The organism is Legionella steelei, from assembly GCF_001468005.1.
GTDB classification, from domain to species: Bacteria; Pseudomonadota; Gammaproteobacteria; order Legionellales; family Legionellaceae; genus Legionella; species Legionella steelei.
In genome coordinates this window covers 1-57671 of sequence record NZ_LNYY01000002.1, presented here as the reverse complement: position 1 = coordinate 57671, position 57671 = coordinate 1, and the positions used below count along the sequence as shown (strand labels likewise).

The window sequence follows — 57671 nt, the reverse complement described above, 5'->3', positions numbered from 1 at the left end:
GTCTGCAAACTCTTCCTCAATAAAATATAACTATTAGCTCGGAACAAAGCTAAACACCAAAAATAATCAATAAAATTGAATTTTTTGGATGAACACACTGATTAGTTTAGCTTTGTTCCTTATAAACATCAAGATTTTTTGGTGTAAGGGACATGTATAATGGGATTTTTTAATAAGAATAACAACTCGTTAGAGCGAGTGAGTAGTAAATCTTTTGCCCAATGGGCAATTGAGAACAAGCAATCCATCGAGGCTCGATTGATTGATGAGGCAATTGCATTTCTCAATGTTCATGGGGAAGACCTGCGAACACCGGTAAGCAGCCTAATCGTAGATAATCGATGGCATTACATTGATAAACCGGCTAAAAAACAAAGCTATCGCGCAACGATAGAATATAACAGCGATGGAATTCCCTATCTCGCTTTGACCTATTACACCTTTCGACACGGTGGTCACTCTGAGCGCTTTGATAACAAGTCCGTACTTAAAGCACTATGGCAAGAGGCGAGGGGAGGGCTTTTTTCATCACCCGCAAAGACAGCAATTAAACCCCGTATAGAACCCATGCCAGAAATCAATCCCATTGACTGGGTTGCTCGTGATAAAGAATCCTGGCAATCGATGACTGATAAGGGCACAAGTCACTACCTCAAACGAAAAGGGTTATCCGAGGGTATTATTCCAGGAATAAAACACGCCAAGCATCACATTGCAGTAGCCATTATTGATACCCATAATACTTTTTTAGGCCTGCAACGCATTTTTAATGACGGTCAAAAACGATTTACTAAAAGCTTATCTAAAAAAGGTCATTTTACGCTCATAGGTTGTCCTTCCTTACCTGAAAAAATAAGCACCATTCATGTATGCGAAGGGGTGGCAACTGCTGCCAGCATCCATCGTGCGATTGGTGAGCCTGTCTTTGCAGCTCTTGATGCCTTTAACTTACTCCCTGTATGTAAATCATTAAAACGCCACTATCCTAAAACACAGATTATTATCTGGGCTGATAATGACTGGCAAAAAGCCGATATTAAAACTAAATTTGGTAGGGTTTTAGGCAACACCGGACTCATTCAAGCCAACCGTACTGCTTTTAAACTAAGAGGCACCTTGGTCTGCACGCCTGATTTTTCAACATTCGATTCAGAGCTAATTAAAGAGGCTACTGACTTTAATGATTTACATCGGTTAGACGGATTAAATCGCTTAGTCTCAACCATCCCCCAAAAACCTGATATCCATTTAGGCTTATGGCATGAATTACGACATTTTAACCAACATGCCCATGGAGCGGTGGCACCTGGTCAATTTAGAGATGGCGTAAAGCTATCTTATAACAGTCGTTATTTACCCAATGATGTATTTAAACGAGAGGGCGTACATTTAGTGCGTTCTGCCATTGGTACAGGAAAAACGGCCATAGTTGAGCACCTGGTGAAACAAAACCCTAAACAATCCATTTTGTTCACAACCCATCTTATTTCACTGGTGGAAAGTGCCGCTTCTCGATTAGGGTTAACCAGTTATAATGAGTGTGATAATTTTGACTTACAAATCGAACATCGCCTGGCCATTTGCCTCAATTCCTTAGGAAAACTCACCGCAGAAGGCTCACTGAGACACTATGATGTGGTCATCATTGATGAAATCGAACAGGTTCTTGCCCGTCTGACTTCCCATATTGAACAAAAACCCCTGATATTTTCTGTACTGCAACACGTCATGACAAATGCCAAAAGTCTGATTTGCCTTGATGCACATCTGTCTCAAGCAACAGTACAAATGGTTCAACGTTTTTGCCCTAATCAACCCGTCACCATTCATTTTAACCGCTTTGAACCAGGAAGCGCACGCCAAATAGCCTTTCACGACAGCCCAGAAAGCGTGCAAATGACCGCCATGCAGGCTTTAGAGCAAGAACAAAAAGTATACCTTGCCTTTAATTCCAAAAAGGAAGCCTTTAAAACCTATTCCGCGCTGAACATGGCCTTTCCTGAAAAGCGTGGACTTTATATATCAAGTGATAATGCGGGTGACGCTGAAAATCAGGCTTTTTTTAATAACGTCAATGAAGTGTCAAAACGCTACGATTACCTGGTATGTACTCCATCGGTGAGTACCGGTGTCTCTATTGATAACGGACATTTTGATTTTGTAGGCGGTGTGTTTAACGCCCAGGTCAATACCGCCAATGATTGCATGCAAGCGTTAGGACGAATCCGAAACCACAAAACCTTGCACGTTTTTTGTGATAAACGACAAGCCTTTAAATCATTAAATCCTGATGTTATTGCCTCTAAGTGGTTAAACACACATCAGCATGATATAAGCCTTATGAATCTGGATAAAGAGGGACAACGTATCATTCTAAACCCTGATTACGAACAGTTAACTCTTTTAGTGACCCAGGCACGTCATGCAAGCTTTAATGATTTTTACCAACAATTTTCCCTGCTGGCATTGCATGATGGCATGAAGCTCACCTATTTTGATACCACCCTTGATGTAACCACCCAACAACAATTGCGTCAATTTAAAAATGCGTGCATTGAACAAGATGCCTCCCTTATCAGCCAGGAGCAGCTACCCTTAACCGCGGCTCAATTAGTAGCGCTTGCTCAAAAGCCTCGCAAAACAATGAGCGAATCCAGGCAGTATAAAAAACAGCAGCTTATTGAGTTTTATAATCTGTCAGAACGAGATGAAGCATCCATTACCGCCATGGCGAATATGGATAATAATGGACGTTTTAAAAAACAGGTATTAGCCTTAGAGCTTGCTTTAGGTGATGCAGCCCTTGCGCAAAAACGATTTGTTGCCCAACTTGAAGATGGGGCGCAATTTGCAGCGGATTTAACGCATTTTAGTACCTTGCAACTGCTTTATAAAAAAGTACTCGATACACTTCATTTAACCACTACTCATCAGACCTTAGCGCTTCACGATTATCAATACACCAAAGACACCATTCTTCACAGTGGTTTTATAAATTGGATAGAGGAACATCGCGCCATTCTTCAAGGGCTCATCTCCGTTCCCTCCGCGCAACTTTTGCAACGCGACCCCTTGCGCTTTCTTTCCATGCTGCTTAGCAGAATGGGTTTAAAACAAAAACGAGTAGGGAAAGCCGAGCATGGACTTTATCATCTGGATATTGAGCGCATTAACCTGTTAAATGCATTGATTATGCGTCGTGCTAAGGGTCTTGCTGGTGTTTCAGCGCCACTGGATACCTCATATTGCCGCCTAAAAGAGCCGTCAACCACTGAATTTTTTATTGAAACCTTCAAGAAAATAAAGCGGTTTTTCACGCTAGACAATTCAGATATTCCCGTATTTGCTTAAATTTTTAAGTAATTTTAATCTAAAATGCCTTTAGATAGGAAGAAACCCTATCGCCTCTTATAAATAAACGTTCAAAATTAATTCAATATGCTATTTTTAACCCCTCAATAAGAATGAGTTTAAGAAACTATAGTCCTCATTTTTTTAATGTAACTCACTGTTCAATGTTTTTTTTGGGGAACACTTAAGCTTGAGATCTCTATATATAAAGCCTTCACTGTTCCCAATAATAAATGCCTATCAAAAACAGTTCCATAAAGTTATCCACAAATTCTGTGGGTAACCCTGTGGGGCAATCAAGGATAATAACAATAATTTACTTCCTGATTGATGGGATTTAAACAACGCTTCTGTTTGGAGGAACATCAAGACTGTAAGTTCATTAAAAAGAGAGTGACTGAGCACAATTTATTCGATAGAATGATCAAGATTTAACCGTTCGAAGGAAAAGCGCTCGGTTGATTGTTGTTTCAAACCAAATTAAGGAAACGTGGTAATGAGTAACATTCTGAATATTAAAAATCAATTTCCCACCTCAATGAGCAACCTTAAGACCTTATTTTCAGGGTTTTTATACGGTGCCTCAAAAAATGAAGATACACCTCAATCCAATACCTAAAAATGGTACTGGTAATTAACTAAATAATTAAGAGGTTATCCGTCACCCTGCTTATTTTAAGCTTAATCTAATCATCCTGTGACACCATTTCGATTTAAAAAAAGTGGATGACCCATTCGTTGTAAGGAAGAATCATGTCGTATCAAAAAGTGGAACTTGAGTTGGATTCTGATATCCATCAATCAGAACATATGGAGCAGGACACTCTCGCTCAGAAAACAAAAAAAGATAAAGAGCGTTTTGAGAAAATTGTAACGACTCAAAATAAAATACAAAAAATCAAAGTAGATCTGAATCAATTGATTCAATCAATGAATAACAATCCTAGCTGGTTTTCTCGTGCTGCAAGTTTTTGGAATGAAATTCCCTTGTGGCAAAAGGTGCTCGGAGGAGTTGGGTGTACCGTACCGCTTTTGGTAATCGGCGTCCTGGCAAACCTGGCCGCCTTGATTACCCTCAGTATCGTTACGGCGATTGGATACACGGCAAGTCACATCCTTCTTGAAAATCATCAAAACCAAAACACAAACAACACCGAAAATTTAAACGCAGGAATTTCAAGTCTTGTTGAACTGTTAGACACGGTTATTTCAACTTTAGATCTCTTACGCGAACAATTAGCCCTTGAAATCGAGGCATTCCAGAAAGAAAATGCGCGCTTAACCCAAAATGTGGATCAATTTTGTGAGCAAATTAACACATTAAAATCAGAAATCAGTAAGCTGAGTGATACCGAGAAGGCACTTCGTGCAACTCAGATTGATCTCGAATTGACTGCCAAAACGCTTAAAGGCTCTATTGAGGAACAGTCTCAAGTTTTAGAAAACACTCAAAAGGAATTAGAGCAGGTTGTTCTGGCGTATAAAGACAATCAAAATCAGTTATCTGATAAAATTAAAGAACTTGATGAAGTTAAAGTAAAAATGAGTAAAGAGGTTGATCAGGCACAATCACTTTCCCTTGTTCTAAGAAGCACAGTAGAAGCCCTATCAAAAACGGTCATAGCAGATGAAGAGCAACGTACCTCATTTCAATTAAGACTCAATGAATTCCTAACTAATAAAGAAAAGAGCTTTGATCAGGTAGCGGAGCGAATATGCGAAGCCGAACGCAAACTCTCTGTAGTTACAAAACAATTAGAAGAAAGTAATCAGAGGTATCGCAAGCTGTTAGACAGGCAGGAACAACAGATTATTCGCCTGGAACAAATTGATATGGTTCAACCAGAAGAGGTACAGGAATCGTTTGATGGTGTTAAGCCAAGCATCAATGGTTTTTATGCAATAAAAAAAGAACCTCCATTTTTTCCTGCTTCTACCCATAGGACACCGATGGTTGCTGTAGTATAACCGGTGCTTTTTTTGCAATTATTTTGAACTAAAACGAGTAAACCAATATGGAAATAAGAACAGTAGCTTTTGAATCTGAGTTAATTATTACGTTGAAGAACAATCAAAAGGTGGTGATTACCCCTTTTAAAACCCATGAACTTGGAAATTTTAAATTGGGAATTGATGCGCCTAAACACGTGAGTATAAACAGGCAGGAAATTTATTTAAAAAAACAGGAGCAATTAAAGAAAGAGAAGGGGCAGACATTAACTGATTCCTGATGGCTTTTGTTATAACGAGATGAGTGGATTTTTATTAGCATTTATTCTGGAAATAATAAGGCTTGATGGTTTCATAAAGCAGGTCGTTAAGGTGGTGTATCACTCGATGCATTAAAATATCATGGGTATCGGTGAATTGATGGGCGATTACCTCACTGACTGTATCAGTCGTTTGTTCTTCTTTGGCCAGGATTAACAGTAGATGCTCTGGTTGTGTGGAAAGAAATTCATTAATTAACGGGCGAAGCAGTTCAAGTGTGGCCTCTTTCTTGGATAAATAAATCAAACACTCGCGTTCGATCGCATGAAACAATTTTTTATTCATGGAGTATTTCTTTGCAACTAGCCCTCAATATAGGTGATGGTTTCTTCTATAGTACTTACTGCCTGATGATAGAGTGCATCAAATAATTCACGTTGCCCTGTTTTCCAGTAGCGCTCAACATACTGACAGGCGTATTTCATACGAATGGTTCCTACATAAACCGCTCTACCTTTTATTTTATGGGCGGTTTTTTCAACCAGTGGATAATCAAGAGCCTTGAAGGCATTGTTCATGCATTCCAAATCAGTGGGAAGTTCCTGAGTCATTAAGGTTAACAATTCCTTTAACATCTCATGAGTCGCACAGTTTTTCAATGCCTCGTCACTGTTTAAGATAGGGAACTTATTTAATTGAAACATCTCATCATCACTGTCAGGCAAGTCTTTTCTTGCTTTGGAGAGATCAACAGCTGGTGTTTCATGCCGCTTGGGAATGAACGATGGAGACCATCCAAAAGCTGGGAGTCTAATGTTCAATAAGGTCGCTACCTCTGCTACGAGTAAAGAAGATTCAAAAAACACTAAACCGCCTAAGCGAGTATTTGGTGGGGGTATCACCCGCATGGCCACGGACATGGACATCATTAACGAGAATAAATTAAAGTATTGGGATTAAGAAAAACAATACAAGGTTGCTATTAATGCATGGGTATGGTGTGAAAATATTTTTGATATAAAGACAAATAGATCCCATTTTTTTCAAGATGTTTTAGTGCTTTATTGATTTGATTTATCAACGCCAAAGCGCTCATTTTAGCCATAATTCCATAACCAATGCCTACAGGAAAGGGCTTTCCCAATCCTTTAAACAAGGTGTTATTATTGGCTATCCAATAATCAGCCGAAAAGTCATCCACCAATAGGGCATCCACTTCGTGTTGATTTAAGGCAGTTATTAGTTGATTGGTCGAGGGATATTCTTTAATCGAGTTGGTTTTAAAATCCTGAGTGATTAATTGTTTAAATAGAGAGCCTTTGATAATGCCTATTGTTTTATTGTTAAGGTTTTTCAGCGCCTTGATGGAGTTGTTTTTTGTGGTAACAAAACGTGCTTCACTGGCGAGATAAGGAAGACTAAAAAGAAAGGCTTGCTGCCGTTCATTGGTGATGGTAATTGCGGCAATTGCCAAGTCAATTTTACCTGCATTTAAGTCAGTAAACAATGTGTTAAACAGCATGGGTTTAAATTGACATTGGGCTTTAATTTGCTTGCATAATTCAGTCATGAGCTCGATATCAAATCCAAAGAAATGATTTTGATCGGCACTCATTGAAAACGGTGGATCATATGCTACTATCCCGATGGTTAACGATTGGGCCCTTAGCTCAGCAGTTAAGAGCATGAATAAAACAAAGAACAATCGCATGAACATAAGATAAATAGGACGAGGGGTCATAAAGAGCAGTGTATACCAATATGAGAATCATTTCAGTGGATTAGCTTTAGATTTTTCTTCATTCTTTAGCTATAGGATGTATCAAGACTCAAAATCAAGGTACACTGGAACAACAAAATTTGTTATGGATTACTTAATAGGTAGGGAATGCGTTATTTAATTTATTCAGTTCTTTGTAGTGCAATGAGCTTTATAATGAACGAAGGGCTTGCGGCTAGTCCTTTGACGTTCAAACAAGCCCTGGGCATTGCTTATCGCAATAACCCCGAGTTGCAAGCTGAAATGGATAAGGCGCGCGCGATGCGCGGCACTTTTATTCAAAGCGGCCTTTATCCCAATCCTCAAGTGGCGCTAACCGCAGAAAATTTTGGCGGCTCTGGTTCTTATTCAAGCTTTGAAGCGGCAGAAACTACCGCATCTATTACACAACCCATCCCTTTGGGAAACCGTTTACACTACCAACAAAAAGCCACCTACGGTGATTACCTGGCTTCCTTAGCGCAAATTCAGGTGTATAAGGCAACACTGTACATTAATGTGGGGATGACTTATGTGGATGCGTTGTATGCAGGGCAGTGGCATCAGGTCACGAAAAAATTAACTCGATTAAATCAAGAGATTGTGGTGGCCATTGATAGACGCGTAAAAGCAGGTGCGGGTGCGGAACTGGATTTGCGCCTGGCTCAAGTACGCTTAGGCGATGCGCGTATTCAGGAGAAAAAGGCAGGCAGAGACGCTCTAGCGCAACGTGCTAAATTATCACGACTCTTAGGCGATGGATTAAGAGTAGACCGCCCCTTAATCGACAAAGGCCTGCCTGATGTGACCTTAAAGTGGTCGCAATTAATCAAAAAACTGCCGCAAAACCCCCTGTTGCAACAAATACAAATTCAGTTACAGGCCAAGCGTGCCACCATCACGGCGGTTAAAAAAGCAGTATGGCCTGACTTAAACATTCAATTAGGAGGTCGGCATTTTTCGGATGATGACAGCAATGCCGCAGTAGCATCAGCTTACGCCCAAGTTCCTGTGTTTGATAGAAACCAAGGAAAAATCCTCACTGCTGAGGCGCAATACACCCAAACAGCCCATATGTACCAAGGCGCACGTCTTGATGTACGACAGAACGTCTACACCGTGTACTTGCAAGCCCAACAAAGTCAATACGAAGCCAATCTGGTGAGCAACTCATTGCTTCCTCTAGCGCGAAAATCCATTACCTTGGCCCAAGAGGGGTATAAAATGGGGCGTTACACCTACATTGAATTATCGCTTTCTTTAAACACCTTATTTGAAGAGGAGCGCCATTATCAGCAGGCCCATGCTGATTTTCATAAAACATTAATTCAACTCACGGGACTTTTGGGCCTTCATCCGACCAAGGAGAGTAAATGATCTGCCTGTCACTAAGAACCTTTCTCACCCTTTTTTTGTTTCTGGTAAGTTTGAATACGTCGATTACGTGGGCCAATGAGGCCAGTATGGGTGAGAAAACCGAAGAAGTGGTTGAAAAAGGGCCTCATGGGGGTCGATTGCTAAAGCAAGAGAATGTAAGTCTTGAGCTTGTTCTCTTTAGCCAAGGAATGCCACCTCATTTTCGTGCCTATCTTTATCAAAACGATAAGCAGGCTTTGTCTGCTGATACCAAGCTTACTCTTGAGCTTACGCGATTTAATCAAAATAAAGACCGTATTACTTTTGAACCTAATGATGGCTTTCTACAAAGCAATCAAGCCATTCCCGAGCCTCATTCGTTTGATGTGGCTGTTAAACTCACATTATCAGGCAAAACCTATCAATGGAATTATCCAAGCTATGAGGGGCGTGTGACGTTGCTTCCCTCAACGCTTAATGCCGCAGACATCCAAACTGAAACGGCCCAAGAGCAAACCATAAAAACCCAATTAAAAGTAGTCGGAAAAATAGTACCCAACCGCGACACAATGGCACCTATATACCCCCGTTACGCAGGCATTATTAAAACCATGAATAAAATCTTAGGCGAAGAAGTGATAAAAGGTGAGCCATTAGTCACTATTGAGAGCAATGAAAGCCTACAAAACTACACGATTAACGCACCCATTACGGGTACCATCGTACAAAAATATGCGACCAATGGTGAGATGGCACAAGGCACCAAACCAATTTACGATGTGGCTAATTTAAATGATGTCTGGGCTGATTTTACCTTATACCGTAAAGAAGCGTCTTTAGTGAAAAAAGGCATGACAGTCAGAGTAACCGGTGATGAAGGAAAGCCTGATTCAACGAGCACTATTTTCTATATTTCACCGCTAGGAATTGAAGACAGTCAAACGACACTGGCCCGTGCGGTCTTGCCCAATACGCCTCGTCTGTGGCTTCCAGGCATGTATGTGAATGGGGAAATTATTATTAAAGAAAGAGCCGTTTCGGTGGCTGTTCGTCTCTCAGCAATTCAACGTATGGGGGAACAAGAGGTGGTGTTTGTCCAACAAGGGGATTTTTTTGAAGCCACGCCTGTCACCCTAGGCCAGCAGGATAATCAATGGGCTGAGGTACTTTCAGGATTGCGTGCTGGACAAAAATATGTCACCAAGAACAGCTTTTTTGTTAAAGCCGAGCTTGGCAAGGAAGGCGCAAGCCACGACGACTAAGGATAAAAGATGCTGGAAAAAATCATACGATTTTCACTCAAACACCGCTGGTTTATCCTGTTGTTTACCCTGATGCTCGCTCTTTTTGGCGTGTATAACTTTCAAAAACTACCTATTGATGCGGTGCCCGACATCACCAATGTGCAGGTACAAATCAACACGCAAGCTTCTGGTTATTCGCCCTATGAGGTAGAGCAACGCATTACCTTTCCTATTGAACTTGCCATGAGCGGCTTACCCAGTTTGGATTATACCCGCTCTCTTTCTCGTTATGGGTTATCGCAAGTAACCGTGATATTTAAAGACGGCACCAACATCTATTTTGCCCGTCAATTAATTAATGAGCGTTTGCAGGAGGTAAAAGACAAGTTACCACCGGAAGTAGAAACCTCCCTTGGCCCTATTTCCACGGGACTTGGCGAAATTTTCATGTACACGGTGACCAATAAACCCAATCTTCCCAAAGAGAAACAATATAACCCCATGGAGCTTCGCACGGTTCAGGACTGGATTATCAAGCCGCAGCTGCGCAATGTAGAGGGCGTTGCTGAGGTCAATACCATCGGTGGTTATGAGAAGCAGTTTCACATCACTCCAGATCCCGCCAAATTAGTGCGTTACAACTTAAGTCTTACCGATGTGGTCGAAGCACTTCGGCGTAACAATGCGAACGTCGGCGCAGGCTATATTGAGCGCAATGGCGAACAAAATTTAATTCGCGTACCCGGACAAGTGCAAAACATTCCTGATATTGAAAATATTGTGGTGGCAAGCTTTGAGGGCACCCCAGTGCGTATTCGAGAGGTGGCAGAGGTGGCCTTGGGCAAAGAGCTGCGCACGGGCGCTGCAACCGAAGAAGGCCAAGAAATGGTGTTAGGAACAGTCTTCATGCTCATAGGCGAAAACAGTCGCACTGTGTCTGAGCGGGTGGCAGCCAAAATGAAAGACATCAACAAATCGCTTCCTGAAGGGGTAGAGGCAGTCACTGTTTACAACCGTACAGAGCTTGTGAATGCCACCATCAACACCGTGAAAAAGAATCTTCTTGAAGGGGCGTTACTCGTTTGTGTTATTCTTTTTGTGTTTCTAGGCAATATTCGTGCGGCTTTAATCACCGCGATGGTAATTCCTTTATCCATGCTCATGACCATTACCGGCATGGTGACCAATAAAATCAGTGCCAATTTGATGAGCTTAGGCGCACTTGATTTTGGTTTGATTGTCGATGGGGCGGTGATTATTGTTGAAAATTGCATCAAACATTTGGGTGAACAACAGCATGAGGTCAAGCGTTTATTAAACCTCGAAGAGCGACTAAAAGTAATTGCTTATGCCACGACCGAGGTTATTCGCCCCAGTATTTTCGGGGTATTTATCATTACTGTGGTGTATTTACCCATCCTAACCCTTACCGGTGTGGAGGGGAAAATGTTTTTACCCATGGCTGAAACGGTCATTATTGCGCTGATGGCATCCATGCTCTTTGCTCTAACCTTTGTTCCTGCGGCAGTGGCGATTTTCCTCAACGGGAGGGTTCAAGAAAAAGAAAACTGGTTAGTACATTATATTTCACAAGGCTATGAGCGCGTTCTAAGGCGGTGCTTTCATGCGCGAATTGGGGTAATTGGAGCTGCAGTGGCGTTAGTTCTGGTGGGTCTTTTGATTGCTTTTCGCCTGGGCGGTGAATTCATTCCAAGCCTTGATGAAGGGGATATTACCATGCAGGTGATGCGTATTCCAGGTACGAGCCTCACCCAATCCATTGCCATGCAGGATATGGTCGAAAAACGGGTAAAACAATTTCCTGAGGTGAAAAACGTTTTTGCCAAGATTGGTACTGCCGAAGTAGCCACCGACCCCATGCCACCGAACTTCGCCGATACGTTTATTATGCTAAAACCACGCAAAGAGTGGCCTAATCCCAAGAAAACCAAACAAGAATTGGTGCGGGAAATTGAAGAAGCCATCAAGCGAATACCGGGCAATAATTATGAGTTTACCCAACCGATTCAAATGCGTTTTAACGAACTTATTTCTGGGGTGCGTAGTGATGTGGCGGTCAAAGTGTTTGGTGATGACCTGAAAGTTTTATTAAAAATTGCCGAACAAATTGATGCTCAACTTGAAAAAACACCGGGAGCCGCTGATGTAAAAGTCGAGCAAGTTAGTGGTCTTCCTTTATTGACTGTGGAAATTAATCGCGATTCCTTGGCGCGTTACGGCTTACAAATTGGTACGGTACAAGATGCCATTGTTATTGCTACGGGTGGCAAGAAGGGCGGTGAGCTCTTTGAAGGTGATAAGCGCTTTGACATTGTGGTGCGGCTACCTGAGTCACAACGTATTGATGCTAATGTACTAAGGCAAGTGTTTATCCCATTACCGCCTTCTAAAGATGGCCTGCGGCACTTCATTCCCTTAAGTGAAGTCGCCAAAATGGTACGTAGTGAAAGCCCTAACCAAATAAGTCGTGAAACCGGTAAGCGTCGCGTGGTGGTGAGTGCTAACGTTCGTGGACGTGACTTAAGCTCTTTTGTCTTGGATGCCAAGCAGCGCATTGAACAAAACGTTAAACTACCCAGTGCCTATTGGATAACCTGGGGCGGGCAGTTTGAGCAGTTACAATCAGCCTCTCAACGCTTACAAATTGTGATTCCTATTACTTTGTTGGGCATTTTCCTGCTCTTATTCATGAGCTTTGGTAGTGTAAAAAATGCCTTATTAGTCTTTTCTGGCATTCCTCTGGCTTTAACGGGTGGTGTATTCGCGTTATGGCTTCGCGAAATTCCGTTGTCGATTTCAGCAGGCGTGGGTTTTATTGCCCTATCAGGAGTGGCTGTTTTAAATGGCTTGGTGATGATTACTTTTATCAATAAACTGCGTGAAGAAAAAAGATTTTATTTAAAAGATGCAGTATTACAAGGCTCGCTGGCAAGGCTTCGTCCAGTACTCATGACGGCTTTGGTGGCGTCACTGGGCTTTGTTCCCATGGCTTTAGCTACAGGCACGGGCTCTGAGGTGCAACGACCTTTGGCAACTGTGGTTATCGGTGGCATCATCTCGTCCACCTTTTTGACCCTACTCGTGTTACCAGGCTTGTACTACTTATTTCATGAGCGAAGAAAAAAAGCTTTGAATAAGTAGCGATTTTATAAAAATCATCGCACCAATAAGTAGAATAGGGAGTTTCATGCTTAAAACAGTTAGAAATTTTCCGTCCCAAATGAGCTGTCTGTAACGCACTTGTAAGGATAATTGATGGAATATATTGATTGGATTAATAGTGGTCAGGGATATATTTGTGCCTGGATCCGTTGTTTGATTCTATTTGTTTTAAGTGTGCTATGTATCCGTTTTACCAATCATCGGTTTAGTTTAAATACTCCGTTAGATTTTTTAATCATTACCATTTCTGGAGGGTTGATCAGCAGGGGTATTGTAGGGGCAAACTCACTGGGACTTACTGTAGAAGGTCTGATCACTCTGATAATATTCCACTTTATATTATCTAAACTCTGTTTTTATTTTAAGGGTATCGGGTTTCTATTTAAAGGATGTTCTCATTACCTAATAGAGAATGGAATATTCAATTATAATAACATGCGTCGTTTCAGTATCAGTGAAAATGATTTGTTAGAACAATTACGACAGAGGTTAAATACCGAGAATTTCGATTTAGTCGATGCTGCTATTTTGGAAAGAGCTGGAAGCATCTCATTCATTAAAAAAGAAAAGTAGATAATAAACCATTTAAGTGTTGCAATCGTTAACAGCATGCGCTGTCTTTAATGAGACGCTCTTTTAAATAGTTGTTATTCCTCTTTGCTAACGATATGAAATTAATTGTCTATATAAAGTGCAACACAACTCGGGATATAGTGATTTGACAAAACCATGTATTTGGCTATATTAATAGTTAAATACTTATTTAACTGTTTGATTGATTATGTTAACTCAAGACCAAATCATTACCTTAAGCGATATCTTACATTTGATGGGCGAGCCTAATCGCCTAAAGCTCCTTATAGTATGCTTTGAAGGCCCTAAATCAGTTTCGGAATTGGCGGAACAATTGCAACTTTCCGTGCCCTTAGCCAGTCATCATTTAAGTTTATTGCGCTCAGCCAGGCTTCTAATGGCCAATCGCGATGGCAAACATATATACTACAGCATTTATGACGTCCATGTACGTTGTATCCTTACAGACATGCTCAAGCACTTTACTGAAGAGACGGAGAATTAACATGAGTTTTTTAAAACGAATGCTTGGCAATTATCTTGGTGGCCACTCTGATGGATACAGAAATTCTCATCATGGTCAAAGAAACAAACACAATAATTATTCCAAAAATCTTGAAATAGGAGGAGTGAGCTGCCCACGTTGTAAGGTTTCTCTTGCATCTGGGGCACGTTTTTGCAGTCAATGTGGGAGCGGTCTTGAGAATACTCAATGCACTTGTGGCGCTACAGTTGCTGCAGGGGCGAAATTTTTTGGCCAATGCGGGAGCTCATTATGACAACGCCTCTCACCTTAACCACTTTTTTTGTTGCAGGATTGGATTGCCCGTCTGAAGAGCAATTAATCAGGCGGCAATTAGAAATGATACCTGAAGTGGAACAGATGGACTTTAATTTCATTGCAGAAGAGGTGACCGTGCATCATCGGCTTGCAGCGATTGATGTATTGCAAAAACAAATCGAAGCATTGGGCATGAGTGTGCGCACTCAGGGCAGCACCTCTTCAGCAACAGAAGAGAAGAGGCGAGTGGATTCCTCATGGCCATTTATTGCTTTGGCAGGTTTTTTAGCGCTTGGTTCTGAATTAATGGCTTATTTCTGGGCGAGTGAGCAATCAATTTGGGTTATTCTTTCTGCGGTGCTGGCCATTATCTTAAGTGGCCCACCTACTCTTAAAAAGGGTTTGCTTGCGTTGCGTACCAAAGCCATGAACATTAATAGTTTAATGTTGATTGCCATCACAGGGGCACTGTTTATAGGAGCCTGGCCGGAAGCCGCAATGGTTACCGTTTTATTTGCTCTTGCTGAGCGCATTGAGCGGTATTCTCTGGATAAGGCACGCTTGGCCATCCGCAGTCTCATGCAGATTGCGCCTGAGGTGGCTCAGATTAAGATGGATAATGGTCAATGGCAGACTTTGCCTGTAGAAGAGGTTGCCGTTGGTGCAGTGTTTAAAGTAAAACCTGGTGAGCGTATCCCACTTGATGGGGTATTGATATCGGGACAAAGCACGGTGAATCAAGCACCGATTACAGGCGAGTCCATGCCGGTAAGCAAGTATGTAGGTGATGGGGTGTTTGCGGGAACTTTAAATGAGCACGGCACTTTTGAAGTTAGGGTCAGTAAGGCATCGGGTGATACGTTGCTTGCTAAGATTGGAAAAGCCATTGAGCAGGCACAAAGTGAACGCGCTCCAACGCAGCGCTTTGTTGATGAGTTTGCAAAATATTACACCCCTATTATGGTGTTGATAGCAATTTTAATCGCACTTATTCCTCCTTTGGCGTTTGGCTACCCTTTTTATGATTGGATTTATAAAGCCTTAACGTTATTAGTTATTGCTTGTCCCTGTGCTTTGGTTATCTCCACGCCGGTGACGGTAGTCAGCGGATTGGCTGCAGCAGCACAGCACGGTCTTCTTATCAAAGGAGGCAGTTATTTAGAAATGGGACACCAGCTCAAATTAATTGCTCTGGACAAAACGGGCACTTTAACCGAAGGAAAACCCGTAGTGACTGATTTTATCACCTACGATAAAAAACAACCTGAAGCGTATTTATTACTACTTGCTGCAAGCCTTGATAGTCATTCGGAACATCCAGTTGCGCATGCTTTGGTGGAGTATTGGCAGCAAAATCAACTTGATGAGTCTTTGCTTGAAGTAGAGCAATTTTCAGCCCTTCCCGGTCGTGGAGTGCAAGGAACAATTGGTCAAGAACTCTATTACGTCGGGAATCATCAGTTGGCAGAAGATAATAATGTATGCTCTCTTGCTGTAGAGCAAGAGCTCAAGCGTTTGGAAGAAGAAGGAAAAACAACCGTTATTTTAAGTAATTCAGCAGTTGTTTTAGCCGTTTTTGCGGTGGCCGATACGCTTCGTGCTACGAGCAAATGGGCAATTGACACCTTGCATCACCAAGGACTTAAAACGGCGATGTTAACGGGTGATAATGCGCTGACCGCTCAAGCTATTGCCAAGGAAGTGGGGATTGATGAGGTGCAAGCAAATGTCTTGCCTACTGAAAAATTACAAGCAATTAATCGCCTTTTGGAGCAGTATAAAATAGTGGGAATGGTGGGTGATGGAATCAATGATGCCCCTGCCTTGGCTAAAGCCACGATTAGTTTTGCGATGGGGAAAGGCACCGATACCGCTTTAGAAACGGCGGATGTTGCGTTAATGAACGATAATTTAGCCATGCTTCCTTTATACATTGATTTAAGCCGAAGAACAGCGCGTATTCTTCGCCAAAATATTACGTTATCCCTTGTCATAAAAGGGGTGTTTTTTATTCTGGCCTTAGGAGGGTTAGCAACACTTTGGATGGCGGTATTTGCTGATATGGGTGCAAGCTTAATTGTTGTTGCGAATGGCCTACGCTTACTTAACTCGCACAAGGGGCATTTTGAATATCAGGAAATGAAAGGTTAATGAGTTGTCTTGGTAGTTTTATCTTGAATTGGGTGGATGATGAATGAGTGGGTTCCTAATGAGCAAGATAGTGCTCATTCTTTACGTTTTTTAGTGGTCGAATCCTCATTAGGCGCTCGTATTATCATTCGTGCACATTTATTAGAGTACAAGCATTCGGTGGATATGGCTTGGGATGCTGAATCGGCAATAGAACTGGCCTTTATGAGAGCTTATGATTTTATCTTAGTGGATAACAAGTTAAATTGCTATGAGCTGATTGACCACATACAAAAAAATTCGGTATTCAATGAACAGACGCCCATAATCATTTTGACTTCTAACCATAACGAGGAGCACCAATCTCAGGGCAGCAGGATTTATTTTAAAAAGCCCATATCCAAAATGGATGCATTACAATTGCTTGATTTTCTAAAAAATCTTAAAAAATGAATCTTTTTGGAGAGTAGATAAGGCTCATTTATCTTCTAGTATTCATTATGTTACGATGTGAAGAGTGTTAATGATATGTGGCTCGTTTTTAAGGAGAAATAATGAATACTAATGGATTTAAGATGATTGTGTTGATTGGTTTGTTGGGTTTTGGTTTGTCAGCGTGTACCCCCAAGACAACGCCTGCTCAAACTCATCCTGAAAGTGGCTATGAGGGGGGATTTGGTGGCGAGGGTGGGCATGTGCATCAAAACAAGAACAACTAAATAGGAATACATCATGTTTACCAATGGATGGTTTTTAGGTTCTTTAGGTTTCGTAATTCTCATATTGATCGGCCTTACCTTGTTATTTCTAAAACAGAAGAAAACCATTCAATTTTATGTTGCCTTAATTACTTTTCTTATCATTACAGCGATTTTCCTCCATGGGGTTTCATTTAAATTAAAATAGCGGCCGGTGATAAGGAGAAGTAATGGGTAAAAACGTATTTCCTGATGTCAAAAAATCTTCAAAAGAGCGGTTACTTTGGTCTGCTCTTTTGCTAACGGGTGGTTTTCTAATTGCTGAAGTGATTGGGGGCATTGTCACGGGGAGCTTAGCGTTAATATCTGATGCGGCACACATGCTCACGGATGTGACCGCACTCATTATTGCTTTAATTGCGATTCGGATTAGTAAACGTCCTGCTGATGAGCGCCGCACCTTTGGTTATTATCGATTTGAAATATTAGCGGCAGCATTTAACGCGGCCCTTCTTTTTGTAGTTGCTCTTTATATACTGTTTGAGGCTTATCAGCGCCTCAAACAACCTCCTGAGATTTATTCTTTAGGAATGCTTATTATTGCCAGCATGGGTTTAGTCGTCAATTTGGCTTCCATGTCGCTTCTTTCTTCAGAAAAAGATAAAAGTTTAAATATTAAAAGTGCTTATCTTGAAGTGTGGAGTGATATGTTAGGCTCTTTAGGGGTGATTGCGGCGGCACTCATCATTCGCTTTTGGGGTTGGAGTTGGGTTGATTCGGCTGTGGCGGTAGTAATTGGTTTGTGGGTATTACCCCGCACTTGGGTTCTTTTGAAGGAAACGGTGAATATTCTTCTAGAAGGGGTGCCATCTGGAGTTAATCTAGAAAAAATTAAAGCGCAGATGATGAAGGTAGAAGGAGTTTTGGGTGTACATGACTTGCATGTTTGGGCGATTACCAGTGATAAAATCAGTCTCACAGCCCATCTTGTTGTTGCTCTTAACGTAGAAGAAGAGCCCATAAGAACGAACGTTCAGAACATCTTATTCTCTCAATTTAATATTAGGCACACCACCTTACAAACGGAACATAAAGAAACTTTAAATAAAGAAGGTCTTTGTAGTTCTTCAACTTATTAGAGTTTTAATAAGAATGCCAATGCGCCTTATGGGAAGCAAAAACATGGTGTGATTAAAATATATTCTCATAGTGCATCATCATTCTTGCTAATCCTAAGGAATAGGGGATAGGAATAATTTATGGAAAACAAAATCAATAAACGAAGTTTTGTAATTACAATGGGGGCTCGATTAGTTATAGGATTTATGGCACTGAGTTTGCCTTTATTGATATTAATTATGCTGTTACTGCCCAGAGTAAATTGTGTCATTACGCTGACCCATAAAATTCATCGTGAAAATTTACCACCAATCCTTGATAGCCAAATTTATCAAGCTCAAGACATTCTTGAACATTGGGCCATGACCGGAGATCCCAAGGATAAAGTGTATTTTGCACATATATGGAATGAAATAAATCGTGTTAGAGGCCAGTGGGATCGGGTGATGCGCCAATTAGATAATCCAAAGCTACAGCATGAGTGGGGCAAGCTCCAAGAATTATATGTACCTTTTTATCAAGCCCAAGTCTCCATACTGAATGCCTCTCGAGAACTCTTTGAAAAACTGGTCAGTTCATCGAAAAAATTTAGAGCACACAGCAGTAAAGTTGCTGCAGGAGATTTGCGTGAGTGTCTTGAGATTGATAAAGAAGATATTTTACATGATCTTGGTCACGATTTAAATTTGATGACCGATGGTCTGGCGTCCATTACTAAAAAAATTACTCAAGTAAGTAATGATATTGTGACTATGGTTGAAACGGTTCTCTCTTCAGCGAATGAACAAGCAGAGGGCATTACTTCTCAAGCCACTGCAATGAATGAAATCAGTGCTTCTCTTGAAGAAATTGATAAGAGCTCAAAAAAAACGATGGTTAAAGCACAAGCCTTAAGAGAGGCTGCTAAAAATACGTACGAACAAGGAAAGCTGGGTACCGAATCGGTAGAGCATAGTATTCACGGAATCAAAGCATCAGAAGAAAAGATGAAGCTTATCGCACAAACCATTCTTGATTTAAGCAATCATACCCAACAAATTGGCGACATTACTTCGGTAGTAAATACCCTTGCACAACAATCAAAGATGTTGGCATTGAATGCATCGATTGAAGCCTCAAAAGCGGGTGAGGCAGGAAAAGGTTTTGCAGCAGTCGCCACTGAAGTAAGAAATCTTGCCGAACAATCTGAACAATCTACCGTGCACGTACAAAAAATTCTTGAGGACATTCGACGAACTACTGAAAAAGCTGTCACCGTTACAGAAGAAGGCACAAAGACTCTTGACTCAGGATCAAAATGCATCGAAAAAGCCGGTGAGGTGATTCAAACATTAAATCAGATGATTAATGAAGCATCCATTTCCAGTCAACACATTGAAGTAGCCATCCGTCAGGAAGCTGTAGGTATTGAACAAATTGTTGAAAGTATGAATGAGATTAATCGCACGACTTCAACTTTTTCTAGTGGCATTAAAGAGATGATGGCATTTATTTACAAATTGGATGCTATTGTCAAACATTTAAAGGAAGACGTCAATTTATATAAAGTTTAAGGGCACATGTTCCAGGAGTTTTTTATTTAACCGTTGGTCGAGCCCATCTAGCAAAGCAAGCCCCTTTGTTTTGGTTGGCTTATCAATCCCAAATAAAGGCTAATGATTAGCAACATCAATTTCACTGAAAAACTGATTGAGTAGAATACACTGCATTCTTTAAACAAGAGTTATCGGATGATCCGACAAAGACACTGCAAAATAACTTAAGTGATGTAGGGCAGTTGGCCGCACGCCTTGATAAAACAAGAGATGTAAACGATAAAGAAGATACTAAGGCGAATTGGATGAATTGAATACATTGAGAAATAATACAGCGCAGTTACGGGAAATACTCGAGTCATTATTCGAGACAAGACGACTGATACAGGCATCTTAAAAACAATATCAACGCGGACTCAAAACTTTTATCGATGAGCGATGGTGTATTATTCCTAAGGTGCTGGTTTGGAGGATTTATTTACAATGAATAATAGAGCATAATGAAATTGGTATCAGTATGATAAAGTCACAAATAAAAAGGATTTTACAATGTTTGAAATACTACCCAATTGGCATCCAATTTTAGTGCATTTTACTGTGGCGTTATTTACGTCTGCTTTTGGTTTCTATCTACTGACGTATATATCTAAATACACGCGTCTCGTTCCAAATAAAATGACGATAGAGTTTGAAATTGTAGCCCGGTGGTGTTTATGGTGCGCCGCTTTAGTAACGATATTGACCGTTCTTGCAGGGCTCTATGCTTATAATACCGTTAAACATGATGAACCAGCGCATTTGGCCATGATGAGTCATCGCAATTGGGCATTATCCACTGCTGTTGTGATGTGGCTCGTTGCAATTTGGTCTTTATGGCGCTATTACAAGCAAAAAGCAATGACCTTTTCGTTTCTTATTGCAATGTTTCTTGTTCAGGGACTGTTGCTTTCTACGGCCTGGCGTGGTGGTGAGTTGGTGTATCGTCACGGCTTGGGTGTTTTGTCTTTACCCAGCACAGATGGCGAAACCCAGCACCATCATGAGAAAAGCCCATGAACAACATCTCGATTAATTTTTAATCTTTTTCTTAATACGAATAAGCGAGCGCTCAGAATAATAAGGGAGAAAGGATTTTGGTGAAAAAAATAATGGTGTTTCTCACCAGTCTTTTGGTGATGACGAATGTATTTTCTGCACAGCGTGTTGTCAATTTAGATGTGGCGTACAAGACCGTTTATTTTGCTGGGAAACCGCGAGTAGCAATTGCAGTAAATAATCAAATTCCAGCACCCACACTACGTTTTAAGGAAGGCGATGAGGTTACTATTAATGTGTCCAATCATATGGATAAACCTACATCAATCCATTGGCATGGTGTGTTAGTTCCTTGGCAAATGGACGGGGTGGAACATGTAAGTCAAGAAGCGATTCCACCAGGAGGAGTGTTTCATTATCGGTTTGTGCTCAAACAATCAGGAACGTATTGGTACCATGCTCATGCAGAATTACAAGAGCAACAGGGCCTGTATGGAGCATTCGTCATCGATCCGATTAAGGCGCCTAAATACAAATACACGAAAGATTTTGTGGTGGTGTTATCGGATTGGAGCAATACCAAACCCGAACAGATTTTAAAAAATCTAAAAAAAGAAGGGGATTATTATTCCCCACGATTTCCGCTGCAGCCCTCTTTAGTGAAATTTATTCATGATTATAAAAAGGGCTCTGCAGATGAGCGTAAACAATTGTTTAATGATTATAAAATGATGCAACAAATGCGCATGAGTATTTATGATTTTAGCGACGTGGCTTATGATGCTTTTTTACTCAATGGTCAACCCAAATTCAAGCCTTGGACTGCTGTGGTGAAGAAAGGGGATGTGGTACGGTTGCGCTTTATTGGCGCCGGAGGAAGCACCATTTTTCGTGTGAAAATTCCAGGATCTGAAATGCAGATGGTGCAGGCACAAGGCAATGATGTGAGACCCTATGCTATTAAAGATTTTGCGATTGCATCCGGTGAAACTTATGATGTACTCGTTCCAATTGAAAAAAATAAACCTTATATTATTTATGCAGAATCTTTAGATACCGTAGGAGCTGCATATGGTGCGTTGGTTACATCTCCTCAACAAATTGTTGATTACCAAAAAGCTTCGCCCTTTCCCGAACCATTGCCTGTTAGCCGAGATATGATGGCTATGATGATGGGCAGGATGAATCAGGGTACTCTACCTCAAGTAATTAAATCATCTACTAAGAAAAAAGAGGGAACCAATTCTTCTAAGATGAAAATGAGTTCAATGTCTCATGAAGTGGGCAAGAAAAAACTACAAGTTAAGGAGGCAAATATTTCCTCTTCTATGTCCAACATGAAGATGGATTCCAACATGAAGATGGATTCCAACATGAAGATGGATTCCAACATGAAGATGGATTCCAACATGAAGATGGACTCCAACATGAAGATGGATTCCAACATGAAGATGGATTCCAACATGAAGATGGATTCCAACATGAAGATGGATTCCAACATGAAGATGGACTCCAACATGAAGATGGACTCCAACATGAAAATGGACTCCAACATGAAGATGGACTCCAACATGAAGATGGACTCCAGTATGAAGATGGATTCCAACATGAAGATGCCTACGGAGCCTACCATTATTGGAGACAAAATGGGTCCACAGAGCTCTTCTTACAAAACCTCATTGGGTACTAAATATCAACCGATGATTGCTGCAGTGAAAACGAATGATCCAAACACACCAGTAGCTCATGTGATTAATATGGAATTGTTCGGGTATATGGATCGATTTATTTGGTTCATCAACGGAGTGCCTGCTTATAAAGCAAAACCCATACGGTTAGATCCTGGGAAACGCTATCGATTTGTGTTTACCAATACATCCATGATGCATCATCCCATGCACATTCATGGTCATTGGTTTATTTTGCGTAAGGGAAATGATGCCTACGATCCTTTATTACATACGATTGATGTGCCACCAGGTGCTACGATAACGGCGGATGTCGATACGGATGCCAGTGGCCAGTGGTTTTTTCACTGCCATTTTCTTTATCACATGATGACCGGTATGTCTCGGGTGTTTCAGTACTCTACCTTAATAGACATTACAAAAGGTGAAAAGAAGCCGCAAGATATTATAAAACAAACTGCTTATTATAATCGCCCCATTGTGAGAATGGATGAAACGATGCCTATTGATACTTCTTTAGTGAAGCATCCGATGGTGCATCCTGCAGGTTTGTGGCGCGCCTCATTTATTGATGGCGGAGCCGATCCGTTTCATAATGCACAACGTCTTAATTATAAGGGTTTATATGGTCCTGATTACGATAAGCTGGAATTGTTTGTTAATGATGCAGAACTGTTGAAAGGGAAAGTCGAAAGTGCTGACATTGATATTTTTTATTGGCATTTAATCAGTCAGTTTTGGGCAATTAAAGCTGGGGCTAACTACACCAATAAGCCAGCAAATACTCCTTATTGGCAACCAGGTATTGGTATTGAAGGATTAATGCCTTATTTTATCGATACCAACCTTCGAGGTTATTACTATAACGGCAGTGCTAAACTTGATTTGGAATTATCACGAGATACTCAAATTACCAATAATTTTTTCATTAGGGCAGGGGTACGCAGTATTCTGGCGTCAAAGACAGTTATTCAAGCGAATATCGGAAATGGGCTTAATCAAATGCGCTATATTGTCAGGCCTTATTATCGTATAGCCCCTGGATTAAATATTAATGTGGAGTATGAACATGAGCAAAATTATGGTGCCTTTAAAAACATACAAATAATTAATGGGGAAGCAGCCAGTCAAGATACGATAACTTTTGGTCTTACTGTACTACTGTAAGAAAGGAGCTGCCATTTATTCTTGGAATTTTTTAACTGCGATTTCCTAGGGCAGAAACGGGTATAGTGTGCACTGTGGAGCGCACTATACTCCATTCCTAATTTATAAATTAATGTTAATTTAAAATGGATTATAAAGGTTTTTAAATAGGATGGTGGCATTATGCAGAATAATTATTTTGACAGGCTTCTTATCAGAGATTGGTATTAATTCATCTTTTTCTCACGCCAAGGATACAATGAGTCCAGTAGGAAGCTTTGTACAGGCAACAAAGGCAAATAAGCTCATTAAAGTCATTGCTTTTGATACGATGCGCTTTAGTTTTTCGGAAAAACCAAAGCTACATGATGGCGAAAACTGCGCTGAGGAGCCAAACGGCTAAAAACGAAAATTGGCGCATGATGCAAAGTCCTGACTCACCGAAAATCAGCAACTCATCCCAATTAGTAGGACATCTACATGTATTGCCCTCCATTAATATCAAGATTGGCACCTGTAATAAACCCGGATTCTGAAGAAGACAAGAACGCCACGGCATTGGCAATCTCTTGCGGCGTGCCTAAACGGCCTACTGGAATGTGTGTAATGATAGACTTTAATATGTCCTCTTTCATCGCACAAAGCATCGGCGTTTCAATGTAGCCTGGAGAGATGGTATTCACCGTAATTCCTTTACTTGCCACTTCCTGGGCTAAGCTTTTGCTAAAACCAAATAAGGCTGCTTTGGTGGCTGCATAATTACATTGACCAAATTGCCCCTTGCGTCCATTAATTGATGAAATGCTAATAATTCGACCACATCCTTGCTCAAGCATGTTAGGTAACACATTGCGCGTCATATTAAAGACACTGGTCAAATTAGCATCAATAACCTGTTGCCATTGTAATGAAGTCATTTTTTTTAAGGTCGTATCACAGGTGATGCCCGCATTATTGACTAAAACATCGATGCGTCCATAGCGCTCCTTCAATAAATCGGTGAGTTTTTCACAATCAGCAAATTGAGTGGTATCACCATAGAGGATATCTACATCATAACCTGCCTCTCTCTGACTTTCTTGCCATCGTTTTGCTTCGTCATGTTTGCCATTTTTAAAATAACATGCAATGACTTGGTAATCAGCCGCAAGGCGCTGGCATATGGCAGAACCTATCCCACCTGTACCTCCTGTTACCACTGCTGTCATTCGTTTCATAAACAACTCCTTTGTTTTGAATGGTTATTCATTTTCGGATAAGAAAATAAATGAATTGTTAAGTAACCTCAACTTCTTCGGCCTGTAAACCTTTCTGGTCTTTGCTAATTTTAAATAAAACACGAGCTCCTTCAAAAAGGTTTTTAAAGCCACTCCCTTGAATGGCACTAAAATGAACAAAATAATCTTTGCCGCTGCTCTCAATAAAGCCAAATCCTTTGTCTTTATTAAACCATTTTACCCTTCCGCGTATTTTATCGGTCATCTCAATCATCCTAATGATAAAAAGTAGTACGGATTTACCCTTGCTCCAAAGCATTTAATCGTATTCGCGCACTAGCATTTCCTTGCTGAGCGGCTTTTCGAAGCCACTTCATCGCTTCAGTATCATTTTTCTCAACTCCTACCCCATCATGGTATACGGCAGCAAGGGCATACTGGGCTTCGGGAAACCCCCGTTCCGCTGCCCTGCGAAAATAGGCAACGGCTTTCGAATCATTTTGAGCAACACCTTTACCCGTGATGTATTTCACCCCAAGATTGTACTCGGCAACTAAATCTCCTTGTTGTGCTGCCTGCTTAAACCACTTAACCGCATCCACATCACTTTGCTGAATGCCTCGTCCAGTAGAGAACATAATCGCAAGGCTGCGTTGAGCCAAAACATTTCCTTGTTCTGCCGCTTTACGAAACCATGTCACGGCGTTTGCATCGTCTTGCTCAATCCCCAAGCCCTCTGCATACCGTGTACCTAAGTTGAATTGCGCTAAAGCCAATCCTTGTTGTGCCGCTTTACTAATCCACTGTGTTGCTTCAAGTTCATTTTGCTGGACCCCTTTACCCTGTGCATACATGAAGCCAAGATGAAGTTGAGCCATCTTCTCCCCTTGTACTGCTGCCTTTCGAAACCATGAGAAGGCTTCCGTATCACTTTGTTGTACTCCTTTTCCATCAACATACATTGCTGCAAGATCAAGTTGCGCGATAGGCTCTCCTTGCTGCGCTGCTTTGCGAAACCACGCAAACGCTTTAGTATAATTTTGTTTTATCCCCTTACCCATGCCATACATGAGGCCTAGATTGCGTTGCGCTATCGGTAATCCTTGATGTGCTGCTTTACGAAACCATGTCACTGCTTCGCTTTCATTTTTTGCGACCCCTTTTCCAGTAACACACATCACACCAAGATTTAGCTGGGCTATGACATCCCCTTGTTCCGCTGCTTTACGAAAATATACAGCGGCTTTCAGATCGCTTTGCGGTACGCCTTTACCGAATGCGTACATAATGCCAAGGTTACGTTGCGCCACGGGTAATCCATGTTTGGCAGCTTGGCGAAAGCGCTTCACGGCTTCAACGTTATTTTTGGGTGCCTCATGACCTACGGCATAAGCTACGCCACGATCATTTAAAAGAGAGAACGTTTCATTGATGGTTTTGTCCTCATCAATAGGATGTTGGGATGCAGTAATTGATTCTGCATAAGTATTTACAGGAACAATGGATGTCAATAGTAATAAAACTAAATAAAAATAATGGGTTCGCATTTCATCGTGGCCTTCTCATTAAGAGCATAAATTGTATAATAAGCAAGAGAAGATTGCTCTACTAACCTACCGAATTTTATCAAAACATTCGGTTAACCATCAATCTCATTGAACCTCAACAAAATGATGAGTTGCTTCAATGCGATCAACAAATTATCTCATTGCTAACACCAATATTCTCCATTGTTTTCTATGATAACGGACAATAAACCGAATGATTCATGGTATTCAATTGTTTGATTGTGAGCATTATTTGTGAAGAGTATCGATAGGCACTTCTTTCAATAGAATGGATGCTAATCTCCGTATGTCGATTTAGGCTCCATGTATGGAATCGTTTAATCAAGGTTTGATGTTTTTCAAACACAACAACATTAGCATTTAATTTGTCCCCTTCGCTTTTAAGAAAATTGACATCATCGTTTTTGAGATTTTTTCCAATCCCCATGAGCGTTGAAGTGTCATACCGTGTACATCCTTGCCTGATATTTTTCCCAGAAACTTACAATCATTTAAATGCTGAGTATTTTTGTCATAGAGAATAGTGATGTTTTTAGCACCTGGCTCTACATGTCTTGGCACGCAACCCATTATGGTGCCTGTTATAATAAAAAGGGTAATTAAACAAATAGCTTTATTCATAAGTAACTCCTTACAAAGTCCAACTTCTTCAGCAACCGCCGCCTGGGACCATCGACTGCAGTATTTAAAAAAACAGTCAGATAACTTTTTTGTCATTCATTATTTATTATATTTTCTTTGCTGCCAAAGTAGATAAACCACTGGAATAACAATCAAAGTAAGTACGGTTGCACTGAGCATGCCTCCAACCATTGGGGCCGCAATGCGTCTCATCACTTCAGAGCCTGTACCGCTTAATAGCATGATCGGTAATAGACCACCGATAATTGCTGTGACCGTCATTATTTTTGGGCGAAGCCTAAGCAGGGCTCCTGCCACTACCGCATCAAAAACATCTGCTTGAGTCAGGGCACGCTGTTGCTGTAACGCCTCAAGCCTTACTTTTTCCAAAGCTTGATTAAGAAATACGAGCATGATGACTCCGGTTTCTGCGGCCACCCCAGCTAAAGCAATAAACCCAATGCCCACTGCGACAGATAGGTGATAGCCTAATAAATATAAAAGCCAAACCCCACCAACTAATGCTAAGGGCAATGTTCCTAAGATAATCAAGACTTCGCCTAAGCGACCAAAATTAAGGTATAACAGAAAAGCAATAATTGCTAAGGTTAAAGGTGCAACTAAAGTGAGACGTTGTTTGGCACGTTCTAAGTATTCATATTGACCAGACCAGGTTAATGAATAACCTGCTGGTAGTTTTACTTGGCTCTGAACGGCATTTTGTGCTTCTTGAACATAAGAGCCTAAATCGCGTCCGGCGATATCAATATATACCCACCCATTAAGCCGTGCATTTTCACTGCGAATCATGTCAGGTCCTTCTGTAATCGAGACAGAAGCGACTTCACTTAACGGAATCGTGGCACCTGTAGGTGTGACAATAGGCAGTAAACGAAGTTTTTCTAAAGAGTCACGAATGTCACGCGGATAGCGCAGGTTCACAGGATAACGTTCTCGTCCTTCAATCGTTTGAGTTACATTCATGCCACCAACAGCTGTTTCAATAATTTCTTGAATGTCTTCAATATTTAATCCATAACGGGCCGCTTTAAGGCGGTTAATGTCAATAAAGATGTAATGACTGCTTGCGACTCGCTCTGCAAAAACAGACGTGGTACCAGGTATGCTTTTTAAGATACTTTCGAGTTGTTCTCCAATAGATTGAATGGTGTTTAAGTCAGGACCTGCAATTTTAATCCCCACAGGAGTTTTTATTCCTGTGGCTAACATGTCAATGCGAGTTTTGATCGGCATGACCCAAGCGTTCGACAGTCCAGGCAACTTAAGGCGTAAAGACAGTTCCTCGCGTAACTTGTCCATGGTCAAACCTGGGCGCCATTCATCTTTGGGCTTAAATTGAATGGTTGTTTCAACCATCGATAAGGGGGCTGGGTCGGTTGCAGTTTCTGCTCTGCCTATTTTACCAAATACTGTTTTGACCTCCGGAATAGTCGCGATGAGTTTATCCGTCTGTTGCAGCAGTTGTTGTGCCTTGCCGATGGAAATCCCCGGGAATGTTGTTGGCATATAGAGCAAATCCCCTTCATCCAGTTCGGGCATAAACTCATTACCCAGATAATGAAAGGGTAAAAAACCCAGAACAACAATCAGAGTGGCTCCGGCTAAAACCATTTTTGGAGCATTTAAACTGGCGTGTAACACGGGTTGATAAAGGGCTAGCAAGAAACGGTTAACCGGATTTTCATGTTCTTGTCTGATTTTGCCTCGAATGAGATATCCCATAAGTGCGGGGACTAAAGTAATGGAGAGCATTGCAGCAGCGGCCATGGCATAGGTTTTGGTATAGGCAAGAGGCGCGAATAATCGTCCTTCTTGCGCTTGCAAGGTGAACACGGGTAGAAAACTAATGGTAATAATCAGTAAGGAAAAAAATAAAGGAGGTCCAACCTCGAGAGCTGCTTGCTCCATGATGTGCCAGCGATTCATTTCTGTAAGAACGTTATGTTCAAGATGTTTATGGGCGTTTTCAATCATGACAATCGCGGCATCAACCATAGCACCAATGGCTATGGCAATACCTCCTAGAGACATGATGTTGGCATTAATGCCTTGAAGGTGCATGACCATTAGCGCCAATAAAATGCCAATAGGAAGGCTTATGACAATAATTAATGAAGAACGAAAATGAAATAAAAAGACAACACAAATGAGCGAAACAACAATAAATTCCTCAATCAATTTGTCTTTTAAAGTATTAATGGCACGTTGAATTAAGTTGGCGCGATCATACGTTGTAATAATCTCTACCCCTTTGGGTAAACTGGCTTGCAATAGCTTTAGTTTTTCTTTGACATGGGCTATGGTTTGCATGGCGTTTTGCCCAAAACGCATGACGATAATGCCGCCTACAGCTTCACCTTGACCATTGAGTTCGGTGATACCCCGGCGCATTTGTGGGCCTAACTGCACCTGAGCGACTTCTTGTAATAAGATAGGAATGCCATTTTTGCCAAGTCCCACTGGAATTTGTTCCATATCTTTTATGGAGTTTAGATACCCTTTAGCACGTATCATGTATTCGGCTTCTCCTACTTCAATGGCAGAGCCTCCTGCTTCACGATTACCACGCACAATGGCTTGTTTGACTTGTGCAAGAGTTAATCCGTAGGCGCGTAAACGATCGGGATCTAAAGTTATTTGATATTGCTTAACCATTCCTCCTGCGGTGGCTACTTCAGCCACACCGGGTACTTTTTGTAATTCGTATTTTAAAAACCAATTTTGTAAACTGGTTAATTGTGCGAGATCACGAGTTCCTGTGCGATCGACTAATGCATATTCGTACACCCAGCCCACACCGGTTGCATCAGGACCTAAAGAGGGTTGGGCTCCCGGAGGCAGACGATTGGCAATTTGACTTAGATATTCCAAAACGCGAGAGCGAGCCCAATACAAATCAACTCCATCTTGGAAAATAACATACACATAAGACACCCCAAAACCGGATTCACCTCGTACAGTCACAGCACCGGGTACTGAGAGCATCGCGGTAGTTAAGGGATAAGTCACTTGATCTTCAACTATTTGAGGGGCTTGTCCCGGAAACTCCGTTTTTAAGATGACTTGCACATCAGACAAATCAGGAATGGCATCGACTACAGTATGTTTCACTGTATAAATGCCGCCGAGTATGAGCATGCCGGTCATCAGTAAAGTTAAAAAGCGATTTTTAATAGACCAGCGAATAATGGCAGCTATCATTTAGAGTGATCGTCCTTGGGTAGTTTTTTTATCTTCGTAATCATAAAATCAGTGTTCTTTTTTTCTAAATCAAATTGAATTAAGTCTCCGATTTTAAAATCATCCAACACAATTTCTGGTGACACTGGAAAATTCATTTTCATTGCAGGCCAATTTAAAGTAGGTATGGCATCGTGCTGTATCGTTAAAGAATGCTTGGTTGGGTTCACTTCTTTTATAGTTCCCAATCCCCTAATTATTGTATCCGCTGATGCAGCAGATACTTGGTCACTCATGTTCTTTTTAGGTGTTTGTAGCCGTTCAAGTCCAGTTTTTAAATTAGATTCGGAGTCCAGAAGAAATTGCCCGGAGATGACTACCTCCTCCCCACGCTTTAGTCCTGAGATAATTTCCACTTGATTTTCTGCTTCCATCCCTATTGTTACAGGGCGGACTTCAAATCGTCCTTGACCTAAGGCAACAATCACTCGATCGCCTTGACTATTTCTAATTAATGCCTCAAGGGGAATATTGAGCACATTGGTTTTAGGTTGTGTCAGAATGACAATACTGACATACATATTAGGTTTTAACTGGCCATCCGGATTTTCAAAGCGAAATCTGACTTTAACAGTGCGGGTTGTGGGATCTAATTGCGGATAAATATACTCTACAGCACCTTTCCATTGTTGTTGTGGAAAAGCAGATATTTTTGCTGTTGCACAGTCGCCGATATGGACCCAATTGGCTTGTTCTTCAAAAATCTGGGCAATCATCCATACACTAGCGAGGTCTACAAGACTCATCATCTCCGTATCGGGGGTTACTCGCATGCCTTCACGAATATTCAGCTGGGCCACAATCCCCTCTTGAGGCGCATAGATAGCCACTAATTGATTGGCCTTGCGGGTTGTTTTGATTTCTTGAATTTGTTGTTCAGAGATGTGTAAGGCTTGTAATTTTTTATAGGATGCATTGATTAAGACAGGATTTTTACTTTCTAAAGCGATCAAATATTCTTCTTGAGCAGTGACCAACTGGGGAGAATAATATTGTAATAGGAGTTGGCCTTTTTTTACTGGTTCACCCATTGTTTTAACCACTAGGTTTTTTACCCAACCATCGGCATAAGTGTGAATGTGACCAATTTGATTCTCATTAGGCTCTACATAGCCTATGGTATCCATTGTTTTTGCTAAATTGGTTTGTACTACGGGCGCAAGGCGAATGCCTAAATTATTAATAACGGCAGGTGAGATGTGTACTGTTGCCTCATTCTGATGTTCCTCCGCATAGACAGGAGTTAACTCCATACCCATACGTGATGTTCCAGGTCCTGGGTAGTGAATGGTTGGCTCCATGGCATCAATCCAATACATGGGTTTTTTATCCTTTTGGGACACGGTGGTGTTAGTGGTCCATCGTCCAAGAACAACGCCTAGAATCAGAGTAATGAGTGCAAGAGCAATTAATTTTTTGTTCATGTTGGCGTTCCTTCGAGATAGAGCAAAGTCGCATGAGCTTTTAAGCGCTCTACTTGGAGTTGCATGTGTTCTAGTTGAATGGTTAATTCACTGCTGTAGGCGCGTAATACAGTGGTCAGTTCGGTTGTGGTATTTTGATAGGCGAGTAATGCAGCTTTGGCATTTTGTTTTGCTTCTGGAATTAATTGCTTATTGTATAAATGTTCGCGCTCTACAAGGTGTTCCCAAGTAGTATATTGTATGTTAAGCGATTGGAGTAAATCGCGATAATGGATGTGTCTGTCCATTTGGGTGGCATTTAATTTATTAAGGCTTGCATTGAGTTGGCGGTCTTGGCGGTTGGCGGTAAAAAAGGGTAAATCCATAGTGACTTGAGCCGTCAGCATATCAGAGCGCGGCGTTCCATCGGGCATCCTGCCTTGGGTTTTACCGCATATCCAGCCCAAACTGGCAATGAATATCTTACTCCTTTTTTATCTTGTAGTTATTAGCTAAATTATCTAATGCTTCACCTGTTACTCGATAAACAGTCCATTCATCCATGGCTTTAGCACCTAAACTTTTATAAAAATTAATAGCCGTTTCATTCCAATCTAATACCCACCATTCTAATCGGCCGCAATTTCTATCTTTAGCTAGTTGAGCTAAATAAGCTAACATAATTTTTCCAATTCCTTGTCCGCGAGCTTCTGGTTTGACGTAGAGATCCTCCAAATAAATCCCGGGTCTGCCCAAAAAAGTGGAAAAATTATGGAAAAATAAAGCAAAACCAACTGGTTGGTCATTAAAATACCCTATAATTACTTCCGCATGAGAGTGCTTACCAAATAGGGTTTCTTGCAATAGTTCCTCAGTTGCTACAATCCCATGAAGCAATTGCTCGTATTCAGCTAATTCTTTAATAAATTGCAGAATTAAAGAGACATCGTCAATTGTTGCGAATTTAATTTTAATATTGTGATTCATTTTCAACCTGTAAGTTGTTTACTTTACGGATATAAGTGGATAATGATAAATACTTTCCATAGCCTAAATGGGTCGCAATAATTTTTTGTATGGGGACCCCTAATTGATGAAGATGCAATATTTTATCTTTGTCTTGATCATACATTGAAGTTTGAATTACTCCTTTAGGTTTCCCAAGTTTAATTCCCTTAGCTGCTCTTGCTTTTAATCCTTCTTTGGTTCTTTCCGAAATAAAATCTCTCTCTAACTCCGCAAGCATAGAAAAAATAGTAATTAGAACTTTATTTGCCACATTGTTTTTAGCAGCTGGATTTAAATCAAGAGCTTGCTTAATAAGAATTAGTCTTGCTTGTTTATCCTCGATAATCGTTTCTATTGTATTAAGTGTTTCCTTAATTGAACGTCCTAACCGTGATAATTCTGAGGCAATAACAATGTCACTTGGTGCTAATTTATTTAATAACTCATCAATTCGACGCTGAGCAGTAGACTTTCGCGAAGACATTTCTAACTCTATCCACTCATCCACCATCAGTTTTTGATCAATGCAATATCGACTGATACTATTTTTCTGACTATCAACACTTTGATCTTGAGTACTTACCCGAACATATCCATAAATCATACAAATTTTATCCAATTTTTGTGTTTTTTGTATTAAGGTTATTTTTATACATAACACCATAGATTTTATTATCGTTTACCACGCACCTTAATGATATAATTTCTCGCCCAATAAAACGAGCGTTAAAAGAATTAAATTTGATGTCCTGGATGTACCTTAATGGCAAAGCTTGAAATACTGACCCCATCAGAACAAACTATTTTCAATGCTCCACCAAATTTTTCCCAAGATGAACAAAATAAATATTTTTGTTTACCACCAGAGTTAGCGGTCTGGCTGAAAAGCGTGGATAGCGTCACCAATAAAGCTGGATTTATTTTATTGTTTGGGTATTGCTTGGCAGGAGCGCGATTCTACCAGCCAAGACAATTTTATGAATCTGATCTCAAGGTCATATGCTACCAATACGGCTTTGACAGCAATGAGGTGCAATTAACAAAATATAATCAGCGGACATTTAATTACCATAAACAGATAATTCGGGAATATCTAGCGATAAAACCCTTTGATGAAGAGGCAAAAACATTGTTCAGGGAGAGCATCCATGATCGCGTTGCTCGTCGTTACCCACCAAAACAGATTTTACAGGATGTATTCGATCTTTTGAAAGCCAGGCGTATTGAGATCCCTCGTTATAATCGATTTGCCCTAAGCATCACAGAGATAATCAGTGATTATGATAAACATCTGGTTCATTTGATTGAGGATCAATTATCCGATGGTCACAAAATCAGTATGGATGCTCTTCTAAAAATAGATGATGCGGATTCTTCAACCATAGCCAGACTTAAAACCATCAGTCACTCAAGAAAGCCAAAGGAGATTAAGAAAAGTATCGAGGATTTTCAACTAATCCAAAGTATTTATAACAGTGTTAGTCCCTTGCTCGATAGACTAAATCTGCACAATGACACCGTCAAGCATTATGCAACCTGGGTTCGCAAGGCTAGTCTGTTTCAGATTAATCAGCTTCATCCTGATAAACGCTATCTCCATATCATTTGTTTTCTGGTTCATCAATATCAGTTAAGACAGGATAATTTTGCAGATATTTTACTCAACTGTGTGAAGGCAACAGAAAACGCCGCTACAAAAAATGAAAAGGAACAGATCTTTAAACAGAAAGACCAGCAAAAGGAAACCCTGCAATTATTATCAGATGCAAGAATATCCTATAAGGCTCAACTGAAAAAAATTGAAAAGCTGGCAACATCACCTGTTTTAAGTGATTCAGAGAAAGTTCAGCAAATCAGGCAATTGCTGGAGGACTATCACCAGCACCTGGAAATCTACCCACCGGAACCAAAACTGGATGAATATACAAAACAGGCACTTGATGAAATGAATGCACAGAACTATTACCAGATACTGGAGGATTTGTCCCTTAAATTACAGAACAGAGTGGCTGATATCTTGCGCAATATTGCATTTGATATCCCGGAAAATCAGGATATTCCTGCCATTTTAGTAGCCATCAAACACTATCAGGCTAAAACAGGGAATGTGGGGAAAGAGGCGCCAGTCAGCTTTTTATCTGAAAATGAGCAGGCTGCACTTTATTCCAGTGAAGGTAAATTCAGGGTATCTCTTTATAAGGTTCTGCTGTATTTTTACACGGCAGATACTTTAAAGGCAGGTGTTATCAGTTTGAAACCAGCCTATCGCTATCTGTCACTGGAAAATTATTTACACCCCAAAGAACATTGGCAGGCTAACAGGAGCAGGTTACTGGAAGAAGCAGGGTTACTCGATTTTGCAGACATTGATCAATTAATGGAAACTCTTCAAAAAAAGCTCCACGGGGCATACCATAAAACTAATCGCCGTATCAAGGCAGACAAAAATCCTCACATCAAATTTGATTCAAAGGGACGAATGGTTCTGGCAACACCCAAAGTCGAAAAAATAAATACGCAGTCGGTATCTTCTCTGTTTGCTGATCAGAAATATACATCGATATTAAAAATATTGAGTGATATTCAGCGGTTAACTGGTTACCTTGATTGCTTTCGCCATCACAGCGTTAAAGACAAGAGGATCTTGCCCAAAACATCTATATTTTATGCATCGATTTTAGGAATGGGATGCAACATTGGCATCAGCAAGATGGCCAATGTCTCCAAAGGGATTACGGAAGATGCTCTGGAAAACTTTGTAAACTGGCACATGAGTCTTGATAATATTAACGCAGCCAATCAATGCATTCTTGATCTGCTCGGCAAGCTATCATTAGCCAGCATCTATCAAAAAAGTCCTGGTGAATTACATACATCCAGCGATGGACGAAAAGTCAGCGTAGTTGTTGAGTCATTGAACTCCAATAAATCATTCAAATATTTTGGCAGCGGTTCAGGATCTACTCTTTACAGCTTTATTGATGAGCTAAACCGCCTGTTTTATACTACGTCCATCAGTAGTTCTGAACGAGAAGCAGCTTATGTCGCCGATGGATTATTACATAATCTTTCGATCAAGAGCACAATCCATTCCACTGATACACATGGTTATTCTGAAGCAATTTTTGGGATATTGAACATGCTGGGGATTTATTTTGCACCCAGAATTAAAGGTCTGAAGAAAGCCACTCTGTACAGCTTTAACTCCAGAAGTACTTATGAAACCAGCGGATATAAAATACTTCCGCATCGCTATATTGACACTGATTTAATTAAAACCCATTGGGATGATATTTTGCGTTTGATGGTTACGATTAAACTTAAAGCCACAACGGCATCACAACTGTTCAAGCGTCTCAGTTCATATTCTAAACAACATCCATTGTACTGCGCCATAAAGGAATTTGGACGGATTATTAAAAGTCTGTTTATTCTTCGATATATTGATGATGTGGAATTACGACAGGCTGTTGAAAAACAGTTAAATCGTATTGAGCTATCGAATAAATTCTCAAAAGCCATTCTGTTTGGTAACAACCAGGAAATTCAATACAGCAGTAAGGAGGAACAAGAAATGGTTGTTGGTTGCCAGCGCTTAATCCAGAATGCAATTGTATTATGGAATGAGCTATACCTTTCGCAAAAATTGACTCTGTTAGAGGATGAAGTAAGCAGGAAAGCACTACTAACCATTATTCGCAATGGATCGACTTTAATCTGGCATTATGTCAATTTGCATGGGGAATATGATTTTACTCAGGATATCGAAGAGCAGGGCATGCTATTCGATATGGACAAAATATTGGCACTTAAAGTCGCTTAGCTATCTCATTGCCAGTTTGGGCTGGATATGCGGTAAAACCCAATAATAGAGAAATTATATGTGAAATTAGTTCATTTAATTCTTTTTGCTGGAATTTTTACATTATTTTTACGGAAGAAGCTGTAATACTATAATAAATCTTCCTAAACACTGTGACACCTAATGTTCTACTTTATTATCACCATACCTTTTTTATTAGTTATCTTAAAACTTCTACTAACCAATATACTTGTTCCCCATTTCAAGAAAAAAGAGCTAAAAAAACAGTTAAGTCAGAATACAGATTGGTCAAGAATAGAAAAAAGGATTGGGATTTTGGAGACACTTTACAAAAAAGCTCGTGCAAAATCCTCTTCGATAAGGTATCGATTATTACATTTGATTCAAGATAAGGAGTTTATTTATGGAGAAATCGATTTTTTGTCGTTTTATACCATTCTTGAGCGAGCCACCCCTTCCACTCAGGATATTTTTTTTGACTTAGGTTCGGGCTCGGGAAAAGCAGTATTGAGCACTATGTTATTTTTTAATGTTAACAAATCTATTGGTATTGAGTTGTTGCCACCTCTGTATGAGCAATCGAATACCCTGCTTAAAAAGGCAATTCAACGATTTCAACAACTTGATGTTGAGAAAGAATACCTATCTCAAATGGAGCGCATTCAATTTATCAATGACAGTTTTTTACATTACGATTTTGGGGATGCTAGTATTATTTATGTGGCAGCCACTTGTCTTACTGATGCGACCTGGAATGAATTAATTTCAAAGATGGCTTGTCTAAAATCAGGAAGTCGAATTATTGTGGCCACTCGAATAATACATCATGAACAATTTGAACTTATTTATCAGGGCGTAGAATTAATGAGTTGGGGGCTATGTCCAGTTAGAATATATAAAATCATACACTAAACCGTTTGGCTGAATACAGCCCATAGGAAGTATAACTGAGAAGGAGTACTCCATAAACCAAACTCATTCCAGGAACAGCGAAATTACCGCATCGCATAAAAAAGAATAAAACCAAGGTAGGTGTTGCAGCTACAGCTAATAGACGACATGTGGCTTTAAATGGGAGTTTAAAGCTGAAAAAAATATCAGAAAACAACTGCACCAGTGCAGACAGTAAAAGTAACATAACCTCAAAAAAACCAAAATAAAATAAAATTATGCAAGGAAAAATAAGGATTTGCATCAACGTATTTAATCTGGAAATCCCAGTGGAATGAATCCACTCTTCGCCAGAGAGTATTCCATTAAGCCCTTTGTCAAAAGTACGTATATAAATGGGGTTGCCAATGTTGCTTTTAACCAAACCTAAAAACTGTTTATAGCTAGGCGGTCTTAAAATCATTTTATTTTTGGTGATTAAAACCGTGAGTTGAGGGTATGCCTGATTCATATCAGACACTGCTCCTGTCGTATCGATTATTGAAACCACTTCTCCCTTGTTGTTTTTTATTAAATAGGGCATAGGTTGATCGTAAGTGATCTCGCCATTTTGCATGGTCAGTAGCGGGAGTGACTGTATGGGGAATAGAATCTCCTCCTTAAAAAAATGATTAAATTCCACGATTACCCGTCCAGATAAAGGAATGGCTCCCAAAATAATGAGGAATAAAAGATACCCCAGACCCAATCCCTGCCAACGCTTCACCACATCGGAATATAAAACAGAAGAATAGAACGAAGTGTAAAGAGCTTTACTATATTGTGATAAAGCAAAAAACCAATGATATAATCGTTCGTACATTAGTACCTCTTGGAGAATACTATCATTAGCTGTATTTTCCTGTATAACCAGCTCATGATGAGATATTTATTTTCTAATTGAAGTATCAACCTTTTTCTCCGATAGAAACATTTCGAGAACGTAAGTACAGATACAACGTAGTTTTAGAAATATCTAACTGTTCAGCAATTTGTTTAACAGGGATGGTTCCATTTTTATAAAGAGCTTCAGCAATAGCCGCTTTTTCCATTGCTGATTTTGACATGCCCTTGGGTCTTCCTCCTTTTCTTCCTCGAGCTCGAGCTGATTTTAACCCCGCTTGAGTTCGCTCTCGGATTAATTCACGTTCAAACTCTGCCAATGTTGCGAAAATACCAAATATCATCCGTCCCTGGGCAGTTGATGTATCAATTGGATCGTTCAGACTTATTAAGCCAACTTTTTTTTCAATCAATTTATTGGTTAAGTGAATAAGGTGAGCCAGATTCCTGCCAAGTCTATCCAGTTTCCAAATAACCAGGGTGTCATCTTCCCGAATGTTACGCATAATTTCTTCAAGCACTGGTCTTGCCGTTTTTGCACCACTGGCAATTTCTTCATGAATTTGATCACAACCGGCTTTTTTTAATGCATCCACCTGCATGGACAAAGATTGATCTCTAGTTGAAACGCGCGCATATCCAATTTTCATACAGTTTAGTCCATTTTACTAATAGAAAAACAATATTTTGAACCAAGATTTACTGAACCGCTTTATCTTACTAAAAATCAGCGTACAATGCGACCTTTGTTGACTAAAAAATTAGTTCACCCAAACCTCCGTTTTTTTGAACCAAAATATGTCCCTGAAAAATCGGTTGCAATTACTTACCGACGCAGAAATTGAAGATCTTTATGCTCGCCCAGAGTTTAATGCTGGCGAACGTGAGCTGTATTTTTCATTGAGTAGGGACGAGCTTACTGCGTTGAAGCAATATTCAACGACAAAAACACGGGTTGCCTTTATTCTGCAGCTTGCTTATTTTAAGGCCAAGCACCAATTTTTTACATTCACTTTTGACGATGTTCGCACTGATGTTGATTATATCCTTGAACGGTATTACAAAATAAAAAATGCCATTTTACCAAGCAGCATTACCAGGCAAAGTTTGAATCAGCAAAAAAACGTTATTCTAAACTTATTTGGTTATCAGGACTGGTCACCAAGGCAAGCTGGTTTAGTTGAAGCTCATCTCTGTGAATTGTTACGCTATTATCCAAAAGGTCACGATACATTTCGGCAATTGCTGGTTTATTTTGATAATCAAAAAATACTATTGCCAACCTATCGCAGTTTGCAAGATCTGTTTACCCAAGCATTTTCAAAAGAAAATGAACGGCTGGGCAAACTAATACTAGCAATCCCGCAAGCGCAACAAGACCAATTATCAAATTTGATTAATCGAGAGGATGGGCTCACTAAACTCAATGTCATTCGTGCCGATCAGAAAAGTTTTAAATATTCCTCCATCAAAGAAGAAGCAGCCAAAGCAGCAGAAATCCTGAGCTTATATAAATTTGCAAAGGAATTTATGCCAACCCTTCAGCTGTCCAAAAATGCCATTCGATATTATGCTGATTTGGCTGAACAGTATGCTGCCTCTCGATTACGACGACTTAATATAACGCAGCAATGGCTGCAAGCATTATGCTTTGTTTACCACCGCTATCACCAAATCATGGATAATTTGATAACAAGCTTTATGTTTCATATCAGAGCTATACTGGCTGATGCTACAAAACATGTCGATAAAGCACTGGCGGAATATAATGCAAGCCTAGTTGTTGATCTACCCAAATTAGCTCGTTTTATGAAATGGTTTCCCAATCGCAAATATGGCCTTAGCCATGAAGAATTAAATCATGAAGCCTATAAGATTTTACCAGAAAAGCAGTTTCCTATCATTGCAGAGTATTTAGTGGGTAGCACTTTTGACAAAAAGGCTGCCAGGAGAGATTTTTATTTGGAATCATCCCGTCTCTTCGCCCTTTATCTGCGCCCCGTATTACTCAATGTCTCGTTTGACTATTATAAAGAAGACAGCGACATCATGGACTTTATCGAGTTAATGAAAAATCATTACAGCCGAAAAAAAGGCCCATCGTCCTTTAAACTCCCCAAAGAGATGCAGGATTCTATTTCAAAAACCATGTTGCCTTATTTGAAAAAGAATGCGGATGATGAACATGTAGATCCCCATTTATTTGAATTTTTTGTGTATCAAAAGATGTATCGCCGTTTGGATAAAGGATTACTCTGTTGCAATGACAGTGTGTCCTACTGTGATATCGATCATGATTTGGTTAGTGAAAGCTTGGTGGATGATGCCGAAAAAATTGCTACCGAGTTTGGCTATCTGAAAATTCCAATCTATTGTGACCAACGATTAGATGACGCAGTAAATGAGCTAAACAGTGCATGGGATAAGACCACCGGTCGTATTCGTCGTGGTGAAAACTTAGCATTCAACATTAAAGAAACTAAATCGGGAGAACAAGACTGGAGTTTGAGTTATGACAGTGTTGAAAAACTTGATGACAGTTTTTTTAAAACACTGCCACAAGTTGAAATTCCAGATATTATGATGCACATGGGGGATCGTACCGATATGTGGAGTGTGTTTACCCACATGAAAACGCGATATAATGTAAAAGTAAAACCTACCAAAACTGCTGTCAATGCATGTATCCTCTCAAATGCTTTCGGTATTAGCACTGAAAAAATGGCCGAAATGTCTGATCTGAAATTTAATCTATTACGTTCAACTCAAGAAGACTATATTCGAATTGACACAATGTGCCCTGCAAATGATAAGGCAAGTAACCTTGTACACTCACTGCCTATTTTCAAGTTATGGGACTTGATCGATAATAAAATACTGGGGGATGCTGATGGGCAAAAACTGGCGACTAGCGAAAGCACTATTCAATCACGGTATTCAAAAAAATACCTTGGGAAAGCACCGGGCATTTCTGTTTATACATTAATAGCGAATTTTGTTGCAGTTAATGCTAAAAATATCGGGTTAAATGAGTACGAAGGGCACTCACTTTATGACCTAATTAATGGAAATAAGACAGACATTAATATTGATATGGTGACTGGCGATAATCATTCGCTTAATCAACTCAATTTTGTTATCTTGGATTCCATAGACGTTGATTATGTACCAAGCATCAAGGATATAAAAGAAGCAGCTCGTGATTTGTATTCTGTTAAGCCGATTAGTGATTACTCAGGTATTATTCAACCCAAAGGGATCATTAATATACCCTTGATTAAATCTCAGAAACGAGGCATCTTGCGGGTTCTTCTTTCATTACTGTTGCAAGAAAATACCCAAAGCACCCTTGTTAAAAAGATAAATTCATATGCACGTTATTCCAATCTAAAGAAAGCGTTATTTGAATATAACAAGCTCTTAAAAAGCATCCATGTTCTAAATTTAATTGATAACATGGCGCTGAGAAAAGCCATACGAACAGCAAGGAATCGAACGGAAGCCTATCATCAATTACAGGGACTCATTAGAAAAATATACCGAGGCGTTTTCAAAGGGAAGAAAATAGTTGCTAATCGCATCAGTGCTCATGCAGTAAGGCTTGTTGCAAATTGTATCATTGCGTACAACAGCGTTATTTTGAACATGGTATATGAACAAATGCTTGCAGGTGGTGTTAGTCAGGATATTATTGAAAAATTTGCAAGAATATCTCCCATTGCCTGGGCGCACATTGCGTTTACTGGCAAATACAATTTTAAAAAGAGTAATGGTGTAATTGACATAAAAGCTATGGTGAACGCTCTCGAAAAACACCTAAAGGCATCCTTTTGGAAGGACGACTAATTCAGGATTAACACTTTTGGTGGTTATTCCACACGACCCCAAATACGGTTCATAAAACTTTATGGTAAAGAAATAAAAATGCTACTTATATGGGTAGGCTAAAATCGCCCTCACGTTCCTTTGTAGGGAGTATTAATTTAGTAGAACAGTAAATCATTTCAGGATATAAAAATATCTTTAAAATAAGGTGGTTTTTATCCATGTTATTTTTTAAATTGGAAATTATTGAATCAATCATTTCCGCTTACTTTTTGAACATCAGTGGTTTCATATAAAATATTTTAGTAGTAATAATGATTAATAACTACTAACTACTGTTAGACCCCTTTTTTAGGTTTATTATTGGAAGGGGGTTATAGCCCCCTTATAGATCAAGCTGCAACAGTTTTAAAGACAGATTGACGGTGTTTTAATAAAACCCTATTTATAAACCCCCTTGTATAAGGAGGTAGATCAATCTGGTTTATGGAACAGGTCTATAAATGTGACTTATAAACCTGATTTATAAATCGTATTGATAAATATGGTCTATAAACCCCTTTTTTGTTTGCTCTTTTATCCACATTTTCTGAGGATAACCCTGTGCAATAGTGGGTGTTTTGACAGCAAAATAAGGGTTTGATTTCAAAAAAATGGTCATCTAGGATAAGATCTGCAGTTTTGCATGGGAGAGCGGTCAACGATGCTAGATTTCAAATGGCGATATTTAAGCAGGATATAATGTTGATCCTGGTCGGTTCGGGTTCATTATATTAGAAACCATTTTCTAAACAAAAATTTTTAATGAGTACGAATAAAAGCAAGGCATTTTTTATCCGCACTCATTATATTACCAAGGTTTCATATTGAAAGGAGATGGGTTAAATATCGGTTGTTCTTCTTCCTCAGCCTTTTTAGGTTCTATATCCTTATTAGGCTCAATTTCTTCTTTTGTAGAGGATTTGCCTTTATTAGAAGGCTTGGGTTCCTTCGAAAGTGGATTTGGAGCAATACTTTGTTCTTTCGTGGCTTCATCCTTTTCTTGTGCTTTTGGACTGGGTATTGGTACTAAATTATTTGCCAGCCGTTGGATAAATGCATCGTATAAGGCTAATGTTGGCATAGTAATACGAAGAGAACGTATGTTTCCTTCCTCATCTTGAATGAGTTGTAAACACTCATCGGAAAGATTATTTTCTTCTTTAAATTCATTGAATTCTTTTATAATCGCTTCCATGAATTTTTTTAATTCTTCTCTTTGTTCTTCAGTTAATTCATTAGGTTCACAAAGCAATTTAATGGTAAGGGTCATTGATTCGCGATCACTATCAACCAGCAATTTCCCATCAGCAATTAATTGTTCAATTATTTCTGGGTCAAAACTAGACTCTAAATCAAGTGCTTCACTATCTCCCATGGAAGCAAACTCGCCTATCAATTCATCAGTAGTTTCAACTATTTTTCCTGATTTAGTGAGCGATTTATCTTCACCAGAACTTGCTTTTTCCTCGGAGGTTTTACCAGAACCACCATCACCTCCACCGCCTCCTCCACCATGTCCAAAACAACGACGGGTAGGGGCTATTTCTTTAAAACAAGTTCGACAGCGTACTTTTGCTCCTTCAGCAGCAGCCTCTTTTTTTTCTACCTCTTTCAGTTTTTCTTTTTCTTTTTTTAATAGTTCTAATGTGAGTGCGGCTGAAGAAGTTTGTTCTTTGGCTTTACCTGCCGTGGTTGGTTCAGGGACGGGCTGATGTTTTTCTTTCTCTTTTTCATTGTCTTTTTTCATAAAGGATACCAAATTTAAATTTATAAACATTATGACAATTATACACAAATATTAAATTATCTGCAAAATTTATGTAAAAATACGCCACTATTTAAGTGATTTGTCTTATTTTGGTGCAAAATTAGTGTTAAATAGTATTTATATCGTTGTGCAAAACAAATTGGCATAAATATTCTAAACTTAACTGTAAGAAAAGAAATAAAAATTGCAAGGTATGGGGTGAAATTAATTCATTCGGTGAAGGGGTGATGGGTATTGATAGCCATCTACACCCAGTACGAGTGATTAGATAAGAAAATAGTTGAGGTTTTATATGGCTGATACATGTACAGGCGGGACAGTGGCATGCTGGATATCAAGTCAGGTCAATATATTAAATAATATTGCAAATAACTTGCTTCCTGTAGAGCGCTTAATTACAGGAGCAGCGTATCTTATCGGTTGCGCCTTTTTATTTAAGGGAGTTTATTGTTTAAAGCAATATGGTGAACAACGAACAATGATGTCGAGTAATACCAATGCTAAAGAACCAATAACCTATTTGTTAGTGGGTACAATGCTGATTTATTTTCCAACGACTTTTGCGACATTCATGCAATCTTCTTTTGGTTATCAAAATGTTCTTCAGTATGCACCGGTTAATAGCGGTAATTCGACTCTTGATACCTTATTTGGTAGTGGAAGTGTTGTGGGAAGGCCATTGACGATTATTATTCAAGTCATCGGTCTCATTGCTTTTGTAAGAGGGTGGGTATTAATTGCACGCGCTGCAGGTTCGGGTAGTCAACCAGGAGCTACTGGAAAGGGTTTAATCCATGTATTTGGTGGAATTCTAGCGGTTAACATTATAGGTACTCTTGAGATGATTAATAACACACTCTATGGGTCATGACGCGTAGACACGCTATACATCCTTCTATTCGGGTCAAATTTAATTTTTGGGGCTCTATCTCGCGCTATTGATATAGCAAATAAAGAATTAATGTGTTTGCGGATGCAAGATAATAATTTTTTGTTAGGTAAGGCGTCAGTTTAATGTCCCTCTTAGTCGATGAGCCAAAAATTCATAGTAACCTATCATAAAAAAGCAATTTGAGCTGTAAAAAAAACGTAAAAAAAGGCTCACCCAAAGGGCGTGTAATTTTTTTAGTTTAAAATGTGCGCAACACTTCTATTTTTGTTTTTCTATTATGTCTACATCCAATAAAGAAATTGCTCAAATTCTATCAGTGAACAAAATGTCTGGTGAATTGGCACAACAAGAGTTCATTCATTCAGTACCAAAGACTGAATCGGGTGCAATTGATTTAGCACAAGCGGAGCGCATAGCTGAAGGTGGGACTCACATACTTTATCGATTTTCAGATGCGCCTTTTGTTATTAAGTTAATGAAACAAAATCCCAATCCTACAGAGCTTGAAGAATTAGAGAAAAAATATGCTGTTTTATACGAGTGCTTTGATAAAGATGGAAAACAACGCTGCATCCGGGAGCAACATGTTACATGTCAAGTACAACTTCCTGGAAAAGAGTCTCAAAGTGCTGCGTTATCCATTGTTCCCTATGAAAAATGCTTCAAATCTAAAGTAAAATTTGATTTTAAAATAGAACCCGCAGAACTTGATATTTATTTGATGGAGCATAACCAGGATTTGTTTGATAAGGCACATAAAACGCTTACTCATAAAGACGATACTGGAGTAGATTTTGAGCTTAATGATTATGCGTTCATTGATGAACGAATCGGTGCCATTTTGCAACGTTTGGATAGCGATCCCAAGCTTCGGGAAGTCATGATTGAATTTTTAAATCATTATCGTGATTTTTATCAAAGGACTAATATCATCCTGGATGCCATGGGATTTGAAAACATTCTGTTTTTTAAAGATGAAAAAGGTGATTGGCAATTTAAAATAGGAAGTGCGATAAAGCATGATACTGGAAAATACACGCAGGAGTTGTTTGATGCATTACATTCTGGAAAAGAAGTCGATTTAACAAGTTTTGTTAATTTTACTCATGCCTATTTTTCACCGGCAAACATTAGAGCAGTCAATGTTTGTGCCATGAAACTTGGTTTAGAGCCTGTGATTCATGATGTCACCATCGATTCAAAAGATTTATTGAGAATATCTCAAGAATTATCAGTAGGAGAACGAATGCTTGCCTACGCACGGCATGGTGATTTTGAAAAAATAAATAAAATTTTCCAAGATAATCAGGGTGAGCTTAGTTTTAATCTCAGAGATTTCTGGACATACTCTCTCATCGCTGATGAATACATCAAGCATGGGCAGCCACCAACAGCACTTAAAAGTTATCTAGATACGGTGAGTCAACTGCCTGTTATCTTGCCTGAAAACGAGGAGGATGCAAAACGAGTAGAAGACACAAAAAAAACCATTATAGACCGAAAAAACATGCATGATAAAAAAATGATGCTTCATCAAGAACTCACAACTTTTGTACGTAATAAAGGGCAACTACAAAAAATAATTGATTCTGCTCATACTCCCGCTGTAAGTTATGCTTATGTTGAATCTAATGAACAACACCAACACGGACTTGCAAAAACTTCTCTTGCTCTTGGCAAAAAAAATGTTCAATCCACAGGTACTGAAAATTCCGTAGATGGTAATACGAGCTTTCCAGCCTCTTCACTGAGTAAAATTGTATTTACTTATTTGGTGTTACAGCTGGTCAAAGAGAAGCAAATCGATTTGGATGAGCCATTACTTTCTATTCTTCAACAAGAAGGCCATGAATATGAACGATTCAAGGTGGATGGTGACTATCCTGAAAAGGCTAAAAAATTAACTGCTCGACATGTATTGTCACATACCACAGGCTTGCCCAATTGGGCTCCCAATTTATCTTCACCACTAGCATTTGATCCTAAGTCAGAGCTAGGTAGTGGATATTCGTATTCAGGTGAAGCGTTTCTTTTTTTACAAACAGTCATCGAGACAAAAACGGGTAAAAATTTAGAAAAGTTGGCTAAAGAGTATGTGTTTGATCCTTTAAAAATGAGTCGCTCTACGTTCCAGCCTCAATCAGAAGACGATACAAATATTGTAGTTGTTCATACTCAGCTGGAAAAATCGACTTCCATTTTAGCAATAGAGCCACCACTTCATTCTGCCGCATCACTGCTTACAACAGCTAATGATTTTTCAAAATTGATGAGTGCTTGGTTGGATAGTATGGATGATCCCATCATAAAACAAGCATTTGAGCCAAGAAGTGATTACAGTATTGCGAAAACCTGTGGGTTAGGTTGGCATATTTATAAAAATAAAGATGCAGTCATCGCCTATCAATGGGGTGCAAACCCTAATACACGATCGTTTATTGCCATAAATGTTACAGAAAAAAAGGGTGCAGTATTTTTTACGAATTCAGAAAATGGGATGAGTATCGCCACTCAAATTTTGAATTCTCCTATTTTACCTCCTATCGGGGATATGCAAGAACTCTTTAACTATATGAGTTTTAGTCAAAGTGATGAGGCCGGATGGCAAGAAACAATTGCGGGTAAGATGTGTGAAGAAGAGGGCAGACTTGAAGAGGCAAGAATTTATTTTGAAAAAGCGCTTAAGCTAAGGCATTTGGAATGGTCGAATGCAGTTCATCAAATTTCCTCTCTAGAAAAAACAGTATTTACCGCTCCATTGGAAACTTTTGTAGGAAATTATAACAATGAAGCAGAAATCTACTTAAAAGAGGGCAGCTTAATCTGCAGGCGTTTTAATGTTGAAACAAAGCTTGTACGCATATCAGAAACCGAATTTCTGCCGGAAGAGGATCCCTCGTTTAAGCTAAGTTTCAAAAGCGATCTCGTGGAAATCCTTTCTATCCATGGGGAAAAAACCTTTTTATTGAAACATCCTTTACCAAAACCTCAACTCGAAACGGATCATGAAAAAACAGTTGGGGCAAAAGAGCAACCCTCTTTAATACCCGTTGATTTACCAAAAAAAGAAATGTTGCACGATTTGATGAAAAAAGCCTACATTCCTGGACTATCCATTGCTACTATTTCTGATGGAACACTTTCTTGGAGCGGTGCGCTTGGTATTTCTGATATGGATTCAGGAGATTGTGTTGATGAGTCTACTGTATTTGAGGCGTGCTCCTTGAGCAAGCCACTGTTTGCTTATTTAGTATTAAAACTGATAGAAAAAGACCAACTGCCACCAGATTTCCTGACACAATCCTTGCCTGAAATAGAATATGGACGCTTTAAGAGTGAGGATAAAGAAAAAGTAGCATCTTTAACGCCACAAATGATTTTGTCGCATCAAACAGGTTTGCCTAACTGGGAGCCTGCTAATAATCAACTTGAGTTCCAATTCAAACCGGGTGACCAATACCATTATTCGGGTGAAGGGTATCACTATTTACAGAGAGTAATTGAAGCAAAAATAGGTAAAAGCCTTGAAACGCTGGCACAAGAATATGTATTTACACCACTTGGAATGAAAAACAGTCACTTTGAACGTGCTCGTTTTAAGCCAGGAACACAATTTGCCTCCCGTCATAATGAACTGATGCAGCCCCAATCGTATAGAGACGAGGTCACTGCTGCTGGGTCGTTACAAACTACAGCATATGATTATGCACAATTTGTCATGGCACTACTCAAAGAGCAAATGCTGAGAAAGACAGTAATGAAAGAAATCGTCTCAACAGAAAAAGATGAAACAGCAAGAAAGAAAGAGATTCCTCAAGAAATAGTACACTCTGTATTTTGGGGATTAGGATGGGGTTTAGAAAAAACAGAGGAAGGAACATTGGCATTTCATTGGGGAGATACATCAGGCGCGAAGGCATTTGTTGCAATAAATCCTGATAATGGTTCTGCAATTTGTTATTTTGCGAACAGCCAAAATGGCTTGTCTCTTGCCAAAGAGCTAGTTACTCCTGTTGTTGGTGTAACAAAAGGTCTCGATTACCTTTGTGGCAAATATGATTATACGCCCTATGATAAACCCGGTTACAAAGAACGACATGAAGGATTAATCGCTGAATCGAAAGGCGATTATGTCACTGCAAAAATCCAATTACTCAAGGCCATTGAATTGGATCCTAAATACACTACTGAACTGACGAAACATATTGAGTGTTATGATAGGCCTGGTTGGAAAGAGCAACAGGAAGGCATAAAAGCTGAATTAAAGGGTGATTATAAAACTGCCCTAATCAAATTCAATCAAGCACTGCTTCAAGATTTAGAATCTGAACAACAGATCAAAAAACATCTTGCGTGGTTAACTGATTTGGATAACCCAATTGAGGTAAGTAAAGAAAAATTACAAGAATATACGGGCAAGTATGGACCTCATGAATTAAGCATTGAAGGAGAGTCACTTAAGCTCAAGTCATTCGGACAAAGTTATAAGCTTATTCCTGTTGGTGACCACATTTTTTCACCAGAAAACAATCTCAATTTTCGCCTTGAATTCGATAAAGAACAAGGGCACGTTGCTTATCACTTTCTCGATTTAGCATTTCAGCCCATTATAGAGAAGAAACAAAAAGCAACTGCCCCCTCATCAAAAATGACATTGGAAGAGGTGATGAAAAAAGCCGATATTCCAGGCATATCGGTTGTCACGGTCAATCATGAAGGAATTATTTCTCCGCCACTCGTTAAAGGCACTGTCAGATCAACCCAATGTGGGTTATTGAAGATGCCTGTGGCTAAAACTAAGGAAGAACAAAGCAAATTTTATAAATCGTATTACATCCTTACTGAAGAAGGTGTACTTTATTATAACAAATCAAAGGATAAGCTTCATAAGCTTGAGCTGGATGAATATCAGTTAAAAGACTTTCGTAAGAGTTTCGCCAAAGACGAACAAATAGATATCTTGTCCGATGATCAATTAAGTGAGATTACCTCAATTACAGACCATCTTCATTCAAGTCCGTCCATGGACGTAACTCCTGAAACAGTTTTTGGAGCTGCATCACTGAGTAAACCTGTATTTGCCTATTTGGTATTAAAATTAATAGCAGCCAATAACGCGAATGAAGCCCAACCTGGTCTAGGAAAATTTAACGCTAAATTTGATTTAAATACCCCGCTTTATGAAGTTTTTCCAGAGATACTAAAAAAATTCCGTAAAGAAGATGAAGATAAGGCCAAGCTTTTGACCGCAGAGATGGTATTATCCCATACGACAGGGTTACCCATTACGCATGATGAGAGCAAAGGGCTCATTGAATTTCAGTTTGACCCTGGCACAAAATATGCCTATTCAGGCCCAGGGATTGCTTACTTGCAAGAAGTCATCGAGGCAGTAACAGGCTCAAATCTTGAATCACTTGCCCAAGAACACATCTTTGGGGAAAAAGCCTTAAACATGAAGCACAGCAGCTATCATTTCGATAAAAGCAAGCCGCCTCAGGCAGCAAATAGCCTCTATACAACGCCAAGTGATTATGCCAAATTTATAGTAGCCTGGATGAATGACGAAGAGCTACAGTATGCATTTCAACCCATGGTCTCCATGAACAATGATTATTTACCTGGCAATTGGCCAATCGAAGTCAATGGATTAGAACAGGATAAAAACAATGTAGCATGGGGTTTAGGTTTTGGATTACAAACCGATAAGCAATGTGGGTGCGGTCTTATTAAAATGACAACCGATCCAAGCCAATCTTCATTTGATTGTATCGAAGGCTTATTGGATGATAGAAATGCGGTCATTTTATTTAATGATGCGCTTTTTTATGCAGATCAAACCAGTCGAACGGTTAGTAGGATTGAATTGACTGAGAGTAATCAGGATGATTTTAACAGGCTGAAAACAAAATGTACCGAGTCCTATAAATTAGCCCAAGGGGATGAATTAAAATGGATTACCGCTGTAACAGGCCATATCCATCGTGCAAGCAGAGCCTATCATTCCGGTGATATGAATGAATACAGAGCGTGGGTGGCAATGAATTTAGAAGATAAGTCGGCTGTAGTTTATTTTGCCAATTCACATAATGGACATATTCTAGCAGATTCAATCATCTCTCCAGAAGTAGAGATAGGTAACGTATTTAATTACTTTTTTCAAACCTATGGATTTGCAAGGAGTTTTGATGAGCTAGGAGGGATAACTAATTTTCATGGGGTAAACCCCAGTAGCTTAAAGAAAACTTCGGCTAAAATTGAAGAAAAACCAGATACACCAAAAGAATTAGCAAAAGGAACTACTGTGAGTGAAGAATCAGAACGACTCACTGCCTCTTTACCCAAAGCAAAAACGTTAACTTTAGGATTTTTGACACCGGAAAAGAGCAAAGAAAAAAATCAACAGGATAGTTATTGTGGATTTAAATCAGGGTTTCTCATAGGTAAGTCTTTTTAAACTAATTGCTTCGTGCCTTGGGGGGTAGCTTTGAGGTTACGAAGAAACTAAGATTAGGAATATAGAAAAGGTCGAGCAGACGGATTTAAATAAAAGCGTTATTACTTTGAGATGACACCATACCTATAAGGGAGTATACGGTGATGGATGATAAAATTTGTGAGCATTGCTATCCTGAAAAACGCTGTCATGTTAGAAGGAAAATTTTTAGTTTATTCGATTATTTTATATTCAATCCATTTATCTATGCTTTATCTAAAGCGTTTCTCCTCTCAGAGCAAGATTTTTTACGTTTTGATAATCTATTAAATAGGACGTCCATTACTATTTTTCAAAAATTAAAATTATTTACCAAAACCAATATCATTGATAGGAACCAATTTAATAATAGTGTACTTGCATTATGGGATGAGGCGCAACGAAGGGGATTAGAACTGTATAATTTTAAAGAGTCCCAATTACATACGTTGTATTTTATGTTGGTATTCAATAACAAAAAATATTATTTTACGCAAACCCCTATTTCTCTTCTTTATCAAAAAAATACGTACTTTGATGAGGATACCAAATACGATAATAAATGGATTCTCAAAAAGAAATTATTAAACCAAAAAATCCCCTGTCCCGTAGGAAAGGTTTTTATTTCCAGTAAAAGCGCTTATCAATATGGCATTGAATTAGGATTCCCTCTTGCTGTGAAACCCGTATCCGAATCGCTAAGTATTCATGCCTTGTGTACTATTCAAACGCCAAATGAATTAAAAGAGGCAATTAAAATAGTAAAACAAGTTGATTTTCGTGTATTGGTTGAACAACATATTCCTGGCAATGTTTATCGGTCATTAATTATTGATGACTCATTAGTCGCTTGTGTGATGCGACTGCCTGGAAGCGTGATCGGTGATGGTCTCAGTACTTTGGCTGAATTAATCGATAAAAAGAATAAAGCTGCAGGTGGTAGTGATTCACGCAAAATTAATCTCAATAGTTATTTGAAGAAAATACTAGAGGCTCAGGGAGTTGCATTTAACACAGTAATAAACAAAGGACAACAAATCTTTATTTCAAAAAAAGTGACTATAGGTAGTGGTGCAAAAATTAGTAATGTTATTGATCTGATCCATCCAGAGAATAAACTGTTATTGGAACGAGTACATAAAGTACTCAATATACCCCTTACGGGTCTTGATTTTATTTGTCAGGATATTTCTCTTCCATGGCATAAGCAACAATTTGGCATTATTGAAAATAATAGCTTTCCCTATATCGACTTGCATCTTAATCCCTCTGATGGAACGCGAATCAATGTGCCAAGTATCATTTGGGACTATGTATTAAATGTTTTAGGTCAAAGAGAATGCGATGGCTCGATTAAAATAGATTAAAATCGGCTAACGTTCTCTTGTTTATTCACTTTTTTAAAAATTGTTCTGTGCTGTGAATGGTATAAACAATTAGATGATTATTAATAGAGCAACGCACAATATCCAAATTATTGTACTTGTTATATAAGGGTATTGATAACCCTTATAGTTTTTCTTTCGAGTAAAAAAATCAATAATTAGCACAGGGACAACAGAAAAAAACGTTAATAAGATGACTAATGCTACGGATTCTGCACCTTGCTGAAAAGGCATAATCCTTATCAAAAAGGCCAGTGTATCGTGCAAAAATTGATGTAGATAAAAGATTACCCCAACAAACAAAAAATCAAAAGTATAGATAAACCAAGAAGCAGCAAACAGTGGTAGAAGTAATTTAGATCCTTTTATTGCCCATAGCTTCTTGAAGGATTTGCTAAACTCCTCTGAAAAAAGAACCATAACAACACCGAAGAGAACAACTAAAGCAAATAACATTTATCTGATCCTTTTCTCAACTTCGTTCAATGCTTCCTAATGTGTTACCCAGTTGCATTGATAAATCATCATCATCTTCTTCTTAGGAATGTTTTTTTAATACGTTCAACTGCACGACGAATTTTTTGTTCAGGTCGAGCGCTAAATGAATTCCCATTGAAAAAATATTCCTCACCTTCAGGAGATTGCTTAGAAAAAAAGTAATTAAACACACAACACCGAGGGGCGTCACATAAAACCGGATTCACAGCATGCCAAGAGGATCGATTTGTTTCCATCACAAGCAGGCGATTAAAAAGACTAGGAACAACAATGCAATTTTTTATTTCTTTATCCCATAGTTCATAATTTCCACCATTTTCGAGTCGCCAATTAGGGGACACATAATAAAGTACATTTACTGTTCGATAGTGTTTTCTGTCTACAGCATGCGAATTATCCAAATGAGGGTTAAGACGAAATCCTTTGAGTAATGTACTAATTCCACCTGCGTACTCTGATGGATCAGGAATTTGGTTTTTAATCTCGGTTATTTCTTCAATCAAAGCGACAACTCGAGGATCTTGAATTGCAAAATTAATATCTTGCAATAAACTGGATACATCTTTTAGGTGGCTGTATTTTAGTTTTAACTTTCCAGGAATATTTAATAGATGCATGTCACTTGGTTTAGGAAAGTTAGCATATATTTTTTCAGCAATTTCAGTTGGAAGAAGGTTGTCTAGTGTAAAATAACGGGCAACTTTTATAGAATGCTCAAGAAAAAACTGTTGTTTCGACTGTTCTTTAGTTTCGCTTAATCTATCTACAATCAGATCCGTTAATTGATTTCTTGTATTAGTTGCCATTTTTAAATCTTATATTTGTATATTTATTAAAATAATAGTCTATTTTTTATATGGATTTTTTGGGATATAGAAACCAAGATTGAATTCAAATGATGAATAGGACTGTTTAAAGTTCATTTATAAGATATAGAGTATTTACAAAATCCTCTTTGTATTTTAGCTAAACATCTGGGGCTTTTTATGAGATAATCTTTTACAATAAGCTTATGGCGATAATTTTTAACAGTTCGGTTCAGGGTTTTGAATGGTTTTTGATCAGAAATTAATGGCAATAGCCAGAAGTCTTTGTCAATCTTTGACGTTCTTGCCCAATGGAAAACGATACACTTTGATAAAGACCCCTAACCCAGTAGTGGGAAGACATCGGTTGCTACAATTAGCAGCCTATTTTTATTTGAAAGGGGTTCCATGACAACTAAACGAGATAATTTACATAGTGGCAATAATCAACAGTATGATGATATTGAATATGCTATTTATTGTGACGGACTTGAAAAACAATATAAGCAGGCAAAAGAGGACTCTTTATTTGAAGTATTAAAAATACTGGATCTAGATGAAGAGCATTCGGACAACGACTTAATTCAAGCAGTTAATTATTTTAAGAAAAATGATGGCTGTATAGGAAAAGATGCGCCTGTTAATTTTTTGACTGAACGTGAAAAAAGAATACTTAATAAAGATGGTAAGTTTCGTTCGGGTCTCTACTGTATGCTGCTATCAATAAGATTTTCTGAGGCCATTCAGAACAAATCAGTATTTTTACAGCATTCATTAAAATTTGCTTTTGATAAGCCCTAATTCCTGAGGCTTTGTTATCTCTGGTGGAGTATATGGAGGCATGTTTGAGGAGAATGGCCGTAACAGTGAGGCTGGTTAAAGTGCTAGATAGTGGTGAGAGTGGTTTTGTTAAAACCGAGTGCCTTAGAGGCTAATCATAAAGGATATTAATTTTATCTAAACAGATCAGAATGCGTTCCTGTTCTTTCAAAAATAATCGCATCAGATTCTAGTTTGTAAATTAAAAGCCAATCAGGTTCTACATGGCATTCACGGCGATTAGCATAATTACCTGTTAATGCGTGATCTCGATTTTTTGATGGTAATTTTTCTTGGTTTAAAAGTAATTGCATGATCTTAAAAACCTTATTAAGGTCTTTGCCGCGTTTTTTTATAAGTCTAATATCCCTTTCAAATTGGTTCGTGGTTATGGGTTTAAGCATTAGCTTTCCAACTTATCAAACATATCTTTGGCATTCTTATAATAATTAAGATTCTCACCATGATCAGTATGCTCAAATGTTTCTTGGGTTGTTTTATTTGGGATACAGATATCAAAAGGGATCCCATGTACTAATTTAATTTGACGTAAGTAAATTTCAATAGCTTCTGATACTGATAAACCCAATTCATTTAATACGGACTCTACTTCCAGTTTCAATGCTGGTTCTACTCGTGCTCTTACAGTTGCCGTTTTCATTTTTATCTCGAAAAATCATGATGATTTAATTGTAGCACAAAAAGGCCACGTTATAAAAATTTAATGAAAAAAATGATTTGATGCTTTTGGGGTAGATAACGTACCTTATCTACCCCAAATGAGGTAAAATGAAAAAAACACTCATGGAGAATGTCTTGAACGTATTGGATCACCAAAATAGCAAAAATCGAAAGTTTGGGGTAGATAAGGTTTTTTATCCTTTAGATGTTCATTTTGATACCAATTCTTTGTCTGCCTGGTTGTTATTTTATGTTCAGGTTCATGTCAAAGGTGCACCTGATAAAACAGTCCAGGCGAAACAAAAAGACTTATCTAAATTTTTAAATTTTTTTCAGGTCGAAGTAGGACATGACCAGGTAGATAATTGGACACCAGCAGTAAGTAAACAATTTCAACGTTCCTTATGCAATACCATTTCGGAGAAAACCGGAAAAGCATACAAAGCGACTTCCATTAATCGGACAATGGCAACAATTCGTCATGCAGGCCGATGGCTTTATCAACAAAGACCATTAATCGCAGGTGACCCGTTATCCGGGGTTAAGGATTTACAAACTGATGCGCCAGAATGGAATGGCTTAAATTCAAAACAACTTATGCGTTTAAAAGCAGCGTGTGAACAACGAGCCAAAATATGCACCCGAAAAAATCAAAATGCATTACTGGAAACGGCAGTATTTTATGTGTTACTAGGAACAGGCTTACGGGAATCTGAGCTCGTTACTTTAAATGTACACCAGTATCATTCGAAAGGACTTCATTCTGTAGTACGACATAAGAGTAAACGGGTGACTATAAAAATTCCTTTACCTCAAGAAGCTAGGGAACATTTGGAGCATTATTTAAAAAGCCGCGTTTCAGAACCTGACGAACCATTATTTATTAATAGGGCTGGGAATCGTATTAATACTCGGAATATTTTTAGAATATGTCAGCGTGTCTTAAAACAAGTGTTAGCACTATTACCAGAGAACGAGCGATTTGAATTTACACCCCATAAGCTCCGGCATACTTTCTTGAAGAAAGTGACTGATAAACATGGAGTGCATTTTGCACAGGAGCTTAGTGGGAATGTGTCCATTAAGGAAATTTTTCGTTATGCAAAACCCAGTCAAGAAGAGATGCAGTCGACCATAGAAGAATTATTTGAAAGTTAGGAAGCCGAGAGAGTCTATCAATAGGTTTTAGACTATGTGATTTGGTTCTATCAAATTATACAATCGGCATCTTTTGATAGCTAAAAGTGTAGGTGCTTCAAGATCACGATAGGCATCACAAGGGTGTACTCTAGTGAGAGTAATGAATTTATTGCAATGTAAGTAAATGTCTTATATACTAAATGTAAGACATTTACTTACATTGCTGAGGTATTTATGGCTCGCACAATGACTGTTGATTTGGGTAGTGAACTTCGTGATTATGTTCAGTTTCTTGTTGATTCAGGAGATTATAGAAGTAATAGTGAAGTATTAAGAGAATCGCTGCGCCTGCTTCGTGAAAAACAAGCGGCTTCAAAGCTTGAACAGTTGCGTCATCTTATCGATGAAGGGGAGGGGAGCGGCGATCCATTAATGTGGAACGCGGAAGAATTTCTTGAGCGAATGAAGAAAGCCCCTCATGCTAAATAAAACATATCGCCTTTATCCAAAGGCTATAGAGGATCTTGAGTCAATCTATTTATACAGTACGCGCGAATTTGGTATAAAAAGAACAGAAGATTATATTTTGGCAATTGAAACAAGCTTCCAATACCTTGCAGATGATCCACTTATTTCTCGAACATGTGATTATGTCCGTCAGGATTTGAGGGCTTTCAATGTTGGTTCTCATGTTGTTTTTTTCAAAATGACCCATTATGGTATTGCAGTTATTCGGGTGTTGCATCAATCTATGGATTTTAATAGACACCTTTAATTGCTCTTGTAGGGGGTTGAGGTCCAATGGTACGAAAACGTACGCTAAGGAAAATCCATATTTTCTGATAAGTTATTGAATG

General features: G+C 39.2%; 47 protein-coding genes. 28 read left to right on the top strand and 19 right to left on the bottom strand.

Features of this window, described 5'->3' with window-relative positions:
* The first annotated feature begins 159 nt into the window (after window positions 1-159).
* From Lste_RS00895 to Lste_RS00885, 3 genes are all read left to right on the top strand, one after another.
* Complete coding sequence (locus tag Lste_RS00895; RefSeq protein WP_058509203.1) at window positions 160-3351, top strand: plasmid replication protein, CyRepA1 family; 3192 nt, start codon at window positions 160-162, stop codon at window positions 3349-3351.
* A gap of 753 nt (window positions 3352-4104) precedes the next feature.
* On the top strand, window positions 4105-5319 hold the full coding sequence (locus Lste_RS00890; RefSeq protein WP_058509202.1) for a LegC2/C7 family Dot/Icm T4SS effector: 1215 nt from the start codon (window positions 4105-4107) through the stop codon (window positions 5317-5319).
* Window positions 5320-5366: 47 nt separating this feature from the next.
* On the top strand, window positions 5367-5582 hold the full coding sequence (locus Lste_RS00885) for a carbon storage regulator (protein WP_058509201.1): 216 nt from the start codon (window positions 5367-5369) through the stop codon (window positions 5580-5582).
* A gap of 34 nt (window positions 5583-5616) precedes the next feature.
* Here the strand turns inward: Lste_RS00885 and Lste_RS00880 are convergent, their stop codons facing one another.
* From Lste_RS00880 to Lste_RS00870, 3 genes are all read right to left on the bottom strand, one after another.
* Window positions 5617-5907, bottom strand: a complete 291-nt coding sequence (locus tag Lste_RS00880) for a hypothetical protein (RefSeq protein ID WP_058509200.1) — start codon at window positions 5905-5907, stop codon at window positions 5617-5619.
* A gap of 17 nt (window positions 5908-5924) precedes the next feature.
* A complete protein-coding gene (locus Lste_RS00875; protein WP_058509199.1) occupies window positions 5925-6482 on the bottom strand; it encodes an Hpt domain-containing protein in 558 nt (185 codons plus the stop codon).
* Between the two features lie 62 nt (window positions 6483-6544).
* Window positions 6545-7303 carry a transporter substrate-binding domain-containing protein gene (locus tag Lste_RS00870; RefSeq protein ID WP_237760400.1) on the bottom strand — a complete coding sequence of 253 codons (759 nt, stop codon included), beginning with the start codon at window positions 7301-7303 and terminating at the stop codon, window positions 6545-6547.
* A 147-nt stretch (window positions 7304-7450) separates the two neighbouring features.
* Between Lste_RS00870 and Lste_RS00865 the strand changes: the two genes are divergently transcribed.
* From Lste_RS00865 to Lste_RS19040, 15 genes are all read left to right on the top strand, one after another.
* On the top strand, window positions 7451-8698 hold the full coding sequence (locus tag Lste_RS00865) for a TolC family protein (protein ID WP_058509198.1): 1248 nt from the start codon (window positions 7451-7453) through the stop codon (window positions 8696-8698).
* On the top strand, window positions 8695-9939 hold the full coding sequence (locus tag Lste_RS00860; RefSeq protein ID WP_058509197.1) for an efflux RND transporter periplasmic adaptor subunit: 1245 nt from the start codon (window positions 8695-8697) through the stop codon (window positions 9937-9939). The genes Lste_RS00865 and Lste_RS00860 overlap by 4 nt, the downstream gene beginning before the upstream one ends.
* A gap of 9 nt (window positions 9940-9948) precedes the next feature.
* Window positions 9949-13083, top strand: coding sequence for a CusA/CzcA family heavy metal efflux RND transporter (locus tag Lste_RS00855; RefSeq protein WP_058509196.1), 3135 nt, complete (start codon window positions 9949-9951; stop codon window positions 13081-13083).
* 114 nt (window positions 13084-13197) lie between these two features.
* A complete protein-coding gene (locus Lste_RS00850) occupies window positions 13198-13677 on the top strand; it encodes a DUF421 domain-containing protein (protein WP_058509195.1) in 480 nt (159 codons plus the stop codon).
* Between the two features lie 208 nt (window positions 13678-13885).
* The gene (locus Lste_RS00845; protein ID WP_058509194.1) at window positions 13886-14182 is read left to right on the top strand and encodes an ArsR/SmtB family transcription factor; all 297 of its coding nucleotides are present in this window, start codon (window positions 13886-13888) and stop codon (window positions 14180-14182) included.
* A 1-nt stretch (window position 14183) separates the two neighbouring features.
* Window positions 14184-14456, top strand: coding sequence for a zinc ribbon domain-containing protein (locus Lste_RS00840; RefSeq protein WP_058509193.1), 273 nt, complete (start codon window positions 14184-14186; stop codon window positions 14454-14456).
* Window positions 14453-16609 carry a heavy metal translocating P-type ATPase gene (locus Lste_RS00835; RefSeq protein WP_058509192.1) on the top strand — a complete coding sequence of 719 codons (2157 nt, stop codon included), beginning with the start codon at window positions 14453-14455 and terminating at the stop codon, window positions 16607-16609. The genes Lste_RS00840 and Lste_RS00835 overlap by 4 nt, the downstream gene beginning before the upstream one ends.
* Window positions 16610-16645: 36 nt before the next feature.
* Window positions 16646-17041, top strand: a complete 396-nt coding sequence (locus Lste_RS00830; protein WP_237760398.1) for a response regulator — start codon at window positions 16646-16648, stop codon at window positions 17039-17041.
* A 101-nt stretch (window positions 17042-17142) separates the two neighbouring features.
* Entirely contained in the window at window positions 17143-17307 is a 165-nt protein-coding gene (locus Lste_RS19355) for a hypothetical protein (protein ID WP_193393367.1), read from the top strand.
* Between the two features lie 13 nt (window positions 17308-17320).
* Entirely contained in the window at window positions 17321-17494 is a 174-nt protein-coding gene (locus Lste_RS19350) for a hypothetical protein (protein ID WP_193393366.1), read from the top strand.
* A 22-nt stretch (window positions 17495-17516) separates the two neighbouring features.
* Window positions 17517-18425 carry a cation diffusion facilitator family transporter gene (locus Lste_RS00825; protein ID WP_058509191.1) on the top strand — a complete coding sequence of 303 codons (909 nt, stop codon included), beginning with the start codon at window positions 17517-17519 and terminating at the stop codon, window positions 18423-18425.
* 120 nt (window positions 18426-18545) lie between these two features.
* Complete coding sequence (locus tag Lste_RS00820; protein ID WP_058509190.1) at window positions 18546-19958, top strand: methyl-accepting chemotaxis protein; 1413 nt, start codon at window positions 18546-18548, stop codon at window positions 19956-19958.
* Window positions 19959-20489: 531 nt separating this feature from the next.
* Window positions 20490-20996 carry a DUF2231 domain-containing protein gene (locus Lste_RS00815; RefSeq protein WP_058509189.1) on the top strand — a complete coding sequence of 169 codons (507 nt, stop codon included), beginning with the start codon at window positions 20490-20492 and terminating at the stop codon, window positions 20994-20996.
* 92 nt (window positions 20997-21088) lie between these two features.
* Window positions 21089-23830, top strand: coding sequence for a multicopper oxidase domain-containing protein (locus Lste_RS00810; RefSeq protein ID WP_083503886.1), 2742 nt, complete (start codon window positions 21089-21091; stop codon window positions 23828-23830).
* A 238-nt stretch (window positions 23831-24068) separates the two neighbouring features.
* Window positions 24069-24212, top strand: coding sequence for a hypothetical protein (locus Lste_RS19040; RefSeq protein ID WP_157070674.1), 144 nt, complete (start codon window positions 24069-24071; stop codon window positions 24210-24212).
* A 73-nt stretch (window positions 24213-24285) separates the two neighbouring features.
* Here the strand turns inward: Lste_RS19040 and phbB are convergent, their stop codons facing one another.
* The 9 genes from phbB to Lste_RS00760 all read right to left on the bottom strand — a co-directional run bounded on the left by phbB (window position 24286) and on the right by Lste_RS00760 (window position 33491).
* On the bottom strand, window positions 24286-25026 hold the full coding sequence (gene phbB, locus Lste_RS00800) for an acetoacetyl-CoA reductase (protein WP_058509186.1): 741 nt from the start codon (window positions 25024-25026) through the stop codon (window positions 24286-24288).
* Between the two features lie 58 nt (window positions 25027-25084).
* On the bottom strand, window positions 25085-25291 hold the full coding sequence (locus Lste_RS00795; RefSeq protein ID WP_058509185.1) for a cold-shock protein: 207 nt from the start codon (window positions 25289-25291) through the stop codon (window positions 25085-25087).
* A 34-nt stretch (window positions 25292-25325) separates the two neighbouring features.
* The gene (locus tag Lste_RS00790; RefSeq protein WP_058509184.1) at window positions 25326-26573 is read right to left on the bottom strand and encodes a tetratricopeptide repeat protein; all 1248 of its coding nucleotides are present in this window, start codon (window positions 26571-26573) and stop codon (window positions 25326-25328) included.
* Window positions 26574-26954: 381 nt separating this feature from the next.
* Window positions 26955-27215, bottom strand: a complete 261-nt coding sequence (locus tag Lste_RS00785) for a DUF4156 domain-containing protein (RefSeq protein WP_058509183.1) — start codon at window positions 27213-27215, stop codon at window positions 26955-26957.
* Window positions 27216-27314: 99 nt separating this feature from the next.
* On the bottom strand, window positions 27315-30437 hold the full coding sequence (locus Lste_RS00780; protein WP_058509182.1) for an efflux RND transporter permease subunit: 3123 nt from the start codon (window positions 30435-30437) through the stop codon (window positions 27315-27317).
* Complete coding sequence (locus Lste_RS00775; protein WP_080454164.1) at window positions 30434-31900, bottom strand: efflux RND transporter periplasmic adaptor subunit; 1467 nt, start codon at window positions 31898-31900, stop codon at window positions 30434-30436. Before Lste_RS00775 ends, Lste_RS00780 begins: the two co-directional genes overlap by 4 nt.
* Entirely contained in the window at window positions 31897-32313 is a 417-nt protein-coding gene (locus Lste_RS00770) for a TolC family protein (protein WP_083503885.1), read from the bottom strand. The genes Lste_RS00775 and Lste_RS00770 overlap by 4 nt, the downstream gene beginning before the upstream one ends.
* 49 nt (window positions 32314-32362) lie before the next feature.
* Window positions 32363-32866: a GNAT family N-acetyltransferase gene (locus tag Lste_RS00765; protein WP_058509181.1), complete on the bottom strand. Its 504-nt coding sequence runs from the start codon at window positions 32864-32866 to the stop codon at window positions 32363-32365.
* Entirely contained in the window at window positions 32850-33491 is a 642-nt protein-coding gene (locus Lste_RS00760) for a recombinase family protein (protein WP_058509210.1), read from the bottom strand. The genes Lste_RS00765 and Lste_RS00760 overlap by 17 nt, the downstream gene beginning before the upstream one ends.
* A gap of 159 nt (window positions 33492-33650) precedes the next feature.
* On the opposite strand from Lste_RS00760, the gene Lste_RS18635 reads away from it, so the two are divergent.
* Window positions 33651-36710 carry a Tn3 family transposase gene (locus Lste_RS18635; RefSeq protein WP_058509180.1) on the top strand — a complete coding sequence of 1020 codons (3060 nt, stop codon included), beginning with the start codon at window positions 33651-33653 and terminating at the stop codon, window positions 36708-36710.
* Window positions 36711-37025: 315 nt separating this feature from the next.
* Window positions 37026-37622 carry a class I SAM-dependent methyltransferase gene (locus Lste_RS00750; protein ID WP_162264116.1) on the top strand — a complete coding sequence of 199 codons (597 nt, stop codon included), beginning with the start codon at window positions 37026-37028 and terminating at the stop codon, window positions 37620-37622.
* Here the strand turns inward: Lste_RS00750 and Lste_RS00745 are convergent.
* Together Lste_RS00745 and Lste_RS00740 are read right to left on the bottom strand one after the other, a co-directional pair.
* Window positions 37612-38463 (bottom strand): DUF1189 family protein, encoded by an 852-nt coding sequence (locus tag Lste_RS00745; RefSeq protein ID WP_058509178.1) that lies wholly within the window; start codon window positions 38461-38463, stop codon window positions 37612-37614. The two genes, Lste_RS00750 and Lste_RS00745, sit on opposite strands and share 11 nt — an antisense overlap.
* A gap of 85 nt (window positions 38464-38548) precedes the next feature.
* Window positions 38549-39133, bottom strand: a complete 585-nt coding sequence (locus Lste_RS00740; RefSeq protein WP_058509177.1) for a recombinase family protein — start codon at window positions 39131-39133, stop codon at window positions 38549-38551.
* A gap of 148 nt (window positions 39134-39281) precedes the next feature.
* On the opposite strand from Lste_RS00740, the gene Lste_RS00735 reads away from it, so the two are divergent.
* A complete protein-coding gene (locus tag Lste_RS00735) occupies window positions 39282-42329 on the top strand; it encodes a Tn3 family transposase (RefSeq protein WP_058509176.1) in 3048 nt (1015 codons plus the stop codon).
* Window positions 42330-43158: 829 nt separating this feature from the next.
* Here the strand turns inward: Lste_RS00735 and Lste_RS00730 are convergent.
* Window positions 43159-44097 (bottom strand): hypothetical protein, encoded by a 939-nt coding sequence (locus Lste_RS00730; protein WP_058509175.1) that lies wholly within the window; start codon window positions 44095-44097, stop codon window positions 43159-43161.
* 313 nt (window positions 44098-44410) lie between these two features.
* Between Lste_RS00730 and Lste_RS00725 the strand changes: the two genes are divergently transcribed.
* The 3 genes from Lste_RS00725 to Lste_RS00715 all read left to right on the top strand — a co-directional run bounded on the left by Lste_RS00725 (window position 44411) and on the right by Lste_RS00715 (window position 52852).
* The gene (locus tag Lste_RS00725; RefSeq protein ID WP_058509174.1) at window positions 44411-44989 is read left to right on the top strand and encodes a hypothetical protein; all 579 of its coding nucleotides are present in this window, start codon (window positions 44411-44413) and stop codon (window positions 44987-44989) included.
* Window positions 44990-45287: 298 nt separating this feature from the next.
* On the top strand, window positions 45288-51467 hold the full coding sequence (locus Lste_RS00720) for a serine hydrolase domain-containing protein (protein WP_058509173.1): 6180 nt from the start codon (window positions 45288-45290) through the stop codon (window positions 51465-51467).
* Window positions 51468-51610: 143 nt separating this feature from the next.
* Entirely contained in the window at window positions 51611-52852 is a 1242-nt protein-coding gene (locus Lste_RS00715; protein WP_058509172.1) for a hypothetical protein, read from the top strand.
* Between the two features lie 69 nt (window positions 52853-52921).
* Here the strand turns inward: Lste_RS00715 and Lste_RS00710 are convergent, their stop codons facing one another.
* Both Lste_RS00710 and Lste_RS00705 read right to left on the bottom strand, forming a co-directional pair.
* Complete coding sequence (locus tag Lste_RS00710) at window positions 52922-53326, bottom strand: hypothetical protein (RefSeq protein WP_058509171.1); 405 nt, start codon at window positions 53324-53326, stop codon at window positions 52922-52924.
* 71 nt (window positions 53327-53397) lie between these two features.
* Window positions 53398-54174 (bottom strand): 2OG-Fe(II) oxygenase, encoded by a 777-nt coding sequence (locus Lste_RS00705; RefSeq protein WP_058509170.1) that lies wholly within the window; start codon window positions 54172-54174, stop codon window positions 53398-53400.
* A gap of 408 nt (window positions 54175-54582) precedes the next feature.
* On the opposite strand from Lste_RS00705, the gene Lste_RS00700 reads away from it, so the two are divergent.
* On the top strand, window positions 54583-54975 hold the full coding sequence (locus tag Lste_RS00700) for a hypothetical protein (protein ID WP_058509169.1): 393 nt from the start codon (window positions 54583-54585) through the stop codon (window positions 54973-54975).
* Window positions 54976-55127: 152 nt separating this feature from the next.
* Here Lste_RS00700 and Lste_RS00695 read toward each other — a convergent pair whose 3' ends face one another.
* Together Lste_RS00695 and Lste_RS00690 are read right to left on the bottom strand one after the other, a co-directional pair.
* Complete coding sequence (locus tag Lste_RS00695; RefSeq protein ID WP_058509168.1) at window positions 55128-55397, bottom strand: type II toxin-antitoxin system YafQ family toxin; 270 nt, start codon at window positions 55395-55397, stop codon at window positions 55128-55130.
* Window positions 55397-55654 (bottom strand): type II toxin-antitoxin system RelB/DinJ family antitoxin, encoded by a 258-nt coding sequence (locus Lste_RS00690; RefSeq protein ID WP_058509167.1) that lies wholly within the window; start codon window positions 55652-55654, stop codon window positions 55397-55399. The genes Lste_RS00695 and Lste_RS00690 overlap by 1 nt, the downstream gene beginning before the upstream one ends.
* A 128-nt stretch (window positions 55655-55782) precedes the next feature.
* Here Lste_RS00690 and Lste_RS00685 point away from each other — a divergent pair, with 128 nt between their 5' ends.
* The 3 genes from Lste_RS00685 (at window position 55783) to Lste_RS00675 (ending at window position 57589) form a co-directional block, all read left to right on the top strand.
* Window positions 55783-56832 (top strand): tyrosine-type recombinase/integrase, encoded by a 1050-nt coding sequence (locus tag Lste_RS00685; protein WP_068310833.1) that lies wholly within the window; start codon window positions 55783-55785, stop codon window positions 56830-56832.
* Between the two features lie 216 nt (window positions 56833-57048).
* Window positions 57049-57303, top strand: a complete 255-nt coding sequence (locus tag Lste_RS00680) for a type II toxin-antitoxin system ParD family antitoxin (RefSeq protein WP_058509166.1) — start codon at window positions 57049-57051, stop codon at window positions 57301-57303.
* On the top strand, window positions 57293-57589 hold the full coding sequence (locus Lste_RS00675; protein WP_058509165.1) for a type II toxin-antitoxin system RelE/ParE family toxin: 297 nt from the start codon (window positions 57293-57295) through the stop codon (window positions 57587-57589). Before Lste_RS00680 ends, Lste_RS00675 begins: the two co-directional genes overlap by 11 nt.
* The last annotated feature ends 82 nt before the right edge of the window (window positions 57590-57671 follow it).

What these genes read in the sequence shown, in the direction of transcription:
- Lste_RS00895 (WP_058509203.1), top strand. Translation starts at nt 160, where the DNA reads ATGGGATTTTTTAATAAGAATAACAACTCGTTAGAGCGAGTGAGTAGT.
- Lste_RS00890 (WP_058509202.1), top strand. Translation starts at nt 4,105, where the DNA reads ATGTCGTATCAAAAAGTGGAACTTGAGTTGGATTCTGATATCCATCAA.
- Lste_RS00885 (WP_058509201.1), top strand. Translation starts at nt 5,367, where the DNA reads ATGGAAATAAGAACAGTAGCTTTTGAATCTGAGTTAATTATTACGTTG.
- Lste_RS00880 (WP_058509200.1), bottom strand. Translation starts at nt 5,907, where the DNA reads ATGAATAAAAAATTGTTTCATGCGATCGAACGCGAGTGTTTGATTTAT.
- Lste_RS00875 (WP_058509199.1), bottom strand. Translation starts at nt 6,482, where the DNA reads ATGTCCGTGGCCATGCGGGTGATACCCCCACCAAATACTCGCTTAGGC.
- Lste_RS00870 (WP_237760400.1), bottom strand. Translation starts at nt 7,303, where the DNA reads ATGACCCCTCGTCCTATTTATCTTATGTTCATGCGATTGTTCTTTGTT.
- Lste_RS00865 (WP_058509198.1), top strand. Translation starts at nt 7,451, where the DNA reads ATGCGTTATTTAATTTATTCAGTTCTTTGTAGTGCAATGAGCTTTATA.
- Lste_RS00860 (WP_058509197.1), top strand. Translation starts at nt 8,695, where the DNA reads ATGATCTGCCTGTCACTAAGAACCTTTCTCACCCTTTTTTTGTTTCTG.
- Lste_RS00855 (WP_058509196.1), top strand. Translation starts at nt 9,949, where the DNA reads ATGCTGGAAAAAATCATACGATTTTCACTCAAACACCGCTGGTTTATC.
- Lste_RS00850 (WP_058509195.1), top strand. Translation starts at nt 13,198, where the DNA reads ATGGAATATATTGATTGGATTAATAGTGGTCAGGGATATATTTGTGCC.
- Lste_RS00845 (WP_058509194.1), top strand. Translation starts at nt 13,886, where the DNA reads ATGTTAACTCAAGACCAAATCATTACCTTAAGCGATATCTTACATTTG.
- Lste_RS00840 (WP_058509193.1), top strand. Translation starts at nt 14,184, where the DNA reads ATGAGTTTTTTAAAACGAATGCTTGGCAATTATCTTGGTGGCCACTCT.
- Lste_RS00835 (WP_058509192.1), top strand. Translation starts at nt 14,453, where the DNA reads ATGACAACGCCTCTCACCTTAACCACTTTTTTTGTTGCAGGATTGGAT.
- Lste_RS00830 (WP_237760398.1), top strand. Translation starts at nt 16,646, where the DNA reads ATGATGAATGAGTGGGTTCCTAATGAGCAAGATAGTGCTCATTCTTTA.
- Lste_RS19355 (WP_193393367.1), top strand. Translation starts at nt 17,143, where the DNA reads ATGAATACTAATGGATTTAAGATGATTGTGTTGATTGGTTTGTTGGGT.
- Lste_RS19350 (WP_193393366.1), top strand. Translation starts at nt 17,321, where the DNA reads ATGTTTACCAATGGATGGTTTTTAGGTTCTTTAGGTTTCGTAATTCTC.
- Lste_RS00825 (WP_058509191.1), top strand. Translation starts at nt 17,517, where the DNA reads ATGGGTAAAAACGTATTTCCTGATGTCAAAAAATCTTCAAAAGAGCGG.
- Lste_RS00820 (WP_058509190.1), top strand. Translation starts at nt 18,546, where the DNA reads ATGGAAAACAAAATCAATAAACGAAGTTTTGTAATTACAATGGGGGCT.
- Lste_RS00815 (WP_058509189.1), top strand. Translation starts at nt 20,490, where the DNA reads ATGTTTGAAATACTACCCAATTGGCATCCAATTTTAGTGCATTTTACT.
- Lste_RS00810 (WP_083503886.1), top strand. Translation starts at nt 21,089, where the DNA reads ATGGTGTTTCTCACCAGTCTTTTGGTGATGACGAATGTATTTTCTGCA.
- Lste_RS19040 (WP_157070674.1), top strand. Translation starts at nt 24,069, where the DNA reads ATGAGTCCAGTAGGAAGCTTTGTACAGGCAACAAAGGCAAATAAGCTC.
- phbB (WP_058509186.1), bottom strand. Translation starts at nt 25,026, where the DNA reads ATGAAACGAATGACAGCAGTGGTAACAGGAGGTACAGGTGGGATAGGT.
- Lste_RS00795 (WP_058509185.1), bottom strand. Translation starts at nt 25,291, where the DNA reads ATGACCGATAAAATACGCGGAAGGGTAAAATGGTTTAATAAAGACAAA.
- Lste_RS00790 (WP_058509184.1), bottom strand. Translation starts at nt 26,573, where the DNA reads ATGCGAACCCATTATTTTTATTTAGTTTTATTACTATTGACATCCATT.
- Lste_RS00785 (WP_058509183.1), bottom strand. Translation starts at nt 27,215, where the DNA reads ATGAATAAAGCTATTTGTTTAATTACCCTTTTTATTATAACAGGCACC.
- Lste_RS00780 (WP_058509182.1), bottom strand. Translation starts at nt 30,437, where the DNA reads ATGATAGCTGCCATTATTCGCTGGTCTATTAAAAATCGCTTTTTAACT.
- Lste_RS00775 (WP_080454164.1), bottom strand. Translation starts at nt 31,900, where the DNA reads ATGAACAAAAAATTAATTGCTCTTGCACTCATTACTCTGATTCTAGGC.
- Lste_RS00770 (WP_083503885.1), bottom strand. Translation starts at nt 32,313, where the DNA reads ATGCCCGATGGAACGCCGCGCTCTGATATGCTGACGGCTCAAGTCACT.
- Lste_RS00765 (WP_058509181.1), bottom strand. Translation starts at nt 32,866, where the DNA reads ATGAATCACAATATTAAAATTAAATTCGCAACAATTGACGATGTCTCT.
- Lste_RS00760 (WP_058509210.1), bottom strand. Translation starts at nt 33,491, where the DNA reads ATGATTTATGGATATGTTCGGGTAAGTACTCAAGATCAAAGTGTTGAT.
- Lste_RS18635 (WP_058509180.1), top strand. Translation starts at nt 33,651, where the DNA reads ATGGCAAAGCTTGAAATACTGACCCCATCAGAACAAACTATTTTCAAT.
- Lste_RS00745 (WP_058509178.1), bottom strand. Translation starts at nt 38,463, where the DNA reads ATGTACGAACGATTATATCATTGGTTTTTTGCTTTATCACAATATAGT.
- Lste_RS00740 (WP_058509177.1), bottom strand. Translation starts at nt 39,133, where the DNA reads ATGAAAATTGGATATGCGCGCGTTTCAACTAGAGATCAATCTTTGTCC.
- Lste_RS00735 (WP_058509176.1), top strand. Translation starts at nt 39,282, where the DNA reads ATGTCCCTGAAAAATCGGTTGCAATTACTTACCGACGCAGAAATTGAA.
- Lste_RS00730 (WP_058509175.1), bottom strand. Translation starts at nt 44,097, where the DNA reads ATGAAAAAAGACAATGAAAAAGAGAAAGAAAAACATCAGCCCGTCCCT.
- Lste_RS00725 (WP_058509174.1), top strand. Translation starts at nt 44,411, where the DNA reads ATGGCTGATACATGTACAGGCGGGACAGTGGCATGCTGGATATCAAGT.
- Lste_RS00720 (WP_058509173.1), top strand. Translation starts at nt 45,288, where the DNA reads ATGTCTACATCCAATAAAGAAATTGCTCAAATTCTATCAGTGAACAAA.
- Lste_RS00715 (WP_058509172.1), top strand. Translation starts at nt 51,611, where the DNA reads ATGGATGATAAAATTTGTGAGCATTGCTATCCTGAAAAACGCTGTCAT.
- Lste_RS00710 (WP_058509171.1), bottom strand. Translation starts at nt 53,326, where the DNA reads ATGTTATTTGCTTTAGTTGTTCTCTTCGGTGTTGTTATGGTTCTTTTT.
- Lste_RS00705 (WP_058509170.1), bottom strand. Translation starts at nt 54,174, where the DNA reads ATGGCAACTAATACAAGAAATCAATTAACGGATCTGATTGTAGATAGA.
- Lste_RS00700 (WP_058509169.1), top strand. Translation starts at nt 54,583, where the DNA reads ATGACAACTAAACGAGATAATTTACATAGTGGCAATAATCAACAGTAT.
- Lste_RS00695 (WP_058509168.1), bottom strand. Translation starts at nt 55,397, where the DNA reads ATGCTTAAACCCATAACCACGAACCAATTTGAAAGGGATATTAGACTT.
- Lste_RS00690 (WP_058509167.1), bottom strand. Translation starts at nt 55,654, where the DNA reads ATGAAAACGGCAACTGTAAGAGCACGAGTAGAACCAGCATTGAAACTG.
- Lste_RS00685 (WP_068310833.1), top strand. Translation starts at nt 55,783, where the DNA reads ATGAAAAAAACACTCATGGAGAATGTCTTGAACGTATTGGATCACCAA.
- Lste_RS00680 (WP_058509166.1), top strand. Translation starts at nt 57,049, where the DNA reads ATGGCTCGCACAATGACTGTTGATTTGGGTAGTGAACTTCGTGATTAT.
- Lste_RS00675 (WP_058509165.1), top strand. Translation starts at nt 57,293, where the DNA reads ATGCTAAATAAAACATATCGCCTTTATCCAAAGGCTATAGAGGATCTT.